57 protein-coding genes and 1 pseudogene (2 of these 58 cut by a window edge) are annotated in these 56291 nt (G+C 54.2%); 22 read left to right on the top strand and 36 right to left on the bottom strand.

Annotated elements, in window-relative coordinates; translation table 11 throughout:
* The 10 genes and pseudogenes from ACXUPB_RS22885 to ACXUPB_RS22840 all read right to left on the bottom strand — a co-directional run.
* A pseudogene (locus tag ACXUPB_RS22885) lies at nt 1–100 on the bottom strand (sulfite exporter TauE/SafE family protein); it reaches 636 nt to the left of the window's first position.
* Nucleotides 101–643 (bottom strand): protein-disulfide reductase DsbD N-terminal domain-containing protein, encoded by a 543-nt coding sequence (locus ACXUPB_RS22880; RefSeq protein WP_062362913.1) that lies wholly within the window; start codon nt 641–643, stop codon nt 101–103.
* Complete coding sequence (gene lgt, locus ACXUPB_RS22875; protein ID WP_133729722.1) at nt 640–1452, bottom strand: prolipoprotein diacylglyceryl transferase; 813 nt, start codon at nt 1450–1452, stop codon at nt 640–642. Before lgt ends, ACXUPB_RS22880 begins: the two co-directional genes overlap by 4 nt.
* Nucleotides 1453–1519: 67 nt before the next feature.
* Complete coding sequence (locus ACXUPB_RS22870; RefSeq protein ID WP_035586998.1) at nt 1520–2047, bottom strand: DsbE family thiol:disulfide interchange protein; 528 nt, start codon at nt 2045–2047, stop codon at nt 1520–1522.
* Nucleotides 2048–2136: 89 nt separating this feature from the next.
* Nucleotides 2137–2814: a TVP38/TMEM64 family protein gene (locus ACXUPB_RS22865; RefSeq protein WP_039860315.1), complete on the bottom strand. Its 678-nt coding sequence runs from the start codon at nt 2812–2814 to the stop codon at nt 2137–2139.
* 61 nt (nt 2815–2875) lie between these two features.
* Nucleotides 2876–3706: a thiol:disulfide interchange protein DsbG gene (gene dsbG / locus ACXUPB_RS22860; RefSeq protein ID WP_472956782.1), complete on the bottom strand. Its 831-nt coding sequence runs from the start codon at nt 3704–3706 to the stop codon at nt 2876–2878.
* A 65-nt stretch (nt 3707–3771) separates the two neighbouring features.
* Nucleotides 3772–3900: a hypothetical protein gene (locus ACXUPB_RS22855; protein ID WP_008958488.1), complete on the bottom strand. Its 129-nt coding sequence runs from the start codon at nt 3898–3900 to the stop codon at nt 3772–3774.
* A gap of 33 nt (nt 3901–3933) precedes the next feature.
* Complete coding sequence (locus tag ACXUPB_RS22850; protein ID WP_138801702.1) at nt 3934–6408, bottom strand: heavy metal translocating P-type ATPase; 2475 nt, start codon at nt 6406–6408, stop codon at nt 3934–3936.
* Between the two features lie 79 nt (nt 6409–6487).
* A complete protein-coding gene (locus ACXUPB_RS22845) occupies nt 6488–6895 on the bottom strand; it encodes a heavy metal-responsive transcriptional regulator (RefSeq protein ID WP_008958490.1) in 408 nt (135 codons plus the stop codon).
* A gap of 71 nt (nt 6896–6966) precedes the next feature.
* Entirely contained in the window at nt 6967–7602 is a 636-nt protein-coding gene (locus tag ACXUPB_RS22840; RefSeq protein WP_083023027.1) for a peroxiredoxin, read from the bottom strand.
* Between the two features lie 246 nt (nt 7603–7848).
* Between ACXUPB_RS22840 and ACXUPB_RS22835 the strand changes: the two genes are divergently transcribed.
* Nucleotides 7849–8571, top strand: coding sequence for a cytochrome c biogenesis CcdA family protein (locus tag ACXUPB_RS22835; RefSeq protein ID WP_144815962.1), 723 nt, complete (start codon nt 7849–7851; stop codon nt 8569–8571).
* 381 nt (nt 8572–8952) lie between these two features.
* A complete protein-coding gene (locus ACXUPB_RS22830) occupies nt 8953–9321 on the top strand; it encodes a four-helix bundle copper-binding protein (protein WP_232774902.1) in 369 nt (122 codons plus the stop codon).
* Nucleotides 9322–9481: 160 nt separating this feature from the next.
* Here ACXUPB_RS22830 and ACXUPB_RS22825 read toward each other — a convergent pair whose 3' ends face one another.
* The 4 genes from ACXUPB_RS22825 to ACXUPB_RS22810 all read right to left on the bottom strand — a co-directional run bounded on the left by ACXUPB_RS22825 (nt 9482) and on the right by ACXUPB_RS22810 (nt 12716).
* On the bottom strand, nt 9482–9898 hold the full coding sequence (locus tag ACXUPB_RS22825) for a hypothetical protein (protein ID WP_472956781.1): 417 nt from the start codon (nt 9896–9898) through the stop codon (nt 9482–9484).
* Between the two features lie 94 nt (nt 9899–9992).
* Nucleotides 9993–11282 (bottom strand): ISL3-like element ISPpu12 family transposase, encoded by a 1290-nt coding sequence (locus tag ACXUPB_RS22820; protein WP_004574636.1) that lies wholly within the window; start codon nt 11280–11282, stop codon nt 9993–9995.
* A gap of 21 nt (nt 11283–11303) precedes the next feature.
* On the bottom strand, nt 11304–11816 hold the full coding sequence (gene lspA, locus ACXUPB_RS22815; RefSeq protein WP_004863699.1) for a signal peptidase II: 513 nt from the start codon (nt 11814–11816) through the stop codon (nt 11304–11306).
* Nucleotides 11817–11819: 3 nt separating this feature from the next.
* Nucleotides 11820–12716 carry a cation efflux transmembrane domain-containing protein gene (locus ACXUPB_RS22810; protein WP_044630762.1) on the bottom strand — a complete coding sequence of 299 codons (897 nt, stop codon included), beginning with the start codon at nt 12714–12716 and terminating at the stop codon, nt 11820–11822.
* A gap of 95 nt (nt 12717–12811) precedes the next feature.
* Between ACXUPB_RS22810 and cadR (ACXUPB_RS22805) the strand changes: the two genes are divergently transcribed.
* Both cadR (ACXUPB_RS22805) and ACXUPB_RS22800 read left to right on the top strand, forming a co-directional pair.
* The gene (cadR, locus tag ACXUPB_RS22805; protein ID WP_004364961.1) at nt 12812–13219 is read left to right on the top strand and encodes a Cd(II)/Pb(II)-responsive transcriptional regulator; all 408 of its coding nucleotides are present in this window, start codon (nt 12812–12814) and stop codon (nt 13217–13219) included.
* A gap of 298 nt (nt 13220–13517) precedes the next feature.
* Nucleotides 13518–14603 (top strand): OprO/OprP family phosphate-selective porin, encoded by a 1086-nt coding sequence (locus ACXUPB_RS22800; RefSeq protein ID WP_054641840.1) that lies wholly within the window; start codon nt 13518–13520, stop codon nt 14601–14603.
* A gap of 294 nt (nt 14604–14897) precedes the next feature.
* Here the strand turns inward: ACXUPB_RS22800 and ACXUPB_RS22795 are convergent, their stop codons facing one another.
* A complete protein-coding gene (locus ACXUPB_RS22795; protein WP_172422032.1) occupies nt 14898–16091 on the bottom strand; it encodes a transposase in 1194 nt (397 codons plus the stop codon).
* 139 nt (nt 16092–16230) lie between these two features.
* Here ACXUPB_RS22795 and cadR (ACXUPB_RS22790) point away from each other — a divergent pair, with 139 nt between their 5' ends.
* Entirely contained in the window at nt 16231–16638 is a 408-nt protein-coding gene (cadR, locus tag ACXUPB_RS22790) for a Cd(II)/Pb(II)-responsive transcriptional regulator (RefSeq protein ID WP_083024399.1), read from the top strand.
* Between the two features lie 278 nt (nt 16639–16916).
* On the opposite strand, the gene ACXUPB_RS22785 is transcribed toward cadR (ACXUPB_RS22790), so the two are convergent.
* The 9 genes from ACXUPB_RS22785 to recD2 all read right to left on the bottom strand — a co-directional run bounded on the left by ACXUPB_RS22785 (nt 16917) and on the right by recD2 (nt 24014).
* Nucleotides 16917–18287 (bottom strand): MFS transporter, encoded by a 1371-nt coding sequence (locus ACXUPB_RS22785; protein WP_008957441.1) that lies wholly within the window; start codon nt 18285–18287, stop codon nt 16917–16919.
* A 34-nt stretch (nt 18288–18321) separates the two neighbouring features.
* Nucleotides 18322–18597: a metal-sensing transcriptional repressor gene (locus tag ACXUPB_RS22780; protein WP_008957440.1), complete on the bottom strand. Its 276-nt coding sequence runs from the start codon at nt 18595–18597 to the stop codon at nt 18322–18324.
* Nucleotides 18598–18656: 59 nt separating this feature from the next.
* Entirely contained in the window at nt 18657–19178 is a 522-nt protein-coding gene (locus ACXUPB_RS22775) for a hypothetical protein (RefSeq protein ID WP_008957439.1), read from the bottom strand.
* A gap of 29 nt (nt 19179–19207) precedes the next feature.
* Nucleotides 19208–19699, bottom strand: a complete 492-nt coding sequence (locus tag ACXUPB_RS22770) for a hypothetical protein (protein WP_008957438.1) — start codon at nt 19697–19699, stop codon at nt 19208–19210.
* Nucleotides 19696–20100: a hypothetical protein gene (locus ACXUPB_RS22765; RefSeq protein WP_008957437.1), complete on the bottom strand. Its 405-nt coding sequence runs from the start codon at nt 20098–20100 to the stop codon at nt 19696–19698. Before ACXUPB_RS22765 ends, ACXUPB_RS22770 begins: the two co-directional genes overlap by 4 nt.
* Nucleotides 20087–20368, bottom strand: a complete 282-nt coding sequence (locus tag ACXUPB_RS22760) for a hypothetical protein (RefSeq protein ID WP_008957436.1) — start codon at nt 20366–20368, stop codon at nt 20087–20089. The genes ACXUPB_RS22765 and ACXUPB_RS22760 overlap by 14 nt, the downstream gene beginning before the upstream one ends.
* A gap of 14 nt (nt 20369–20382) precedes the next feature.
* A complete protein-coding gene (locus ACXUPB_RS22755) occupies nt 20383–21402 on the bottom strand; it encodes a helix-turn-helix domain-containing protein (protein ID WP_035586634.1) in 1020 nt (339 codons plus the stop codon).
* A gap of 80 nt (nt 21403–21482) precedes the next feature.
* Complete coding sequence (locus ACXUPB_RS22750) at nt 21483–21755, bottom strand: hypothetical protein (RefSeq protein WP_008957434.1); 273 nt, start codon at nt 21753–21755, stop codon at nt 21483–21485.
* Between the two features lie 144 nt (nt 21756–21899).
* Entirely contained in the window at nt 21900–24014 is a 2115-nt protein-coding gene (gene recD2, locus ACXUPB_RS22745) for an SF1B family DNA helicase RecD2 (RefSeq protein ID WP_008957432.1), read from the bottom strand.
* 459 nt (nt 24015–24473) lie between these two features.
* Between recD2 and ACXUPB_RS22740 the strand changes: the two genes are divergently transcribed.
* Nucleotides 24474–26828 (top strand): DNA topoisomerase, encoded by a 2355-nt coding sequence (locus ACXUPB_RS22740; RefSeq protein WP_008957431.1) that lies wholly within the window; start codon nt 24474–24476, stop codon nt 26826–26828.
* A gap of 197 nt (nt 26829–27025) precedes the next feature.
* Nucleotides 27026–27550, top strand: a complete 525-nt coding sequence (locus ACXUPB_RS22735; protein WP_083025292.1) for a hypothetical protein — start codon at nt 27026–27028, stop codon at nt 27548–27550.
* 1331 nt (nt 27551–28881) lie between these two features.
* Here ACXUPB_RS22735 and ACXUPB_RS22730 read toward each other — a convergent pair.
* Entirely contained in the window at nt 28882–29499 is a 618-nt protein-coding gene (locus ACXUPB_RS22730) for a helix-turn-helix domain-containing protein (RefSeq protein WP_139041534.1), read from the bottom strand.
* Between the two features lie 140 nt (nt 29500–29639).
* Here ACXUPB_RS22730 and ACXUPB_RS22725 point away from each other — a divergent pair, with 140 nt between their 5' ends.
* Nucleotides 29640–29975, top strand: coding sequence for a DUF2274 domain-containing protein (locus tag ACXUPB_RS22725; RefSeq protein ID WP_008957428.1), 336 nt, complete (start codon nt 29640–29642; stop codon nt 29973–29975).
* Nucleotides 29976–29980: 5 nt separating this feature from the next.
* Here ACXUPB_RS22725 and ACXUPB_RS22720 read toward each other — a convergent pair whose 3' ends face one another.
* Nucleotides 29981–30523, bottom strand: a complete 543-nt coding sequence (locus ACXUPB_RS22720) for a hypothetical protein (protein WP_008957427.1) — start codon at nt 30521–30523, stop codon at nt 29981–29983.
* Here ACXUPB_RS22720 and ACXUPB_RS22715 point away from each other — a divergent pair.
* From ACXUPB_RS22715 to ACXUPB_RS22665, 11 genes are all read left to right on the top strand, one after another.
* Nucleotides 30522–31097 (top strand): helix-turn-helix domain-containing protein, encoded by a 576-nt coding sequence (locus ACXUPB_RS22715; protein WP_008957426.1) that lies wholly within the window; start codon nt 30522–30524, stop codon nt 31095–31097. The two genes, ACXUPB_RS22720 and ACXUPB_RS22715, sit on opposite strands and share 2 nt — an antisense overlap.
* The gene (locus ACXUPB_RS22710) at nt 31075–31776 is read left to right on the top strand and encodes a hypothetical protein (RefSeq protein ID WP_008957425.1); all 702 of its coding nucleotides are present in this window, start codon (nt 31075–31077) and stop codon (nt 31774–31776) included. The genes ACXUPB_RS22715 and ACXUPB_RS22710 overlap by 23 nt, the downstream gene beginning before the upstream one ends.
* Entirely contained in the window at nt 31773–32780 is a 1008-nt protein-coding gene (locus tag ACXUPB_RS22705; protein WP_101146673.1) for a TraU family protein, read from the top strand. The genes ACXUPB_RS22710 and ACXUPB_RS22705 overlap by 4 nt, the downstream gene beginning before the upstream one ends.
* Nucleotides 32765–33742 carry a type-F conjugative transfer system pilin assembly protein TrbC gene (locus ACXUPB_RS22700; RefSeq protein ID WP_008957423.1) on the top strand — a complete coding sequence of 326 codons (978 nt, stop codon included), beginning with the start codon at nt 32765–32767 and terminating at the stop codon, nt 33740–33742. The genes ACXUPB_RS22705 and ACXUPB_RS22700 overlap by 16 nt, the downstream gene beginning before the upstream one ends.
* A 1-nt stretch (nt 33743) precedes the next feature.
* Nucleotides 33744–35111 (top strand): hypothetical protein, encoded by a 1368-nt coding sequence (locus ACXUPB_RS22695; protein ID WP_101146674.1) that lies wholly within the window; start codon nt 33744–33746, stop codon nt 35109–35111.
* Between the two features lie 135 nt (nt 35112–35246).
* Nucleotides 35247–37334, top strand: a complete 2088-nt coding sequence (locus tag ACXUPB_RS22690) for a conjugal transfer protein TraN (protein ID WP_157826484.1) — start codon at nt 35247–35249, stop codon at nt 37332–37334.
* Nucleotides 37322–37912 (top strand): hypothetical protein, encoded by a 591-nt coding sequence (locus ACXUPB_RS22685; protein ID WP_101146465.1) that lies wholly within the window; start codon nt 37322–37324, stop codon nt 37910–37912. Before ACXUPB_RS22690 ends, ACXUPB_RS22685 begins: the two co-directional genes overlap by 13 nt.
* Nucleotides 37912–38325: a hypothetical protein gene (locus ACXUPB_RS22680; RefSeq protein WP_101146466.1), complete on the top strand. Its 414-nt coding sequence runs from the start codon at nt 37912–37914 to the stop codon at nt 38323–38325. Before ACXUPB_RS22685 ends, ACXUPB_RS22680 begins: the two co-directional genes overlap by 1 nt.
* Nucleotides 38322–39992: a type IV secretory system conjugative DNA transfer family protein gene (locus ACXUPB_RS22675; protein WP_101146467.1), complete on the top strand. Its 1671-nt coding sequence runs from the start codon at nt 38322–38324 to the stop codon at nt 39990–39992. Before ACXUPB_RS22680 ends, ACXUPB_RS22675 begins: the two co-directional genes overlap by 4 nt.
* A gap of 9 nt (nt 39993–40001) precedes the next feature.
* Nucleotides 40002–40253 carry a hypothetical protein gene (locus tag ACXUPB_RS22670; RefSeq protein WP_035561838.1) on the top strand — a complete coding sequence of 84 codons (252 nt, stop codon included), beginning with the start codon at nt 40002–40004 and terminating at the stop codon, nt 40251–40253.
* An 83-nt stretch (nt 40254–40336) separates the two neighbouring features.
* Nucleotides 40337–40681 carry a hypothetical protein gene (locus ACXUPB_RS22665; protein ID WP_035561835.1) on the top strand — a complete coding sequence of 115 codons (345 nt, stop codon included), beginning with the start codon at nt 40337–40339 and terminating at the stop codon, nt 40679–40681.
* Nucleotides 40682–40721: 40 nt separating this feature from the next.
* Here ACXUPB_RS22665 and ACXUPB_RS22660 read toward each other — a convergent pair whose 3' ends face one another.
* The 6 genes from ACXUPB_RS22660 to ACXUPB_RS22635 form a co-directional block, all read right to left on the bottom strand.
* Complete coding sequence (locus ACXUPB_RS22660) at nt 40722–43856, bottom strand: conjugal transfer protein TraG N-terminal domain-containing protein (protein ID WP_101146468.1); 3135 nt, start codon at nt 43854–43856, stop codon at nt 40722–40724.
* Nucleotides 43856–45352: a conjugal transfer protein TraH gene (locus ACXUPB_RS22655; RefSeq protein ID WP_472956780.1), complete on the bottom strand. Its 1497-nt coding sequence runs from the start codon at nt 45350–45352 to the stop codon at nt 43856–43858. Before ACXUPB_RS22655 ends, ACXUPB_RS22660 begins: the two co-directional genes overlap by 1 nt.
* 62 nt (nt 45353–45414) lie before the next feature.
* The gene (traF, locus tag ACXUPB_RS22650; RefSeq protein ID WP_101146470.1) at nt 45415–46434 is read right to left on the bottom strand and encodes a conjugal transfer protein TraF; all 1020 of its coding nucleotides are present in this window, start codon (nt 46432–46434) and stop codon (nt 45415–45417) included.
* The gene (locus ACXUPB_RS22645; RefSeq protein ID WP_157826485.1) at nt 46431–46886 is read right to left on the bottom strand and encodes a metal-dependent hydrolase; all 456 of its coding nucleotides are present in this window, start codon (nt 46884–46886) and stop codon (nt 46431–46433) included. The genes traF and ACXUPB_RS22645 overlap by 4 nt, the downstream gene beginning before the upstream one ends.
* A 71-nt stretch (nt 46887–46957) precedes the next feature.
* Nucleotides 46958–47611, bottom strand: coding sequence for an ERF family protein (locus tag ACXUPB_RS22640; RefSeq protein WP_157826486.1), 654 nt, complete (start codon nt 47609–47611; stop codon nt 46958–46960).
* 549 nt (nt 47612–48160) lie between these two features.
* Nucleotides 48161–49252 (bottom strand): DUF7146 domain-containing protein, encoded by a 1092-nt coding sequence (locus ACXUPB_RS22635; RefSeq protein ID WP_052703833.1) that lies wholly within the window; start codon nt 49250–49252, stop codon nt 48161–48163.
* Nucleotides 49253–49967: 715 nt separating this feature from the next.
* On the opposite strand from ACXUPB_RS22635, the gene ACXUPB_RS22630 reads away from it, so the two are divergent.
* A complete protein-coding gene (locus tag ACXUPB_RS22630) occupies nt 49968–50294 on the top strand; it encodes a hypothetical protein (protein ID WP_246286688.1) in 327 nt (108 codons plus the stop codon).
* Between the two features lie 87 nt (nt 50295–50381).
* On the opposite strand, the gene ACXUPB_RS22625 is transcribed toward ACXUPB_RS22630, so the two are convergent.
* The 3 genes from ACXUPB_RS22625 to ACXUPB_RS22615 all read right to left on the bottom strand — a co-directional run bounded on the left by ACXUPB_RS22625 (nt 50382) and on the right by ACXUPB_RS22615 (nt 52314).
* The gene (locus ACXUPB_RS22625; protein ID WP_113270634.1) at nt 50382–51143 is read right to left on the bottom strand and encodes a hypothetical protein; all 762 of its coding nucleotides are present in this window, start codon (nt 51141–51143) and stop codon (nt 50382–50384) included.
* A 15-nt stretch (nt 51144–51158) separates the two neighbouring features.
* On the bottom strand, nt 51159–51809 hold the full coding sequence (locus ACXUPB_RS22620; protein ID WP_035561902.1) for a HupE/UreJ family protein: 651 nt from the start codon (nt 51807–51809) through the stop codon (nt 51159–51161).
* Between the two features lie 139 nt (nt 51810–51948).
* Nucleotides 51949–52314 (bottom strand): hypothetical protein, encoded by a 366-nt coding sequence (locus ACXUPB_RS22615; RefSeq protein WP_035561818.1) that lies wholly within the window; start codon nt 52312–52314, stop codon nt 51949–51951.
* Nucleotides 52315–52442: 128 nt separating this feature from the next.
* On the opposite strand from ACXUPB_RS22615, the gene ACXUPB_RS22610 reads away from it, so the two are divergent.
* Together ACXUPB_RS22610 and ACXUPB_RS22605 are read left to right on the top strand one after the other, a co-directional pair.
* Complete coding sequence (locus ACXUPB_RS22610) at nt 52443–52718, top strand: metal-sensing transcriptional repressor (RefSeq protein WP_035561815.1); 276 nt, start codon at nt 52443–52445, stop codon at nt 52716–52718.
* Between the two features lie 35 nt (nt 52719–52753).
* On the top strand, nt 52754–54124 hold the full coding sequence (locus ACXUPB_RS22605; RefSeq protein ID WP_035561811.1) for an MFS transporter: 1371 nt from the start codon (nt 52754–52756) through the stop codon (nt 54122–54124).
* A 1186-nt stretch (nt 54125–55310) separates the two neighbouring features.
* Here the strand turns inward: ACXUPB_RS22605 and ACXUPB_RS22600 are convergent.
* Nucleotides 55311–56291 carry the 3' portion of a bifunctional DedA family/phosphatase PAP2 family protein gene (locus tag ACXUPB_RS22600; RefSeq protein ID WP_290699191.1) on the bottom strand. It continues 645 nt past the right edge of the window, so only the last 981 of its 1626 coding nucleotides appear in the window; the start codon falls outside the window, past its right edge; its stop codon occupies nt 55311–55313.

Raw genomic sequence — 56291 nt, 5'->3', positions numbered from 1 at the left:
TCATGATGCCGCCACACATGCCGATACAGTGCGCGCCTCCCAGCAAGCCGAAGACGAAGGCCGCCGCCAGCGGCGGCAGGCTCATGTCGGCGGGATTCATTTACGGGGCACCTTTGGAGCTACCCGCCGTATCACGGGAGGGGCTGATGGTGAAGGCCGCCGGAGGCGAACCGTACGGTGATACGATTTCGACCTGTTCGGGTGGATAGCAGAGTCCTTGGTCGGAACAGCCCTGAAAGGTCACCATGATGGCCAGCGGCCCGGTAACGGTGTCGCTCGCCTCTATGGGCGCACTCACCAACACCTGATCGTAGAAAACGTTAATGTTCCCTAAAGACGCGTGCGACATTGGCTCGCCAGGAGGCAAAGCCAACTCACCGAAATTGATATCTTGAGAGAGACTCTCAATCGCGAACTGATGCCGGTGAAGGTAGTAATTTTCGGCGGCGGTGAAGCCGATATAAACTCGATCATCGTCTCGCCAGGCGGTGGTTCGGAAGGCTTCTTTAGCCGGTAGAAAGTCACGTTGGGGCGAACGGTTAAAGGGGGAACTTTTGTCACCAACCTCAAACATCTCTTCACGTGCCGCTACCGGGGTGACTATAAAGAGTGCCACCGTTAGAAAAGCGAAGACTTGTTTCATGAGTTTAACGCCGCCTTTGGCTTATCCATTGGCTGACCTCTGGACCAAGCGACCAGAGCAAAGCCCGCGACGATCATTGGTAGTGTCAGTAGCTGCCCCATGGTTAACCAGCCAAAAGCGATGAATCCCAACTGAGGGTCGGGGAGGCGCACGAACTCTACGATGAAACGGAAGGCTCCATACAGAAGCAGGAACAGCCCAGAGATGAGGCCCCGCTGACGTGGTCGGCGCGATAGCCACCACAGCACGGCAAACAACACGACACCTTCAAGGGCAAACTCGTAGAGAGCCGAAGGATGCCGTGGCTCTGGGCCCAGCTCCATCATGGATGGAAACACCATTGCCCAAGGTACATCACTAACTCTCCCCGGTAACTCGTGATTGATGAAGTTCCCGAGGCGACCCGCTCCCAGGCCGATGGGGACTAACGGAGCAATGAAGTCGGTCAGTTGAATAAAAGCCAGTTGATGTTTGCGAGCAAACAGCCAGGCAGCCACTAACACACCGGCAAGACCGCCATGAAAGCTCATGCCTCCTTCCCAGATTTTTAGTAACCAAAGGGGGTTGGCTTGCAGTTGTTCGAGCCCGTAAAACAATGCATAGCCAAGGCGGCCGCCAACGATGATGCCGATGGCGGCGTAGAAGATCAGGTCGCCTATATCATCGTGGCTTAGGCCGAGTCGGTAGGCGCGACGCCGACCCAACCACCAAGCTGCCACTAGCCCGATTACATACATTAAGCCATACCAGTGAATCTGAAGAGGGCCTATGGCGATGGCGATCGGGTCGATTTGAGGGTATTGCAGCATATATCTTCCTTAATCAATCGTTACTGTTGGAGTCATCAACAAAAATTATTGCGTCTTAAGAGCCGTTTTATCGTTTCCACTTCTCGACTTCCTGGATGACTCGTTCAACATCTTCAGAAGTTATGTAACCTGTATGTTTGTAACGAATAGTGCCCTCGGTATCGACCAGATAGCTTTCGGGTGCGCCATAAACACCTAGCTCAAAACCTAGGTTACCCTCTGGATCAAAAATATTGACTTCAAAAGGATTCCCAAACTCGTCAAGAAACTCGAGTCCCTTTGCCTGGGTATCCTTGTAGTTGATGCCAACCAAGCGAACGCCTCGCGCGGCTAAGTCCAATAACTGCGGCATTTCATGCTTGCAAGTGGGGCACCACTCTCCCCAAACATTGACCAATGTCACCTTATCTTTAAAAAGAGATTCATCAACGACCCTTGAGGGGTCTTCCAGCGTCGTCAGGTTGAAGGCCGGAAACGGCTGAGCTAACAAGGGGGAATCTCTGGCGCTAGGATCCATTGATAAGCCCTGATAAAAGAAAAAGCTCAAACCAAAAAAGCCCAATAGGGGTAAAAATAGCAATGTCCGAGATTTCACGTATACGTCTCACAGGTAGTAGCGGGTAAGTGCCTGCTGAGCATTGTTAGTGCTTACGGAAGTTGATTTGGAGCACTAGGTTGCATCGGTCATGGCTTTCGAGCCCATAGGCGTTTCGCCAGCAGCGGCAGCAATGTGATGCCACTGATGAGGACCAGCGCGATCATGAGACCACGGGAGTCGGCGGTAATTAGCACTTCGCCGAACTTGACGATCAGATACGCCGTGGGGATTACGCCGGCCAATGTGGCGATCAAAAAGCGCCAGAAGGACAGGGGCGTAATACCTGCCGCATAGCTGATGGCATCAAACGAAATGAAGGGCACCAATCGGGATGCAAAAACGATGAGCATCAAGCCGGTTTGAGAGCGCTCCTTTCCCAGCCAATTGAGGATAGGCCGTGTACGGGGCCAGCGTTGCATCACTTCATAGCCGAGAAAACGAGCAATGCAGAAAGCGAGCAGAGCACCGGCTTCGGCACCGATAACGACATAGGCCGTCCCCCAAGCTGGGCCGTAAAGCGCACCAGCCACCATCGCAATCGGACCACTGGGGATCGGGCTCATGACAATGGCAGCCATCATCATAAAGATGATGGCCAATGGCCCCCAGACGCCCAGCCTATCAACCCACTCACGCAAGGCCTGCTTGTCGGTCAAGACCGACAAGGCGCCGGTTTCCATCAGGATCCAATAGAGGGCCGCCAAGCCCATCAATAGAGTGAGCCCCAAAAAGAGCTTTTGCTTTACGCTAAGCTTGGTTGCCATGTTCATCTCAGTGGTGGGAGTGGGGAGACACGTCATCTCAGCCCTGTACCGTGATGGTGTATCATTCAACACCTAAGATTTCGCGAAGCTGGTCGGTCGACACTGCACCACTGATACGCTGCACTTTCCCGGCTTCATCACGGTAGTAGCTGGTCGGCGTCCCCGTAGCGCCGGCCTCACGCATGATCTGGGCATGCTTTCTGAGAAGCGCTTGGCTCTCCTCCGACGGCTCCACCGGCCTTATGCCGCCATTGCGAAATTCCAATTCATGAGTTTCGAGAGCGCTAACCGGATCGTGGAATTCAAGGATTGCAGCAGCTTTGCGAAGGCTGTCCTCTGATAGCACACCAACCAGCACGTGGCGAAGCTGTAGCACGCCTTGCTCGATTAGCGGACGTGAATTCTTCCAGAGTGCGTTGCAGTAAGGGCAGTTGGGGTCTGTTAGTGTGTACACAACATGTGATGCATCATCATTCCCCTCCGAGATAAAACGTGTGTTTTCAAACGCACTCCAGGTAGCTTCCCGCATGGGTTCCAGCACCAGAGCCTGAAGCTGGCTTTCCATGACGGCATTACCCTGAGGGTCGATTAACGTACCAATGACGGCATAGTCGGAAGAGAAGGAGATATAAGCCGCCATAGGCTCATTATCGTAAGACAAGGCATAGCCTTGGAGGTCGTCAGGCGCTTCGAAGATGCCATGGAATGTGAACCCTTGATCCACCAACACGGTAATCGTCTTGGGCAAGGGAGACTCAGTATTAGCGGCAATGCCGGCCTGATGACTCTCATTGGCATCGGTTCCTGCTTCCTGCGCCAACGCAGGCAACGTAATAAGACCTAACAGACCTGCAGCGGCTAGGTAATAAGTAGAATGTAGGATATGCCTCATGAATGCTCTCTTTATCAATTACTGTTTTTCCAAGGGATTAGGTCGATCACATTTACTGGCTGGTTTTAGTGCTTCTTATTAAAAAACAGGTACTTGATAAGCGCAGCAACACCAAGCCCCAGTGCAATAATCAACAAGATCGCTATTAGGCCCATCCCCGCCATACCCCACATGCAACTATCACTTCCCATCATTTTGAATTCCTCTTTAACACTACGGTGTTTGGTTTAGGCGCGATGAACAGCCTCGTTTGGACGTGGTGTGGCATTGCCGGGATCTGGCGTGAAACGGCGTAGCCGCAACGAGTTAGTCAGTACAAAGACACTGGAAACACTCATGGCAGCCGCCGCCAGCATGGGGCTGAGCAATACGCCGATGAACGGATAGAGCACGCCCGCCGCCACGGGGATCAACGCTACGTTGTAGCCATAGGCCCAAACGAAATTGCCGATAATGGTCCGGTGGGTACGCTTGGAGAGCGCCGTGGCATTGACGATGCCTCGCAAATCGCCACTCATCAGCACCACATCGCCGGACTCGATGGCAATATCGGTGCCAGTGCCGATCGCAATGCCCACGTCGGCCTGGGCCAAAGCGGGCGCATCATTGATCCCGTCCCCCACAAAAGCGACGCGCTTGCCCTCCGCCTGGAGACGCCGGATCTCTGCCGCTTTCTGGTCGGGCAGTACCTCGGCGAGAATCTGCTGGATGCCAACCTGTCGGGCGATAGCATCGGCAGTGGCACGGTTATCGCCGGTGAGCATGGCCACTTCCAGCCCTTGCGCTTTGAGTGCTGCGATGGCCTCGGCAGAGCCCTCCTTAAGTGGATCCGCCACCGCGATGACTGCAGCAAGCTGGCCGTCTACCGCGGCATAGAGCGGGCTCTTGGCGTTCTCGGCAAACACCTTGGCGCGTGTTTCTGCCTGGCCGAGCTCGATTTCCAGCCGAAGCATGTAACGATCAGCTCCCACATGTACCAAGTGGCCGTCGACCTCGGCTTCAATGCCGTAGCCAGGCTCGGCACTAAAGCGACTGACCGAGGGTAATTCCAGCCCGCGGGCCTTGGCGCCCTGTACAATAGCCTCGGCGATGGGGTGCTCGCTTTGAGCTTCCACCGCCGCGACCAGTCGCAGCACCTCGTTCTCATGGCCGTTGATCGCTTCGAAGTCGGTCAGCTCGGGGCGCCCCTGGGTCAAAGTGCCGGTCTTGTCCAGCACCACCGTATTCATTTTGGCCAGCGTCTCAAGCGCCGCCCCTTTACGAAATAGCACTCCCATCTCGGCCCCTTTCCCGGTACTGACCATGATGGCCGTTGGGGTGGCTAGGCCCATCGCACAGGGGCAGGCAATTAGCAGTACGCTAACGGTAGTGACGAAAGCAAACGACAAAGACGGCGCCGGTCCGAAAGCGAACCAGAGTGCAAAGGTCATCGTGGCGATAGCGATGACCACGGGAACAAATACACCAGCAACCTTGTCGGCCAACTGCTGGATGGGGGGCTTCTCCGCTTGGGCCGTTTCCACCATCTTGACGATCTGCGACAAGACAGTGTCGGCACCGACTCGCGTGGCCCGAAAGGTAAGTGCACCGTTCTTGTTGATAGTGCCACCGACGACTTCGGAATCTTTCTGTTTGGCGACCGGCACGGGCTCACCGCTGATCATCGACTCATCAACGTAAGAGTGACCCTCCTCGACGATGCCATCGACTGGAACACGCTCCCCTGGGCGAACCAAAATACGATCGCCTGTGACGACGGCGTCGATAGGCAGCTCGACGGTTTCATCCTCGCGTATGACGCGGGCAGTTTTCGCCTGTAATTGCAGAAGCTTCTTGATCGCCTCGGAGGTGCGGCCCTTGGCAATGTGTTCAAAATAACGACCGAGCAGGATTAGCGTCACGATCACCGCCGCCGCTTCGAAATAGCTCACGGCGGTTCCGACGGGAAAGAGCGTGGGCACCAGCAGGGCGGCGACCGAATAAAAATAGGCAGCGCTCGATCCGATCATAACGAGGCTGTTCATGCCTGGATTAAAATGCCGGAGTTCGGCGAAGCCGGCACGATAGAAGCGTGCACCTGCATAAAACTGCACCGGTGTAGCCAATAACCACTCGACGCCCATCCAGCCGCGATGCGGCATTAGACTCGTTAACAGCGTGTCAAAAGCGGGAATCATTTTTCCCATGGCGATGATGACTACCGGAATCGTAAATATTGCCGCGAGCACGACTCGGCGGCGAAGCTCGGCTCTCTCCCAGTCCTCGCTGTCCGTTGGTGGCGGCGTATCGGTATCCTGAGGTTCATAGCCTGCCTCGCGGATGGCATGCTGAATACGCGTTAACGAAACGGCTCCCGGCAGGAAGCGAACGAAGGCCTTCTGGGTAGCAAGGTTAACACTCACTTCCACCATGCCGGGCAGCTTCGTTAGCGTTCGCTCTATCCGAGAGACACACGATCCACAACTCATGCCGGTGATGGGAATGTCGAGACTTTCCACCACAGGTTGATAGCCCGCTGTTTCAATGGCGTTGAGTAGGCTAGTGGTCGTGGTACCTGCTTCGACCTGGATAGCCGCCTTCTGGGTGGCGAGGTTCACTTGAGCGTTGATCACGCCTGGCTGCTGGCTGAGTGCACGTTCCACACGTCCAACACAGGAAGCACAGGACATACCACGAATCTCGATATCGACGTTTTGCGCCATAATGAAGATCTCCTGTTAATTTATCGACGACCCGATATGCAAGCTTGATTCCCATGTTTGCTGTCGAGAAAATGCTCGATCATTCAGCCTGCTCTGCGATAGCTTCAACAATCGGGCAGCCTTCCTGCATAGGCCCTTCGCCTGCACATTCGTCCAGTGTTTTCGATAATACGGCTTCAATTCGCGAGAGGTGTTTGATCTGCTCGCGCACCTTGTGCAGCTTCTCCCCGGCGATGCGCTTAGCTTGCGCCCGGTCGCCATTAGCATCCTGAAGCATTAACAGCTCCCGAATCTCTTGCAGCGTGAAGCCCCACTGCTTGGCATGGACGATGAACTGTAACCGATCCACAGCTTCCAGTGGGTAACGCCGATAGTTGGCATCGGTCCTCCTCGGAGGAGGCATAAGTTTCTCTTTTTCGTAGAATCGAATCGCCTGGCTAGCGACCCCGCTTCGTTCGGCAAGCTCGCCGATACTTAGTGTTTGCATAGCGTTACCTCACGATATTATTAATCTAAGCTTCTGGCAGCCTGACTCAACGAATCTATCGGTCGGGGCTCCTATTGCTCCGGTTGGCGCACGACCCTAAGGTAGGGCGTCTTGGTGTTCCAGCCTTCGGGAAAGTGTTGCCTAGCGTCATCATTCGATAGCGATGGCGAGATGATGACATCGTCACCGTTTTGCCAGTCAACGGGGGTGGCCACTTTGTGCTTGTCAGTTAGCTGAAGCGAATCGAGAACCCGCAGTATCTCGTCGACATTACGTCCTGTGCTGGGTGGATACGTCAAAGTGAGACGAATTTTCTTGTCAGAATCGATGATGAAGACCGTGCGCACCGTAAGTTTGGGGTCGGCTTTGGGATGGATCATTCCATAAAGCTTCGCTACCACCTGATCTTCGTCAGCCAGCAAGGGGTAGTTCAGGGCCGTGCCCTGAGTCTGTTCAATATCCCCCACCCAGTCGTGGTGAGAGCTGAGGGGATCCACCGAAACCCCAACCAGTTTGGCACCCCGCTGGGTGAATTCGTTCTTTCGCTTGGCAAACGCGCCCAGTTCTGTGGTGCATACTGGCGTAAAATCAGCGGGGTGCGAGAACAGCACCGCCCAGCTGTCGTCAAGCCATTGGTGAAAGTTGACCGTGCCTTGCGTGGATTCGATCGTGAAGTTTGGTGCTGTCTCGCCCAGTTGTAGCGCCATGGAAATGTCCTCATGTCATTCATTGAGTAGCCACCATAACTTTGAAGTCAACTTTAAGGTCAAGCTTGATGTGTAATATTTGCAATTCGATAGGAGACAAATAATTTGTCAATAAAGGTTGACCTTAAAGCAGCTGTAAGCCTTAAAATTCTTACGGCGTTAAAATGGATATGATAGGAGGTAGCACCATGGGATTGGTTCAATACCCTTGTTGGCCGTCTCCATAACTTAAGTTGCGATAACACATTGGAATCTCTCTCTTCCATCGGCTTGGTCGGCGCCTTTATCGGCGGATTGGTCTCCTTCTTCTCGCCCTGCACGCTGCCCCTGTTACCGGCCTACCTGTCGGTGGTCACAGGCGGTAGTGCCGGTAAAGCCGACAGGCGGTTAGAGGCATTGACCCTCAGTGCCTTCTTCGTCTTCGGCTTCAGCATCGTGTTCATCCTACTCGGGCTCGGCGCCAGTAGTATCGGGCAACTGATGCGAGGGTATCGCCAAGAATTCAACTGGGTTGCCGGCTCGGCGGTGATCGTGCTGGGCCTCTTTATGACCGGCGTGTTCCGATTGCCGCTATTCCAGCGTACCTTTCAGTTCACACCCAATGTCCAGGGTGGCTCCCCGCTGTCGGCGACAGTGTTCGGGGTCTCTTTTGCCATCGGTTGGACCCCCTGTATCGGCCCTATACTAGGCGCTATTCTGATGGCCACGTCTAATGCTGCTAGTGCCCAGGCTGGAATGATTTATCTAAGTGCCTACTCGGCAGGACTGGCGCTACCTTTTCTTGCCAGCACTTTACTGATTAACCGATTTGCTCTGCATCGGCAAAGCCTGGGAAGGTGGAGTGCCTATGCTCGCCCCGTGGCGGGCACGATTGTGATCCTGATGGGTATTGCTATCGTTACGGGGTATATGACACGGCTTTCAAGTATCATGGTTGACCTTTTCCCCTCCCTGGCGACCCTGGGGTAGCCAGGCCGTCAGAGAAGTAGAGATTAATTTTCATACTGACTCCTTAGGAAGCTGATTAGGCTGAGCTAGTCTCCTAAAAGGAGATTATTTTTATAATGCTTAGAGCTTAATTGCTTTCACTATTAATTTAGTTCTTCACCTAATTACTTTAATTAGGAGCTCGTGGCGAGGTAACGTACAAGCGCAGCGAACGCTTCAGTGTTTTTTTGAAAAAAACATTTATTATAGTAGGCCTTCCTGAATCCTAGCTGAATAATAAAAATTATGGCAAGTAACGCACAGCTACCTGGTTTATCTTTATATTTCGTGAGTATCTATCAGATTACCTTTCCTTGATTTTTCTTTTGGGTTGTTCTAGCTTTATCATGCCAAGCAGAAACTATGGTAAATAAAATATGGTTTAAAAAATGGAGAACCGAGATGGACTTAAAAAAATATGAAAACTGCATTGAAGCTTGTCACGTATGCGCTGCTTATTGTGACAAGTGTGCAACTGAGTGCCTAAAAGAAGACAACGTAAAAATGATGGCGGAATGTATTCGCCTTAACATGCAATGTGCTCAAATTTGTCGGTTAGCTGCCTCATTTATGGCACAAGAAAGTGAGTTTGCACACGAGATCTGCCGTCTATGTGCCGACATTTGTAAGAAATGTGGTGATGAGTGTGCAAAACATGATGCACCTCACTGCCAAGAGTGTGCTCAAGCTTGTCATCGCTGCGCTGAAGAATGTGCCGCAATGGCCAGCTAAGCTTCAAGCCAGCCGGGGCGAGCGCTTCGGCTGGGCGTCATTTTCTAGGGGGTTATATACATTAACTGAGGCTTTCAAATGTTGGTGTTTGCTTTTTTTAATATCTAAAAGGGGCTCGCTTGCGAACCCCTTTTGAATTAGTTATAATTAATAATGTCGCTTAGTAAGCGACATGTAGTTCATAACTGTTATTGCTATTTTCCTTAGTGCCCCCCATTGAGCTACCTGTCACCTCAAGCTGATAATTGCCCGGTTGCAGCTGACGAACAAGTTCAAAGTGACCCCGTGGACTGGACGCTTCTGCTACTTGTTTTCCAGTTTTGTCATAAAGCACAGCTGAAATGCGGTTGCCAGTGCTGGTAAAACCTGGGAAGTGCTCACTCGCTACTTTCAGTGTAGTCGCTTGTTCAATGTTAATATTGAAACGCTTCGATTGCCCCTGAGCAAGCATCTGTGTAGAAGATACGCCTCTTTCTAGTAAGGGAAGATCCTGTGTTGCATTGCCTAAGCTCGCTAATACAGGTGTAGAGAAGATACTTGCTACTACTGCACTAAAAACAATTGCTTTAATTTTCATGGTGGTTTACTCCGCTGGTTATTTACAATTTAATAAGGGTATACGGATTTAATGGTTGATGGGGCACCTTCACCCCATCAATCTGATACCACCCTCAGATGGTTGATAGATCGACTCCGTAGTTGAGTTCCTCTGCGAAGTCCGGCAGTCCGTAACCGATGGTTTTCTTGTAGAAAGGAGAGACCTTCGCAGTCGGTGCCTTCTTCTTGTGCTTCGTGGTGTAGAGCATTCGTGCCCGCATCACCTCGAAGGAGTAACCGCGCCCTTCACGGTTCTTGTCCTTGGCCAGTCGGTTGATGGACTCCGTGTAAGCGTTGGTGACGGGCATGTCCGTCTCGAAGTAGGTCATGGTCTCTTCGCGCCAGTTTCCCACTGCCCTGACCAGATCGCTCCAGACTTCCTTTTGGCCCTTCGGGATGGTGGCTATCCACTCGTCCAGGGCGGCTTCTGCCTGGAGCCGTGTGGTGGCGTCCCAGATGCCGTAGAAGCGCTCCTTGTGCTCGTAGGCGGCCAGCAGTTGCGGGAACGCGCCTGTCCAGGTCTCCATGATGAGGCGCTCCCGGTCTGAGACTTCGTGAGCGCGTTTCAGCAGGATTTTCCGGTCTCCCTTGAGAGTCCGGCTCTGGGACGGTTTCAGCTCCTTTCTGAGGCCCTTGCGCACTCTCTCTAGGGCATCGTTGGCCATGCGCACCACATGGAACTTATCGACCACGATACGGGCCTGGGGCAGCACAGCCTTGACCGCTGCCCGGTAGGGGTTCCACATGTCCATGCTGACGATCTCGACCTTCTGCCGGTCTTTCAGCTTCATCAGGTAGTTGGTCACCACGTCCTGGCGGCGGGTGGCCAGCAGGTCGAGCAGGGTTCGCTCCTCAATGTTGGTCAGAATGCAGCGGTAGCGCTTGTTCAGGTATAGCTCGTCAATGCCCAGGATGCGGGGCGTCTCGAAGCGGTGCCAGCGCCCCAGGAACTCGGCGCGGGCGTTGAAGATGTCGCGCACCGTCTTCTCGTCCAGGCCGGTCTGTGCCGCCACAAAGGTGTAGGGGTGGTTGAAGGATTCCTTCTCCACGTACTCATGCAGCCGCAGTGTCATACGGAATCCGTCCACCATCTCCGGTAGCTGGGGCCTGAATGTTGTCTTGCAGGCCCGGCAGGTGTATCGGCGGCGGACCACCCAGAGAGTGACCCGCTTGCCGTGGATGGGCAGATCACGATAGGGAACGTCACGCTTGCCGAACCGTACGAACTCACCCTGCACGCCGCATTCCTCGCAGGCGATGGGATCGGGCACGTCCACCTGGAAGTGCATTTCGTCGTCGGTTGATTTGCAGCCCAGTACTTGGTATTGCGGCAGGTGAAGGATGTTGTCGGGAAGTTCGGTCATGGTGTTGTATAGGCGTAGGTGTCAGTCAGATCCATCCGGCTCGGCATTGGTGTTTGCTTTTTTACCCAACAAGCTGCTGGAAACGAAAAGTAAGGCACCGAGGACAATTGCAATATCAGCCAGGTTGAAGGCCGGCCAATGCCAGTCTCGCCAATAGAAATCAAAGGAATCCACAACATAGCCGCGAAAGACCCGGTCAATCAGGTTGCCCATGGCGCCACCGAGGATAAGACTGTAAGCGATGGCTTCTCCTTTATGACGATTTTCAAGGATCAGCTTGATCAGAAAAATCGAGACCACTACCGCGATTCCGATAAAAAAGTAGCGCTGCCAGCCTCCACCATTCGCAAAAAGACTGAATGCGGCACCGGTGTTCCATAGGTGCACCCAGTTAAAGAACGGGGTCACCGAAACATACTCGCCATAGGCCATTGATTGCTGCACCAGCCACTTTACAGCCTGATCAGACGCTGCCAGCAGGCCCGATATGGACAATAGGGCATACGGCGAGAGCTTTTTGCCAATAATGAGCATTATTTAACCCTTCAACGCCAGAATGCGTCTGGCACCGTTAAGTACAATGACCCCCGCGATGGTGCCGATAATCAGATCCGGATAATTGGAACCGGTCCACACGACCAGGGCGCCGGCGGTGATGACCCCCAGGTTGATCACCACGTCGTTGGCCGAGAATATCCAGCTTGCCTTCATGTGCGCCCCGCCCTCCCGATGTTTGGATATGAGCAGCAGACAACTGGTATTGGCAATCAATGCGACGAATGCGATAGCCATCATCACCAGCGATTCAGGCTCACTACCGAATACAAAGCGCCTCACGACCTCTATGAGTACGCCCACAGCCAAGATCAGTTGCAGTACACCAGCAACATGCGCGGCACGTAGCTGCCTTTTCACGCTATGCCCAACCGCATAAAGAGCGAGTCCGTACACTGCCGCATCAGCAAAATTGTCCAGGGACTCTGCAATGAGGCCAGTTGACTGAGCCATCAGACCGGCAGTCATTTCCACCACGAACAGAAGTGCATTGATGCCGAGCAACCAGCGCAGGGTCCCGGATTCTTGCTTAGCAGAAGCTGCCGAAAACTCGGCGGCCTTGATGGTCTCCGGATTTGCAGCGACGGTTTCCTGAAGCGAGGCGCCTAGCCCCAAGGTCTTCAGTTTCGAGGTGACGGGCTCGACCTCGCCGTCATGCACGACCTTCAGCCGGCGGTTCGACAAGTCGAAGGACAGCGCCCGAATCTCCTCAAAGCCGTTCAGGGCTAGGCGAATCATTCGTTCTTCTGATGGACAGTCCATCTTCGGCACGGCATAAACACTGACCCATCTCCCTGGCGCCTCGGAGGAGGCCTGTATATCGGTATCCGCTGCGGACGTTGCATCACCGCCACAGGCGCCACCACAGGATTTGCTCATGATACGACTCCACTTGAACAATGTTGTGGTACCATTTAAAACTATAAAGCTACTATAAGGTCAATAGAGTAAAGAATCCGTTGGGGAGGAGGCTGATGCGCATTGGTCAGTTGGCGCAGTTGGTAGGGGTCGAAACACAGACGATCCGCTTCTATGAACAGCAGGGCTTGTTGCCGCCGCCTGATCGGCAGGACAACGGTTACCGTGTCTATACCGAGAAGCATGGTGAGGGGCTGGCCTTCATCCGTCGCTGCAGAATCCTGGGCCTGTCACTGGCTGAGATTCACGAACTACAGAGCTATCAGGACGACCCTCATCAGCCTTGTACCGCCGTCAACGCCTTGCTCGATGATCACATCTCTCATGTGCGGTCGCAGATAACCGCTCTGCAAGCGCTTGAGAAACAACTCGTTTCACTGAGAGCGAGTTGCAACGATGACCGGGAAGTTGAGGCGTGTGGGGTTCTTGCTGGAATTAGCGAAGGAAACATGCACCAGCAGTAGGTGAAGCATCAACCAGATAATCCGATGAGATGCCGGTCTGTCTCACTCTCATGCAAAGGTAAGATCAACCATTTAATCCGCTTACCCATTGTTATTTGTCAGAGTCCTGGGACTTAAGCGGCGAACTCTTAGCTTGACCAAGAATAGGGCCGCAACACGCAGCGCGCCAAAACCTGTCACAGGCCCGAACCGATGCCCTGTTTCGATGCATCATTTGTAAACAAACTGCAATCTTTACCAAATAGACTTTCCATTGATTCTTCAATACCCACAAGCAAACTGAAAGGAAAAAACCACTATGAGCAAGAAATATTTGGGCTTGGCTTTGGCGATTTCTGCAGCTTCCGCCGCACAGGCCGGAACTGTTACGACCAGCGGCAAAGACCTTGTGATCGATACCGACAGCGGTATCAAAGTGAAAGTGTCGGATAACTCTGCGTCTTTTCAGCTCGGCGGGCGCCTTCAATGGGATTACGACGCCACGCAGTCTGACGCCAACGGTGTTGACACTACCGATTTCGACGTGCGCCGGGCACGCCTCTACGCCAAGGGCCACTTTGGCGACTGGGCGTACAAAGCCCAGTTCAACGTGGCTGAGAGTGATGGCGCCAAAGGCGGGAACGCTGAGGACCTGTACATTCGCTACCTGGGATTTGGCTCAGCTGCAACCGTGACTATTGGTAAGCAGAAAGAGCCATTCGGCCTGGAACAATTAACGAGTTCAAAAGACATCTCGGCCCTTGAGCGATCCGCCATGACCGAGCGTTATACCCCCGGTCGCAGCGGCGGCATCCAGCTCAGTGGCAAAGGCAGCAACTGGACCTACGGTATCGGCTATTTCGAGGCAGACGGCGATGGCAGCGACGACTTCAATAACACGGCAGTAACCGCACGGGGCACGGTTGCACCCGTTCAAACGAATAATGCTGTTGTTCATCTTGGTGCGGGTTATACCACGCGTGATGCCGACACTCAGGCCAATGAGGTCGATACGTTTAATCTGGAATTGGCCGGCGCTTCCGGGCCCTTCCATGCCCAGGCCGAATATTTCGATTCCGAGGAAGGTCAGGTGGATGTTGATGGTTATTACGTACAGCTTGGTTGGGTTGTCACCGGCGAAAGCCGTCCTTACAAGGCTGGGGCGTTCAAGCGAGTGGAACCGTCATCGCCCAAAGGAGCCTGGGAAGTTATTGCCCGTTTTGAAGATGGCGACGGAAAATACAGTGATGTGGGGCTGGCCACAACTGACGGTAAGCAAACAACACTGGGCGTTAACTATTACGCCAACAAGAATGTTCGACTTGGAATGAGCTACATGGATGGCGAAGAAGCCAATGGCGCTAGCGGAGATGAAGTGCGTGCGAGGTTGCAATATGCATTTTGAACGCATGGGAGAGTGCTTGGTTGAGCTCACCACTTGATAGGGCACTGGTACGGGAAGCATTGTCCTGAATCCGTGAAGCCGGCGCCGACACTTTCCCTATCACCGCCAGCGAGCACTTTTTGATCATTCGCCCCGTGCAAGCTGGCTTTCGCAAGCCCGTTATTGCCAAAACCCACCGTGCTGATCGGTGCTGACGGCCCGTTTTGTCATGCCTTTCCACCCGCCAGGCACGACATATCTGGCGATCGCGTGTCGCTTGGAACTGCTTGTGGATAGAGTGTCGCCGATTGACGGTCAGCATGGCGTTCCTCGTGGATAACGCAGTCGGCTCCGCAGCGTCTTGAGCACCGTCATGCGCCCGATATCCTGCCCGAAGTCGAGGATGATCTGCCGTGCCTTGTGAATCACGAGAGCCGCACGGTGCACCAACTCTTGTAGCACGGTGCGCAGCCGGCGCCGCTTGGCCGGGTGGCGAACCGGGCTCAGCTCGCCGGTCATGCCCAGCTGTCCCATCAGGCGCAGGATGTTGTAGGCCAACTGGGCGAGATGCAGGATCAGATCGTTGGTGGCGAACTTGCCGGACGGCAAGCGCTCCAGGTCGAGATCGGTCTTGATCTCGCTGTGAAACTGCTCATGGGTGGCATGCGCCTGGTAGCGTTTGATCACCGCCTCCGGCGCCTCGTCCAGGCTGGTCCACCAGCCTTCCAACTCATAGTCCGGTTCGAGCAGCAACTGGCCATCGCGATCGGCGGTGCGCTCTACCAGGCGCATCACGCGTTGGACGACGTATTCGGTCTTGTTGTCGTCGTGGATCGAGACGGTCTGCGGCCACAGCGCCTGGCTGTCGAAGCCGCTGTCCTCGCGTAACAGGATCGGTTGCTTGGTCAGGCATTGGGCGCGAGGCAGTACCCGCTCCAGGAAGGCGTTGCTCTCCTTCATGGTGTGCTGCTTGCCAGGCCGCAGTTCCAGACCCAGGCACCACCCTTCGTTGCCCAGATAGGCGGCGATCGGGGTGTAGCCATCGACCTTCTGGTAGGTCCGCGAGACGCCTTCCTTCTTCGAGTTGCTGTTGTCCATGACGAAGGTGTCGATGTCCAGGCAGACGTGCGTCGTCTCGGCGGTGATCGGTGCTTCGATCAGTGACAGCAGGGTCGTGGACCAGGTGGCGGTGCGCGCCTGCAGGTCGTTGGCGGCAAGTTTCTCCAGCCGCTGTCGCAGCGTCGCCGCGCTCGGCACCTTCTGCAGGGTCAGCAGTTGTTGGAAGGGCTTGTCGCGGCGGAAGTTCTCGACAGCGTCATAGTCGCTCATGCCCAGACACAGCAGGCCCAGGTAGCTCTTGATCACGTCACTGGTGCGCATGCCCAGCGTGGTGGGGAAGCGGCTGTCGATGCTGTCGACGCCAGCGATCTCGAAGCATTGCCCGATGATGGACAGCCCGGCGTGGCTGGTGAGGGTGCGGCGACTGGCGCGGAACTTTATGTTGGGCATGGCACTGTCTGGGTGAATGGCGATAATGGCTATATTGCCATGCAGGTCAGTGGGTTAGAAGTGCTTCCGGGGGCCGGTCTCACGGATTCAGGGCTACTATAAGGTCAATAGAGTAAAGAATCCGTTGGGGAGGAGGCTGATGCGCATTGGTCAGTTGGCGCAGTTGGTAGGGGTCGAAACACAGACGATCCGCTTCTATGAACAGCAGGGCTTGTTGCCGCCGCCTGATCGGCAGGACAACGGTTACCGTGTCTATACCGAGAAGCATGGTGAGGGGCTGGCCTTCATCCGTCGCTGCAGAATCCTGGGCCTGTCACTGGCTGAGATTCACGAACTACAGAGCTATCAGGACGACCCTCATCAGTCCTGTACCGCTGTCAACGCCTTGCTCGATGATCACATCTCTCATGTGCGGTCGCAGATAACCGCTCTGCAAGCGCTTGAGAAACAACTCGTTTCACTGAGAGCGAGTTGCAACGATGACCGGGAGGTTGAGGCGTGTGGGATTCTTGCTGGAATTAGCGAAGGAAACATGCACCAGCAGTAGGTGAAGCATCAACCAGATAATCCGATGAGATGCCGGTCTGTCTCACTCTCATGCAAAGGTAAGATCAACCATTTAATCCGCTTACCCAAAATAAGATTGCGTCGTTTTCTTTACACCTACACATTGCCACACTAGCAAGCCTGTTAAAGCTTACTTTGCGCAAAAACCTCCTATTAATATTACGCCTTAATAAAAGGTGAGCATGTTGTATACCCGCGTTAGTAAGATTGGCAGTTCGCATCCCACGTTTATTTCCCAAGCCCGCGTCCTTACTCGTTTTACGATGGCCAATGGGAATGGTGGTCATCGATAACAAAGACGTGCCCATGTGAGCCTGGGGAATGATGGTGGGAATGGCGATGAGGTTCCGGCCCCTCCCATCCCTCATGTTCGTGCTGATGATGTTCATCGTGGTAGTGCAGGTGGGTGTGACTTTGGGCAGCGTGCTCGTGCTCAAGAGCCATCGGGTCATGTGCGTGCCAGATAAGGGCCGCGAGCCCCGTTGCCGCCAGGGCCACCGTTCCCAGCAAAGCGAACGTACCCGTCAGTCCCAGGTTCACTCCCAGCCAGCCTGCCAACGGATAGGTGACTAGCCAACAGCTGTGTGACAACGAGAACTGGGCAGCAAACAGCGCTGGACGCTCCTCCGGCTGGCATGAACGTTTGAGCAGGCGCCCGGTGGGGGTCATGACCAACGAGGCCCCAGCGCCCAGCAGTAACCATAGCCCGACAAGCCCCGCAAACGATGGGCCCAGCCAGCCCAGGTAGAGGCTGAGTGCCATCATAACGCCACCCAGCAGCATGACTGGCCGCTCGGACACCCGTTCCAGCACCTTGGGCAGCAGTAAGGCTATTAGCATGGAGCCCCCGCCTGCGGCGGCAAAGGCCAGTGCGACTTCTTTCTCGCCCAAATTCAACACCGAGCGTACGAGTACCACCGTGTTGACGATCTGCATGGCCCCGGCGGCTGAAACAGCCAGGTTCAACGCCAGTAGCCCGCGCAACCGGGGCGTCTTCAGGTAAATCCGCATACCATGAGTAACGCGACGCCAGACGCCGGGGGCTTCCTCTAGGGGGTGAGACGCAGGCAGGATCACCGATATAACCAGGGCGGCAGAGATAACGAAGGCCAGAGCATTGATTACAAACAGGACATCAAAACCCATCACCATCAGCAATGCCGCCGCCGCCATCGGGCTAAGAAGGTTCTCTAAATCATAGGCGAGACGCGACAGGGACAATGCTCGTGTGTACTGCTCTTCGTCTTCGAGAATGTCAGGGATCATCGCCTGGAAAACGGGCGTAAAGCCAGCTGAACAAGCATTGAGCAGAAAGATCAGCACATAGATCTGCCACACTTCGGTAACAAAAGGCAGTGCGCAAACCACGGCTGCACGCAGCAAGTCCAGGCTAACCAATAAGGTGCGCCGAGGCAGGCGTGATGCATAAGCGCCGACCAAAGGGGCAATGCCCACGTAAGCGACCATCTTGATCGCCAGCGCCGTGCCTAGCACGACGCCCGCCTGACCTTCGGCAAGATCGTGAGCCAGCAACGCCAGAGCAACCGTGGTCAGGCCAGTGCCGATCAGTGCAATGACCTGCGCTAGAAAGAGATGGCGGTAGACGCGGTGGGCGAGTACATCGAGCATAGAACTTCCTCAAATGAGGGGTGCCTAAAAGCGCTTACAGGTAGCGTGCAATCGTCTTGAACTCTTCAGCCCGTGCCCGTTGCGTTTGATTCTGAGTACCCAGGGCTTCGTCTAGGCAGTGGTCGATGTGATCCAGCACTAAGGTGCGTTTAGCTTGCTGAATGGCTTTTTCTACCGCATGGAGTTGTTGAGCGATGTCCAGACAGTGGCGTCCATCCTCTACCATCTGGGTCACACTCGAAAGGTGCCCCCGAGCGCGGTTCAGGCGCTTGACGATATCGGGATGTGACTGGTGAGTATGCATTGTCATGCTGGGTTCCTCTGTAGTTAATGGGTGCGAGATAGAGCACCTTCCGCCATGGTGAAGCGCTAACGAGCCGGGATGGTATGTTTCAAATGAGCGGGAAGGCTCTCCCTTGGAGTTGCGGCTTCATTGGGGAAGGCTTCGAGCACGTATTGCCCCATGAATCGACGCCTAACGCCAAAATACGGGGTGGCCTGACACATCTTCAGCCACTCTGACTGACTCACCACCGGCTGTAGGGCGTGTCGAGTGGCTTCATCCGCTTGGTCCATGGTGACAGGCACTGGTTTGCCGGCCTCCATGGCAATTGCATCCACTAGTCGATCCCAAAGCGCTCGAATCACGCCATCCCCGATCGCGACAAACGCAACGGGGAAACTCAGTCTCGGCAGCTCAGCGTAAGTATCGTTAATCGATTGCCAATCATCGACCGCGAGACTAAGTAGCCACTCATTGGCATTCGTCAGCAGCTCCAATATCGAGTAGTGGGTATAGAGACGGTTCAGCCCCCTGACTCGACATATCTGCAGGCTTACATGCCTCGCGAGGCAGGTGGCTTCTTTACGAACCCGCAAATATTTATGCATTGATCATTCTCCGCAACAGCGCAATGCTTTCAGTCCTCGTCACACTGAGCCTGAAGTAGGTCAGCAATTTCCTGCTCGACAGACGCCACCGCTGGTTGCAGCGTTTCGTCTACTTCGTCCCGACCAAGGCGGGCGATCTCTTTCCAGCGCACCAGTGAGTCACGGGAGACAAGATAGGTACGCGCACAATCACCCTCAGAGGCTTCCTTCTGAAGGGACTCCAACAGCTCCAGGTCACGCATCGAAAATACCTGAATGGCCGGCACAAGCAGTCCAGCCTCTTCTGCTTGTCGGCCTAGTGATGCCATGTCCCAGTCACGTTCAGCCGCTTCGTAGGAGGAATGTGTGGTGGTCTGGTAACCGCACCGCTGACACACCAACCAGTGGGCATGAAACCAGTCGGTGATTCTTTTTAGGTAGTCTGGACTGTCCTGACAGGCACAGACTGGGCATGAGGCTCGCTCGGTCATGGTGCTATCTGGCATATCATGGTGAATGGGGTGTGGGGCAATGGCGTTCATACATGCCCACCTGAAAGCTGGCTCAGGGTCTGTGCCCGAGCATTGGCTGACTCCCTCACGATGTCGGGGGAGAACCCTGCACCACAGTGAACCTCGTTGATCATCACGAGCTGAAGATAGCCGCGATGAATCAGGTATTGGCCAAAGCCTAGATCCGAGATGTCCCGATGCGCATAGGCACCGGAAGCCTCCATCGCGTTAATATCGTCGATGGTTAGGGTGCCCATGTTGAGACTATCCAGTGTCGCTTGGCGATAAGGGGCTTGTAGGCAATATTGCTCAGCCAGCTCACCCAGGTTGAGATCAACCAGGGCACGATATAGCCCGCTGCACTGGTAATGGGTTGCCCCACCGCTAGAGAGTGCCACCAGCTCGCCCTTGCAATGACTAGGTTTCGCCATCGCTTTGCCTCCTGTGATTGTGTTCTCTCCCCTTGGCGATACCTGCATGGGTCAGCTTGTGGGCGCTGAGCATACAGGCATAGGCTGAGTGCATCGCATCGGCAATGATGCGATCGGCCAACTCAAGAGGGGTGGTATCAGTGATGCCAACACGCCGCAGATCTTGCTCAATAACGGCACGATGACGTAGGTACTCATGAAGTTCATTTGCTAGTGCGTCGTCTGCTAGCAAATCCGGCTTGTTCGTTGCATTGAGTGCAGAGCACATGTCTACCCCCTACGTTACTCAGCACAGCTGGTCGGATGATGCCGAAGAATCTCGGCTAGCCGATCCAGGGCTGTTATGGAGATTGTCCGCTCTCCCGCTGCACAACGCGCCTCGTGTCGGCGCAGTAGCGAAAGATCCCTAGGCGAGAAATCGTGATCACGGCAGAATGCTGCCTGCGTCATTTCTCGGTCCTCGAGCAACTGCTCCAGGGCGTCACGAAGCACGACAATATCGGCATACGCGAACCCTCCCTTTCCCAGCTCACTGTCATTATTCGCTTCACCCATACTGGGCAAACCCAGCTCCGGTTCGAGGTTGCATGTAGCGGACTCGGTGTTTAGCGCACCTGCTACAACCAAGTTCTGCCCAATTCCGGGCGTTTCCTCGCGCAACCTGTCGCAAGAGGAGGTAGGGCGCGGGGTGACACCCTTGGCGAATGCTTGCTGGCGCAGTTTGGATAGAGAGGTGATAGCGAGCACCGCGGCCAGCTGGAAGATCAGCAGCGCCACCGCCTGCATGCCGATCAAAGCCTGCTGGCGCCAGGTCCAGGCCTCGGCCGGGGGCGCCGCCACGAGAGTCGCCAACTGGCTGTCAACCTCAGCGAGACGAGCCTGTGCGACTTGTATCGGTTCGAGCCAGCCAGCCCGGGCCTCACTATTTGCCCGGAAAGTCTCGATACTCTCTTCAAGGCGCGAGGCCTCCAGAGCCAGCCGCTCAATGCGCAGCTCCCGGCTGGCGTCGACGTGAGACGCTGACAGCCACTCATCCACCAGAGGCTCGCAAACCATATAGATAGGTCCGGTAAGCGTAAGCACGCTGGCGACCATGGCCAGCATTCGCCGAGCCAGCTGGCGCTGATACCAGAGCCACAATGCAACGACTTCTAGGAGAACAGCCCAGGCCCAACCCATCGGCCCAACAAACTCAGTCCAAAACTGAATCGCATGCACCTGCAACAGCGCGATCGCGCCAGCAAGTACCAGCAAAGGCGGCACCATCTCGATGAACCGTGTTGTCGGTGACTGATTGCCCATTACGTTGACTCTCCACAAAGCTCACACACATTGCCGTACCCACTAATCCCCTTTCCAAGAAGGCGGGGTGATCAGCTTTTCTAGTCCGCATCCGGTTCAGTTTCGTCACCTGCCGAGGTGGCCACAGCCATCGGCGTTCCCAGCAGCGGCGCGGGGGGAGGCGGTGGCTGTTCAGGCTCAGACGCAGCCATTCGTATCCCGATCGTCAGCGCCAGCAGCGCCGACCAGGCGACCATCCAGCGGATTAAAAAGCGGCGATCCTTGAGATTACCCCAGCCGAAAATGAGCATCACAGCCAGGAAGACGGCATACGCGAGAGCGCCGACCCAGAGAATGGCGATGAAGCCGGTCATGCCACACCTCCGGTCACAAGCGCCTCAACGTGTCCCAGCTGGGAAAGGCAGGCTGTAGGTGGCTCGCCGGGGTCCCGGGCGACTTCAAGCCTTCTCTTGGCCATGGATCTCTCCTTTATAGGTTGGTGATACTGGTGAGGCAGGCTAGCGCAACCAAAGCGGTAATGAGGTAAGTCGACGCTGCCCGGTGACATGATGGACGGCTCGCTTAATCGCAGAAGGGTGACCAACGAGTACGACGCGGCGTTTGCCCCGAGTGAGGCTGGTGTAGAGCCATTGTCGCTCTAGCATGTGCCAATGCGATCTCACCAGAGGAATGACCACGGCAGGGAATTCGGACCCCTGCGCTTTGTGTCCGGTCATGGCATAGGCCAGCTGCAGCTTGCCGAGGGTGTCGCTGGTGAATAGCACTTCACGATCCTCAAACCGCGCCAGCACGGTTTTCTCCTCAGCGTCTGCCGTCACCACATAGCCGAGATCACCATTAAAGACATCACGGTTATAGTCATTCTCGGTCTGCACGATCTTGTCCCCTGGCGCCCATTGGCGACCATGGATTGTCACAGAGCCCCGATCGCCCGGGACGTGATAGCTTCGTAACGCTTCATTGAGAGCACGGGTTCCGACCGGACCACCGTGCATGGGTGTCAACACCTGCACTTCATAAAGAGGATCGAAGCCACGCGCCAGCATGTCTTCAGTGGCCACCCGCAATGCCACACGACACACCAGCTCGGGGTCACCGCCTTCCGGCACTTCGACAATCTCAAAGTCGCTATCTGGTACCGATTGAGGACTATTGCCCTGGTTGACGGCGTGCGCCTGGACAGTAATTTGCGAGCCAGGCCCCTGTCGCCGGATCTGTTGAAGACGTGCCACTGGGATAGCACCCGAACCGATCACATCGCGAAGAATGTTTCCCGGCCCAACCGAGGCCAATTGATCCTGATCACCGATGATGAACAGTCGGCAGTGGTCAGGCAGCGCCACCACCAGAGCCAGAAACAACGGCACATCGACCATCGATGCTTCATCAATGATCACTACATCCGCTTCGATCGGGTTGCTAGCATTAAACTCAAAGCCGCTGGCGCCAGCGCCCAGGAGACGATGAATAGTAGACGCCGGCCTCCCGGTTGCCTCCGACATTCGCCGAGAGGCACGGCCAGTTGGCGCACACAGCGCCAGCTCAAGGCCAGCATCATCCAGTGTCTGCGCCAGCACCTCAGTCACCGTGGTTTTCCCCACCCCCGGCCCACCCGTAAGCACAGCCACCCCATACGCAAGGCAGGTCTCCAATGCTTGGCGCTGCTCATCACTGAGCACCCGGCCATCCGACAGCTCGCCATCAACACGCACTTGGTTGCAGCCATTCCAATGCACCGCACGCGCTAGCAACGCGGTGGCGATGGTTCTCTCGGCTTCCACCAGCGAAGGCAGGCCAACTAGCCCGCCCTCAACACTTATAAGTTTTTCATGCGCCAGCAGCAGTTCAACAACCGAGGCCATGCGTGCCACGTCGACCCCGAGGAGCTGCGCGCCTTCCGAGGCCAATTCATCCGAGGTTGCCAGGGTATGCCCCGAGGCTGATCGTGCATCAACGACATGGCGAAGCCCCGCAATGAGTCGATCGCGGTGGGTCAACTCGAAGCCAAGAGATTGAGCCATAGCATCGGCTATACGAAACCCTATACCTCGAGTCTTCAATAAGGTGCGGTAGGGGTTGGCGGATACTTTCGCAATGGTCTCCTGGCCCAACTGGCGAAAGACCGACATTGCACGTGAAGCGCCCAGACCATGCCCCTGCAGGAAGATCAATGCATCACGCGCTTCTTGGTACTCATTCCAGCTCGCCGCTATCCCCACTGCTTTCTTCTTACCGATGCCTGACACAGCCCGTAAGGCCTTTTCGTCACCGAGTACGTCGCGCAGCCCATCACCGAAATGGGCGACCAACCGCGCAGCGAACTTGGGGCCAATGCCGGCCACCTTGCCACTCGCAAGGTATGCACCCAGCGCTTTGGACTCCTGAGGTATTTGCGTGATGAGCCGATCGGCTTTGAACTGCTTGCCGAACTTAGGATGCGTGCCCCAAGTGCCGCGGGCCTGTACAGACTCCCCCTCGTTGAGCGGCTGACATACAGCCACCAGCGTTACCTCCTGTTCCTGAGCATCGCGCACAGTCAGGATCTGAAATCCCTCTTCACCTACGAAACGAACGGCACTGATCACGCCGCTCAATTCCTCAAGGTTGTCCATGGATCGCCCTCGCAAATAAAAAAAAACCGGCTGGGGAGGCCGGGTGAGGTACAGGGAAACAGGCTCTTACTGGGGAGCGTGGATTGTCAGCACGCCCGGGCCGCGCCCGACTTCAAACTCTGGATCTGCTACTGGGGAGCCCTCTGAGTTGAGAGTGAGAGAGAAGCCGGATCAGGGCTAACTCAGAGGGCTCTCCGGTAGCCCCGTTACCGAGACGACCAGACGGCTAATGCGCATCCCCGAAGCCGTGTCAGGGGAGAGAGGAGATAGCGGGCGCAATCCGCTTAATTCGTTCGGCAGAGGGTTGTTAAGCTTTTTCCGCTGCCTATGTGTTGCTATACTAGACGACACTTTTTAAGTATGCAATACACTTTAGAGATGAAAGACATCGTATTGTCGGTTTGCTTCTGAGCGGTGCTTATTCCGCTTACTTTCCTCTACCGAAGGACGACCTTCAGGATGACATCACGAGCACTCATTCTGTGTGAGAAACACTCCGACCAGGCCGACAAAATAGCCCCTGCTTTAGGTCTTACGCGCAGCGGCAACGCCTACACCGGCACCTGGAATGGCATAACACTTACCTTAGTTTGGGCCGCTGGGCATTTGCTGGCGCCTGTTGAGCCTTCCGAGGTGAGCCCAGAGGCCAATTGGCGCGATCCCCGCAGTCTTCTGCCCCTACCTACCGCCTTTCCTCAGACGCCTACCGACCGCGGTAAGAAATACCTGGGAAACCTTAAAAAAGAACTCTCTCAAGCAACAGAAGTATGGTTGGCCACCGATCCAGACCGCGAAGGCGAGGCCATCGGGTACGAGATCCTGCAGTACGCAAAGTACCGCGGTTCGGTGAAGCGGATGTGGCTGACCGGCTCTATGGAAGCGGCCGATGTTCAGGCCGCGGCCAAGCGCCTCAGGAACGCCGGAGAAACCATTTCTTTCTGGCGGGCTCAGCAGGCCCGAGCCAACGCGGATGGCTTCTGGCAGTACCTTGTCCGTGCATACACGGCAACCGCTCGCTTAGGCCTTATGGGTAGCGATTTAGCCAAAGGTAAGGGCAAGGCTGGGCTCGTGTCGGCCGGCCGCGTACAGTCCGCCACCCTTGGGCTAGTTGTTACCCGCGATCGCGCAATTGAAGCCTTCATTCCAGTCGATCACTACCAGGCGAAGATCACCCTGGGCGGGGGCGAGCTGACCTATTCACCGGCCACCCCAATAGCTGGCGCCAGCAGCATCCAGCTGCAGGATGACGGCAAGCCGATGTTCCTGGACAGGGCTGCCATGTTGGCCTTTACCAAGCGCCTAGAGACCGTCGATAACGCCGCCATTCTGGAGGCCGAGACAAAGCAAACAGCCAAGCATCCACCGCTGCCATACAGCCTCACAGCGCTTCAGCGAGACATGTCAAAACAGTACGGCCTCACGGCCACACAGACGCTGAAAGCGGCCGATTCAATGCGAAGCGATGGTTACCTGACCTACCCACGAACAGAGCATGGAGAACTGCCCGCCAGTCTGTATAACCGGAACGATTTATTGGCCATTCTGGGTGGCGCAGCAAAGGCTGATGACGCGCTTATGGCGCCAGCCCGCCAAGCTGGTCGCCGGCATTGCATGGAGAGTGCGGAGGTGCCACGGCCACGTTGCTTTACCGACAAGCCGATGAACCACCACGGGATCATTCCAACGCGCAAAACTCCGAACCTCGCAGATCGTACCGAGGCCGAACAAAAGGTCTACCTGGCCTGTGCAAAACAATTCATCCAGGCCCTCCTGCCAGCCGCTACCGTCGAGTCCTTGAGTGTCAGCGCCAGCATCGATGTCGAGGACGTGATAGAGCGGCAGCCAGCGCTGTTTTCCGGCACCTTCAAGCGCGTCATTGACCACGGCTGGATGTCCGCTTTCGAGGCTCACAAAGAACAGAAAGACCTGCCACCACTGGTAGCCGGCGCCAGCATTCCCATCGAGGCTGTAAGGCTTCATGAGGCACGCACCGAGCCGCCCAAACACTACACGCTGCACGACCTGCTAAGCGCAATGCTCAATGCAGGCCGACACGTCGAAGGGGAAGATGCAGCAGCACTCCGAAAGGCTGAAGGGATCGGCACCCCAGCCACTCGGGATACGGTTATCCAGACGTTGTTTGATCGCGAATACGTAGCCACCAAGCGCAAGGGGAAACAGCAGCTAATTGTCTCCACACCACGAGGCCGCGCATTCATCGATAACACCCCCACCGAACTCTCCGATGTGCGCGTGACAGCCGCTTGGGAGCGCCAGCTCGATGCAATCCAGAACGCCCCCAACGACACAGCGGCTAAGCACGCCCGCGACACGTTTATAACTGCTCAACGCGACTTCATTACTACCCGCATCAAAGAGGCAATCGACATCATGGACAATGCACCTGAGGCAGTTTTAGAAGCAGCCAATGGCCCCACAGAGAACATGGTTTCCGCAGCACGCAAGCTAGCCGCTGCACGCAGTCTTACGCTACCAGAGGGCATCGAAAAGAGCTTCGAGATATGTCGCTCATTCCTGGACGAGGTAATGCAGCAGACACCGCCGCCGACCGACAAGATGAAGGCCTTGGCTATGCGCCTAGCTGGCGAAAATGGTGTGACGCTGAATGGAGAACTGACCTCATTCAGGGAGTGCAAAACCTTCATCGATAAGTATATGCAGATCCAAGCTCCGACCGCGAAAATGATAGCCGCTGCTGAGTCCGCCGCGAAGCGCTACCAAGTAAAACTTCCCGAGGCTGCCCGCACCTCAATACAGGAGTGTCGCGTGTTCCTAAACGAGCATCCACGCTAGCCCCGCCGAGAGGCATCCCGGGCACCCCTTGGATGGGGCTAGGACACTTGGCCGATCGCATAAAAAGCAAACCGAAAAGGACTCCCCTCGCCAAGGAAGGCGCTCAATTTTACACCCGCCAGACGTACCCACTTAGCCCCTTTAAAGCCACTCAGAACAACACGCCTGATGAGTGATAGAAGACGATAGGAACCGCAATGCACGAAGTACATCACGACGATGAATCACAGGCCGAGAACACTCATCAACGTCAATCACGCCGTACTGTTGATAGGGAGGTGCTAGCACACGAGGCCGAGCTAATGGTGGGCGCACTGACAGCCGATATAGATGCAATTATGGGCGAGTACACACGGCAGCTACTGGACATTGTTGAGCGCATCAGGCAGGCCCAACCACGTACCCATGGCGCGGTACTTTTAGATGTTAGTCGGTGTGGCTATGGATGCCTCGGGTGCCCTCACCCGGTATGGCGTAAATGGGTCAACCGACAACAGCATAGCCGGCACGCACCCTCAACGTGGCATGCCGTTAGAATACAGCGACCAGGGGTAGCAGCAAGGGCGAAAACCGTGCCTCAAGAGGCGCGAGAGCTGATCGCTGAAGCCCTCGTGTTGATCGAACGAAGAGCACGCTTTATCGACCATTTGAAACGTATTAACAAGGCCATTGGTACTGCTCGCCACTACCGACCAGAGCTAGGCCAACAAGGAAACAATTAGGACGGCATGACAATCTTTTAATAGCGCATTATTCGATTTCTCTATGGCTTGTAGTGTCACTCTACAAGCCTTTTTTATGCGTATCTGAGCAGGCCTAGCGTGGGGTTAGATATAAACCGCAATGGGCGTGTACATTGAAGCATCGCATCATTAATACGGGTGCTAGCTATACGCTTACCCCATTCAAGAGAGCGCTATTCCCAGTGATTGGAACATCACTCTATGGGTATCCATGTGCCGGGGAGAGGGCTGTTACCAAACGGCAGTAGCTAGAGGTATAGAAGGGTGGGGAAGGGTTGATCCCTCATGCATGAAATAGCTGCCATGAAAGCAACAAAAATTACGACAAGCATTTAATGATCTAGGGGTATCCCAAGCACGCCATTGTTGGCAAAGCGAGTGTCTTCGGCGCGTGTACATCCACGGTGGTTGTGTTCCTGTCGGGGTATGGGGAGACCTTGCCACCGCACTCAATGCTGGCGCTTTCGATGCGTGAGCAGCAACGGAGATAATAGCCTTGTCGGGGTATGGGGAGACCTTGCCACCGCACTCAATGCTGGCGCTTTCGATGCGTGAGCAGCAACGGAGATAATGGGCTTGTCGGGGTATGGGGAGGCCATGCCACCGCGCCCAATGCTGGCGCTTTCGATGCGTGAGCAGCAACGGAGATAATAACAAGGTAGAACGAAGTTGAAACGGGGCGGCTTAGGGATTCAGCAATCGAAAATACTAGGCCTTTCGAGGCTTGCCTCGTGATCGGCCGCGAAGCGGCCCATGTGCTTTTCGTAGAGTGCTAGACCGACCGCTCCACAAGGTCATTTTACCCCTATCAGCTAGCTATCTAGTCCCAGTACAACGAAGTGACTTGGGGCGGTTTTCCGCCTACTGCTATATCAAATTTAGGCGTATCGAGGCCTGCCTCGTATTCAGCCGCGAAGCGGCTCATGTGATCTCGTTGACTTTATGAACAACTGCAACGGTGAACACAGCAACAAAGCCCACCAGCATGCACATTTTTCCATTCAGATAGTGAAATATTTACGCACAAAACAAGATACGCGAGCGTCTATAATATTGCCCATTATTAGGTGCTTATAAGTAATTCCTGCGAGTATTTGGAATCATCATTTCTTGGGATAGGCGAATAGAGCGGGAGAGACCGTGACGGATAACTCGAACGGTTCACGGCCTTATAATCAAATCAGGGTAGTTAGGGGGATGTTCCCTTTCCTTGACCTAAGACTGCCTTGCCACAGCGATCTCAAACCTACACCCCGGCCTAAGCACCCTCAACATCGACAACTGCAACACAATCCTGGCCAGGGAAGGTCTTATTTCTGACTGGGATATTCACCCCTGAATTCATCCATGCTTTTGAGGAGGTCCAGGTAATCGATCCCGCCCGGAATCAGGCGAGTCTTTGTGGCGCGTTCATACATCCATACGCTCCATAATTTCATGTGTGTTGAAGCGCCTTCAATATCCTTGGGCATCATCCCGCCCCATTCGGGATCATCAGCCATAAACTGGAGCGCCCGATCGATGGCACGATCCAGGTCATTTCTGGGCGAGTAGAAGTCCTCCAAACGCACTTGCTCGGCCAGAATCAAAACGGCAAGCACTGGATAGTTCAGCCATTCTGCAAACTTTTCGATCACATCTCGCCCCAGGCTACTTGCTAGCCTTCGCCCAGTTTTCAGGTGGCTCAACGTGCTCGGCGCAATACCAAGGTGCTCGGCCAGGTCAGTGGAAGCCAGTCCTTCGCTAACAGCTCGCTCAAAGATTACCTGAATGAGTTTGTAGCCAGGTGTTTCCGGCTCTATTTGCAGGTAGTCGGATCTTGGCCCTTTGGGTTTTCCCTTCTGGCCATCTTTGGGGCCTGATCCACTTTTCCGTATCCCTGCCTCGATAACCTTACGTAAGCCTTTATCGTCATTCCCCTGATCCAAGTTTTCTCCCCACATGCTTTCAGCATGTTTCTAGTTAAATAGAACTATACCAGATAGCAAATTCTAATACTTATTGCCTATCCAGCGCCGCTCGGACAGCGGCAAGATTGCATCGCTACATCATAACCCAGGAGTAAGCAATGCTCATCGGACGCATAGAGCACGACCCCAAAAAACAATTCCCGTTGCAGCTACCAGAGTCAACCCTCGGTCGGCTTGAGCTGTACAAGGAGCTGTACCAGCAGACATTCGGCGAGAAAGTGGCCAATAACGATCTGGTCGACCTGATGCTCACGAATGTCATGGACAGAGACCGTGAATTCAAGCGGTTTGTGAGGGAGGAGGAACGAAAGAAAAAACAGGAGGCGAAACAGCAGGAACTAGGCGCTGGAACTAACTCCTTAGCTGGAGAAGCTGAGGCCGAACCTCACGCTGAGGCTTTAAGCCATCAGCGTGAGCAACAACATCAAGCATAAGGGCACTAGGTCTCGATATGCTGTGCTTTGATGATCTCACACATCTGTTCAACCAGGGGAACAACTCGTCTCCACTTGGTACGCAGAACACGGTGATTGCCTGTGGCCCAACTGCGCACAGAGGTAACAGCCTCGTCAGCAGCCACGGCTATCTGGCGTGGGGTCATCACTTCCATCCAGCGATCCACAGTAGCTTTGACCTCCTTGGAATCGACCCAAGCGCCGCCTTCAATAGCGACGTGCTCGGCCATGACCTCATCAAGGGCATCAAGCACCTTGTCATAGGCCACCTTCCTAGGGACCGCTCCCCCTGTCCAGGTGTGAATGGATGCCACAGAAATCGAACATTCGAGCTTACCGCTCAGGTGCTCTGCGACCTTGGCCAATGTCATGCCGTAATTGTCTCGCAGAGTAGCAATACGTCGAGCCAAGTCACTGTCGGTCTTGCTGCGCTCAACACGACCACGGGTTGTCGGAATGCTGACCTTAATTTCGCAGCCATGCCTCTCGAGCGTGTTGATCAGGTCGTTCAGGAGTGCGTTACGCATGGCTAACCTCTATGAATATTTGGCAAGTCACCCGCCTTCTGAAATGCAGCGACTTATTGGTTGGACGGCAGCCCGTTTGCATATCCCCAGACAATGGCAGGAGGACATGAAACAGGAAATATACGTAGCCTGGTTCTCTAAAGAATATGACCCTTCGTATTCCCATGACGCCATCATGAAATATGCTGGTGAGGCGGCATTTCTTGCGGTCAGCACATGGCGCCGCCATACCATCCTACCAGTGACCGTTCACAAAGCCGGTCAGGCTGATAGCGAACCCAGGGCTGAGCAGTTCGATCTGATGGCTGAACAGATTCCTGGTTTCACTGAAGAGTTCAACGACGAAATCGACATTGACCCTGAGGCTTTCGTTGAGACCACTTCGATGGCTTCAGTGCACCTCATCGACCTACCCAAACGCTCAGCTCGAACTGAGCTGTCTCATGAAAACCTGCTGGCCCTTCACTGCGAAGGCCTTTCGCCCGCTGAGATAGCAGCCGCAGCGAACATGACCGAGCGCAGCGTATACCGCAGATTGGAACGCCTTAAACATGGAAACCGTAGTACAGTATAGTAAAATTGCAGCGTTATCGGTAGCACTCTCAGGAGCTGCTTTATCCACTGTCACATTTGCCTCAGATCAGGACCTGGGTGTACTTGGCCCTACTTGGGAGATCGTAGAGCCAGACATGCGGCTTGCCATCGTAGCCGAGGCCCATGGTGTCGACTGGGACTCCGTTAATGAGCACCTAGCAGGGCAGGCTCAAAATCATACGAGAGACATCCCCGATTGGTTCGTCCCGATAGCCGAGCACACCGAAACTCACTTCGTAGATCCGTCCTATACGCTGGGTGAAGACATCGAAGCCTTGAAGCGGCAACCCGATGGTACATACCAATGGGGAGTCATCTATGAGGCCGGCACCAAGGTCAACCCCCTCGAGCACATACAGCCAGAGAATTGGCTCCTCGTTGTTGATCTACGAGCCGATGATCAGCGTGAGCTGGCCATGACCTTAAAGGCCCGACACCCAGCCAACCTAACAGTAATCGTCACAGCAGGAGATCCAGGCAGTTTGGCGTCGGATCTTGGCCAAGCTGTGTACTTCGCAGAGGAGTGGCATTTCGATCGGCTGGGCATTACCCACACCCCCTCTTTAGCCGGCGTTCGGGACAGTCAGCCTGACGTAATCGAAGTGACCCATTTCGCCTATCCCTACGATGTCACCACCTTGGAGGAACACCTGCCATGAAGAGGTTACTACTCTCTGTTCTGACTGTTGCAGCCCTCACAACGGGGAGCGCCTATAGTGCATCCCCGCTATCGAGCTCTGCCGCATGCCGGGGAGAGATTTTCAATCCCATCAACGACGCGAACTGGAACAACATGTTTCCGGTAACGGTAGCCGGAATTTCCATGGGCGGTGGGTCTAATCCTTCCCTTATGCACATGGACCCAATCTGTTTATGTCCAGGGCCCTATGGCATCGACATGCCAGGGATCGGCATGACGTTCTGGGAACCAACGTTCCTCGCTGAAGTGGCGCGAACACCCGGCTGTATGTCGACTCTCGGTGGCACGCAGGTACTAACCGGATACGACTCCCTGACTTCTAACCAAACGTATGGCTCGGGACGTGGAGATAGCAGCGTTACCAGGATGCAAATCCACTGGTATATCTACCCTCTGTTCAGTGTACTCAACATGATGAGTTCGCTGGGGTGTATGAACACCTCCGGGTTTAACCTTGCAGACCTCACTGAGGTCGACGCCACTTGGCAGGATGACACTTGGACATCTATCGCATTTCCAGAGTCAGCTCTCTTCGCCAATCCGGTTGGCGCTCTCTCGTGTATCCCTGACGCCGTAGCTTCTGCAGCGGGTCGCCCCCTAGACATGATGTTCTGGTGTCAGGGCTCGCAGGGCGTCGTCTATCCCCTTACTGGCTCAAGCACGACTCACAGCTCCCCCCAAGGTGGGAATCTCCACATCCTTGGCAAGTATATGCAGCGTAAGACGCGCATGGCGGGCCTGTTATCAACGACCGGCCCTTGGGCTGAATGCCAGTCCGTTTACCTGCCGAACATGATTCGCAGCCAATACCGGATTGATCCGGTGGCCCCAGTTGCCAGCAACCAAACTGCTGTTCTTGGAATGTCCGAGTTCCGCTGGGGGATGCTGCCTCCCGCCAACACCGCTGTTCGTACTGATTCCGCATTCTTGATCTGGGTAGGTAAGCAATGCTGCGCACTCTGACCGCTATTACTTTGACGCTATTCAACACATCGGCGTTAAGCCAACAAACACCCGTAGAGGCCGCTCAAGACGCTTTCTCTGCTCTTCAAGGGTCACAGGCGCCTAGCGACCTATTCGCTGGCCAGAGGAGCCCTGAGGCAATCCTGGAGGCGATGGGCGCGGGCACAAGCGGATCAACTGCAGGCCAAGCAGCCGGCACTGAGATGCTAGAAAACGTTCGGGCTCAAGGCCAGACAGGTGGAATCGCAGACCCTGAAATGGCCGCTGAATGGCAAGCATTGAGGGATTCGTTAGACCTTGGTGAACAGGATCGGCTGTATTTCTTCATCTCATTTTCAATGCCCGAAAGCTTGATTCGTAGCTATGCGCTTGATGCAGCCAGAGCAGGAGGCGAGCTGGTTCTGCGTGGAGTAGAGCCAGGTATGACGCTCCGTGACTTCACCATGGAGCGCTTGCTGAAGGTACTACGTCCTGGAGGCATGACAGCACCGATCCAGATCGACCCGCGACTGTTCGATACTTACGAGATCGAAACCGTGCCCACGATTGTCCTTGCCAAGGAAGATCCCATGGGCGTGTGTCAGACCGCCAAGCGCCAAATCGGTGAAATCGATGGCCAGCAGCTTGAGTACCATGGCTGCCCAAAGGGCAACCCAGACGATTACTGGAAGGCAGAAGGGTCAGTAACTGCCCTATATGCCTTAGAGCAATTCAACAAAGGCGGTGCCAGCAATGCCGAGGTTTATATCAACGCGCTCAAGGGCGAGGGTGCCGAAAGCGCTCCTGAGCAGAGCGGCATTGCGGGAGCACAGTGGGAATCGCTGAGCGACGAGCTAGCTGAGCGCAACGCACAACGGCTCCGCGACCGGTATCAAGGCACCGACCGTGAAGTTTACGACACGCCAATGGGGCCGGCTGTTGGTCCCGCGGGACAGAATATTGATCATCTCTGGGAGGAGTGACATGCCAAAGGGCTCTTGCTTAAAATTGTTTGCCATGGGGGCTGCTTTCGCAGCTTTTATGCCCTTGAGCGAGGTGGCTATAGCCACCCCTAACCAAGCGGGTATGAACGCTGGAGGGGCCTGGGCTCGAGACTTCAACCCAAGCAACGCCTTCCGTTCTGCTACATCGAGCCTGGGGCTTGAGGATACGAAAACCTCAGGTGAGCTTGGAGGGGAGGTGGGGCTACAAGTTAAACAGAAACAGCAGCGAAACTTCAGATGTCGCGACGGGGCTCGGCTCACTGCAGGGGGCATCCGAGTCTTTATCGAAGAGTGTGAACAAAGCGACAGTGGTGAGCTTGATCGAATCAGTGTATCGGTATGTGACGCCCTAACTCAGGGGATACGGTGTAGCGAGGATCGCTATACCGTCACAAGAGAAATCCCACTCGGGGGAGAGGCGGCCTTCAGCGGAGGCAACCTGTACGGGGCATACCGAGTCGAGGCCGAATGCTCCTCATCATCCTGCACCATGACCATGCACCAACTTCACGGGGACGCATGGGGCGGCAATGATATGCGTCAACAAGGGAATGATAGAGTCAATCAAGATCCCAATCACCCGTCAAATACAATTAGTGATGTTCGCGACAACCCTACTTTTGAACGTGGCAGCAACTTTGCTGATGATCGTTCAAAGTGTCTCGGCAATCAAATAAACCAACTTTTCAGTGAAGGTGATATTCCAGTTTCATGTGACCCCAACGACCCAAGGACAATTGATTTTCTTGACATCAATGCTGGTGGAGAATGTAAGCCGGATAAAATCACAACCGATTCCTGCGTGGTCGATATACCAACAAGACTCGTTACTTGTGAGCCTGAATCTCGGGAGTGTGAGGTAAGAAGAGACTCCGAAGAGTTTAGCTGCGCTAGAAAACTTGAGGTGACGGGAATAAAAATACCGACATGTGATAATGGCGATCACCTTTTAACTATAACAAGCGACCCCTGCCCTAGCTGCGTCGATTACCTCAGATATAACTTTTATTGCCAAGACCAAGGCTACCGAGTTGTCTATGACACGGTAAAGAAGTCAGATGGTTCACGTCATACAGGCCCTCACTCAAATGTCGTCAGTGGCGGCTTGAACACTACTGTACCTAAAACAACTGTTATAGAGGATTTCAGCGGCAGTAAATGCTTTCGAGTAGCTTACGAGCAGAACTGTAATGGCACTACCTGCAATGTCACAGCTTACTTTGAAAACCCTTGCAAGAACATAAGCTATGCAGGTTCAAATAGCTTCCCTATACCAATGAGAATCGAATTCACAGATAGAGTGATCGATGAATGTACTGGTTTAGAAAGCAGACGGCCTGAGTTATAAACTATGAAATATATTCATTTAGTAGCTTTATTAATCTACCTAATAATACCCCAGGTTACCTTTGGGGCTTTAAGCGACTACCAAGAGTGCTACAAGGTCGGAGAGACATGTATTGATTCTGCCCCCAGAACGATAATGGGTAAAACAGTCAGACGAGAGTGCTGGGAATATGCCGTTACTTATAGATGTTACGGCGATCCATATAGCCACACTTGCAATCTCGAAGCACTACAGAACGATGATGACTGGGAGTTGGTAAACACGTTTGGAGAAACATATCCAGCGACCTATTCGCAATATTCACGCATTCTTCCTGACAGTTGGATCGAAGAATGGCAAAAGAGCGAGTCTACATGTAGTGCCGACACTTCGTATGGCTGTGGCCCAGATATAAGCAGGACAGATATAAAAGATGCTTCTGGAAATATTGTCGGCCAGAAAGTAACTAAGCGCTGTTACATCGGCGAGACACCACGTTGCAATAACGACCCGAACTGCAACATAACGAGCTACGACTGCACCAGAAAGCAAGACGGTTTATGCGTTCGGCAGGAACAGACATATACATGTCGCGAAGATGGGAAATGCGATCCTAGTTCCTACGAAATTATGCCTGAAGTTAGCGATGATGAAGGCGCCTTCTCAGACGCTATTGCAGCGGCAGGTGTCATGGACATGATCGCTGCCGAGGGTGGGTTAGATGAAAACATGCGGATCTTTTCTGGCATGGAGCGCGAGTGCAAAGCGATTACAAGCGATTTCCGCCGCATGATGGAATTTAACGCAACCGTATCAACCGTTTTGGCAACGTATTTTGGCGGACCGCTTGGAGCTGTCTTGGCTGGCACTGCTTCGGCAGACATCCTAAATGCTATTGAGCACATGCAATGCTGTCAGGAAGACCCAGAAGATGTCGTTTTGACCAGCTCATTTATCTCTATGGCTACAGGAATCGGTGCTGACTACTGTGACCTCGAAGATGTAGAGCTTGCTGCTGCTCGCATGGCGAAACGAGCCGTCCAAGTTACACCCGGCTTTGTTCCCACCAATAATACGCTATGCACGTTCGCAAATTATATTTACAACGCGCCTGCGAAAGGTGACATGTCCTACGCGAAGCAAATATGCGCACATTGGACAAGGCCATGGTCGATTGCGAACACCCAAACTCAGGTGGATAGATACCAACGCTGGTGCGAGTTTGACTCGATGCTTGCCAGAATAATTCAAGAACAGGGTCGAGAACAGCTTGCCGAGTTGGCTTCGCAAAACGCAGGTGGAGCTGTTACCAAGCGCATTGAGTTTCCTTTTTACAATTCTGCCGGAGGATGGTCGAACGAGCTAAATGCCAACGGCAATCGAGTGCGGTTCTGGCAGTGGAAAGAGGAATGCTCTACCGATGAAGGCTTTACCAATTCGATGTTATCTGGATACGACTGCCCTTCAAGCCCAGACATTTATGCAGCGGTCTGCTCTGAATCGTCATGCGGGGCACCGCCTGATCACCCTGTTTATGGCTTTAGCCCAGGCTGGGAAACCCATCGCTTAGCAGCAGAGGATCATCACACCCGTGCGATCAACCGATATTCGGTTGTAGAAGGTGGGTGTTTTGAAGATGGCAGCTGTGAATACAAAGTTCACGCTTGGAAAGCTGGCGCTGGTGGTCAGATGCGCATTCCCTTAGATATGAAGTGGCCAATCAATTTTCCTAATGATGGCTGGGGCGAGTTTTCTTGGGCGCATAACAATGTTCACTTCGAGGCATATACAAACCCTCTAGGTTCAGAATCCCCTTCCAGAGGGCTGCGCATGTGTATCGGTTCATCATATGAATGCTATGACAATGCGGCGTGGAATGAAGTCAACATCCAGAATGACATTACTAATTTGAATAACTATGTCAGCAACAGTCCACCAGTGACTCTCACTGGTGGATGTTCCGTTGAGGAATGTGAGTTTAGAGCTTCAATTGAAGTCAATCTTACAGCTAAGCCTTGGTACACCTACTCAGAAAAGAAATACGAGCCGTGCATGCTAAAGGTTTTGGGTAGCTGTGTGACAAAGGCCTCCACAACTTACGATCGTCAGTACAAGCCAGACTGCACCGGGTTCACTATTGACGAGTTCCTTGCACTTGATCTCGGCGATATGGATTTCTCGGAGTACGTGGAAACGTTGTCGGAAAAAGCACAATCGGAGTTCAACCAGACATGGGCAAGATAGCTTTAATTCAAGCTACTTGTGTGGTGATGGTATTGGCATCTACTGGCTCCTTCGGGAGCCCAGTAGACCGAATCACTGCCCAAGCTGAAGCGCTGGCATCAGGTGCAGCCGGTTCAGAGGAAGTGGTGCAGAACGCGGGGCAGAGGCCTTTCATGTTCACGCCCAATAATGGGTATGTAGGCCTAGAAACCCAGCTAGATGTATCGCTCACATATACGTCCTTTGAGAACGGTGGACAGAACGTTAGAAGAGTTGAAAAAGCAGTTGTCGACTGGGGTGACGGCTCAAGTCCGACCACAGTGACCCCTGGCACACCCGCCTACCATACGTATGGCCACCGCAATAAGGAGGGTGCCATTACACCTCATGGAAGTATTGTCTATACCGGCAGGATTACGTTCGTGACTACTTCAGGCAATGCATATACCGAGCAGTTTCAATATAGCATGTGGCATTCCTTTCTTGACTCGCTTGTTCCCGGAGGAAGATCGCTACCCAACAACATGCTACCGAGCGTTAGTGGGGCTGGTGGCAGGGATCGTTTGCCTAGTGGCTTCTTTGATAGGAACAACAAATAATGCAAACTCTTTTCAAGGCTGCGTTGATCATGGTGGCAACAACCATGCCTTTTTTTGCCAATGCTCAGGAAGGCGCCAATGAACCCGCGCATCAGCTTTACGGCGGTCATGATGCTGGCGCGCTACTTAGCAAGTCGATTATGGTGACCAGCCAGCTAGATTGGCTCAATGCCTGGTCGCAGAACCTTGGAGGCAATCCACCAGAAGATTTGCCCCAAGGCTATATCGGAGTTCTAGTCTTCGCGTCCTACCCAGGACACCTCATAAGCCTTCATCCTCTGGACGACAGCTCATCTTTGACGATTCGCTGCCATCAGGCACCGCTGCCCGACAGCCGTAGCTACATCGCCCCCGCTGCATGGGCAGCCGGGATGTTCCGTGCTGATAGCGTGACGCTGGAGGATTGCCCATGATAGCCGGCAGAATGGATGCGCTGGCACTTACCGCCATTGCAGCCGGCGTTGCGGCCGCTACACCTTGGGCTGTCGGCACCTTCCCAGCATGGCCTGCTGGCGTCCTGGGTTCGCTGGGCATGGCGCAGCTCACATGGAGCCAGGCTATGGCCAAGCTGCGCCAGTACGACGAGGATTCCCGAGAGGGCTTCGTGCTGCCTTCAGACGAGCCAGTAGATGATAAGGGGCCTTCCTTACATATCGGCCTGACCACCGACAAAAATACTCGAATCAACATGCCCGACATCCTCGGGCAGCGACACACTGCGATCGTGGGTCAGTCTGGTGTGGGTAAGACTACTCTTGGTGAATATATCCTCTGGCAGCAAACTGCGCGTGGGCGCGGATGGCTATTCATTGACGCCAAAATTGATCGGGACACTCGGGATCACCTAGCGTACATGGCCAAGGTGACAGGCCGCGAAGATGAACTCTACATTATCGACGTGTCAGACCCCGATAACGCCAATACCTACAACCCTGTTCTCCACGGCGATCCTGATGAGGTGGCATCGCGGCTGATGAACCTCATTCCTTCTGCGGAGAACAATCCAGGCGCCGATCACTACAGGCAATCCGCCAATCATGCACTCACTGTCATCATTGCCGCTCTGCAAGCCTCCGGTCAGTTATATCACTTCGGCGATCTATCAATTCTATTGCAGTCCGATAGAGCCCTTGAAAACTTGGAGAGAATGACTCCTCAAGGGCCTGAGAAGAGGGCGCTATCGATCTTCCTCGATCAGTTCCGTACCCGTACCAAGGAAGGGACAAAAATCGACCTCAACCGCATGAAGCAAACGCTGGGCGGGATGGCAGGCCGGATTGCACTGTTCGCCCAGGGTAAGTTTGGAAAGGTCTTCAACGTTTATGCCCCGGAAATCGTGCTTACCGAGATTATTCGTAAGGGCCACATGCTTTATGTCTCGCTTCCGACGATGGGAAAGGACACCGCAGCCCTCAACCTAGGGAAAATGATCGTCTCGGACATTCGCTCTGCTGTTGCCTACATTCAAGATTTACCCAAGGGCGAAAGGCCAGAGCATTTCATCGCACTTCTGGATGAAATGGGTGCTTACGTAATGGAAGGGGTAGGGCGTCTCTTCGAGCAGGCGCGATCGGCCAATATCGCACTGATTCCAGCCTTCCAGTCCTTCAGCCAGCTTAATCGAGTCTCGCCAGACTTTGCAGACATCGTGATACAGAACACATGGAACAAAATATTCTTCAAGTTCGGTGCGAAAGACAGCCCTGAAGAGGCCGCAGAAATACTAGGTAAAACCAAGCGTTTTCAACGTACTGTCTCAGTCTCGGCTAACCAGGGAGAGAGTGCGCAGTATTTGAGAACCACCCCACAATCCAGCATGTCCGATGGCGGCGGCATGGGTGAAAGCTGGCGCGAAGTTGAGGAGTTCAGGGTAACACCGGATCAATTGAGAGCCATGGATATGGGGCAAGCGGTCATGATGATGGGCGCTCGCATGTATCATTTGAGAACGCCAATGATCAACTACCCCAAACACATTCCTTCATTTAAGGTAATAAAACGCAAGATGAAGATGCCTGCCGACAAACAGGCGCTTAACTTCGAGGAACGACTAAACGAGTTTCTTACAGCAACTGTTTAGGTGGTAGTTATGATTACAGTGTTATTTTGGGCAACAATCGCCATCTTCGCTATGTTGCTCTTAGGAATTCTTCCGGGAGTAAAGGAAGTCTTTAGACCGCTCATGGATATTTTATCCAAGGGAACCATAGAGGTATTGAAATTCGCCGGGGGATATATTCTTTGGCTTGCCAAGACGATAATTCATGCCCATATCGACCTTGTTACCCACTTATGTCATAAGCGCTCATACTTTGACCCAGCAGAAAAGATGAGAAAATAGCCGCTTCTTATTGTAATTTGAAATCGTCGTATGGTATTATTAGATAACATCAAGGTGATTGCGTCGATCGTTCGGAGGTCGAAATGGCTAACAAGAATCGCAAAGCTCGCCGCCAACGTGCGATCGCAGCACGGCAACATGCCGCTCAGCCATCCCAGGGCTCTTTCGTCGCAAATGAGCTGCACCAACTGATCGGTGCTAATGAAGAAGATGTAGTCAGGGCTTTTAAGTGGAGAGCCAGGCAGAACGTTATCTTTATCTATGCGGTTAATGCAGTGATATTTGCGTTTCTACTATTCTTCACCGCGTACACTTCAAACAGTGGGCTGAGCAAATTTGTCCCGTTTATCTGGGCGGGTTTCATCGCTTTGTTCCTAGCACAACAAGCTATGCTGAAACGCTACAAGCAGCTCATCCGAAACACATAACCCCCCTGCCTTGGCAGGGGCTTTGCCTATATGGCTCCTCTTATCGAGACAGCATAAATTCCCGAGGATCAATTTCCTCGCCTTGGGCAGGGGAAGGGATCGATTCATTGCTTGATGAATCTGATGAAGACCCCCCTGAACGGACCTGTATCCTTGTTATCGTTGCTTCAGTTGCGTTCAAGGTGGGTCCATTTCTGGCCTGGGAGTCAATCTGAGACTGACTAGGCGGGGCTTCGACATCAACCGGCTCAAAAGTGCCATCGCCACCATATTGGTAATATGCATGCCCGTCTTCTCGCTCGACTGCATAGATTGCTTGCCCATGACCACTCTCATCTTGGGTGTAAAGCGCGGGTACGAACATATCATTGCCGACTTGAATATTCGTTCTATCGCCACCCGTGATCATGGCGTCAGCGTTGCTGGCATCAGCTGCCGCTAGATCCCTGCGATCAGCAACAGTAAAGCTCTCACCTGTGTCTATAACATGGTAACTATCAGGACGAACAACAGGAGCCTGGGCATTGGCTTGTATATCATTCAATTGCGTAGGCGAATCAGCAGATAGCCCGCTGACACCAATAGCACCAATAGGCGATGTAGTGGCGTCTGCATGACTTGCCCTTTCATTAACATCGGCGGTGTTGGCCCCTACTGTCCCCATGACAAGGGCCCCTCGGCCGGAAATGTCTTTTACATCTTCACTCATTTGTCCTTCTACTTTACTCCGGACAACATCAAAATCACTTTGTATGCCAGCTACAGCGTGAGGATTTGCAGCTGTAGGAAGCGAGCCTGAACGGCTAGTTGTGTATTCCTCACTTGCTCGTTGCTGAACCTGCACGGCCTCTTGGTAATCATTTGAAGCCGCGTAGAGCATTGATGCTCGGTCTTCACCGGCACGGCTTTCAAGAACCTGACGTGATTCCCCTTCGGTAAACTTCTGGGAGTAACGACTACCATCTTGTCCTGTAACACTTAGCGTGCCGTCTTCACCAAAAACGAGCTTTCCAGTATCTGCCTGCGCAACACTGGTGGTTTCTTCGCGCGCATCTTGATCCGACTGGGACCTACGCACTCCGGCCTCAACAGCCGCCGAGCCTCGGTAATAACCACTTATGCCACTGCTAAGGCTAAGCCCAAGCTCGCCTTTAACACCTGCTTCAGCTGCCACCTTACCTGCTGCGTGCATGGTCATATCGTTTATTTCGCGCTCAGAAAGACCTGTTTGATCCATCACTTGACGGGTTGCACCCAATTCACTCATATACCTCTGACCTTGGGTGTCTTGACTCATTCGAGACCAATCAATCGAACCGTCTTGCATATAGCCATTGTCTTGGGCGTATTGAGTAGCACCTCGAAGGGAATCGGTCATCATACTTTGAGACTGCTGTGAGAACGACTCCTTGGCTTCTTGAGTGCGCTGTGTAGCCTCTGAGTATGATTGCGAAGCCGAATAGTTCGCTCTAAAGTCAGCTGGGCGTAAGCCCACGTTCATATCTTGGCCGCTCATACTGGTCACAGTAGAAGCTCCAACCCCTACATGGTGGGCCGATACTTCTTCCCCAGAGCTATAACGGTGAGAGGTTTGGTGAGCATTCATGTTCGCGTTGTTCATACTTACCTGGCCAGCCGAAGCTGCACCTGTAGACATGTTGTTCGCGGCTGTCGCCGCTTGTTGGCTACCAGATGCCCTGTCCAAGACAGAGGTGAAGGCGTAACCGCTGCCAGATACTAGCCCCCACATGATGGCGGGAACTAAGGTGGACATAAAACCTGATGCCATCACCATCTTGTCCGACATCTCGCTGACTGCGCTCATATTGGCCATGGTGAGACCATCAGCGAGGTATCCCGCTGTCTGCCCCTGGAAATAGAGCATCATGATGTAGTTCACGATAGCGAGCCCTGGCCACCATAAAATGAGCCAGGTCATCACCTGGGCATACGAGGTGCCCATCTTCTTGCCTAAGCCGGGGACCAACACCGCAGCAAACACAATCGGCGCCAGCCCAATCACGAATGCCTGAAGGATCGCGAAGAAATAGCCCGCCATATCCCGGAAGAGAATAGCTGTGCTATACCATCCAGATTGCTGGGCACGTCGAGCCTGTTCCATATTCAAGGCTGAGATCAGCTCGTTGGAGCCTGTGGCCATTGCTGCGTATTCATAGGTGCCTGAGTACATTTCTGCGATTGCGGCTTGTGTGGCAAGCCCTGTGGCGTCCTGAACGGCACTTCCCCCTGAGGCCCAGCGAAACGAATCATCCAGAGCGGCTTGTGCCAGCGCTGTTGAACCTGCTGCCTGCTGAAGCCAGAACGGGGAAGCTTCCCTCATGCCGTTCAATAGCGCGGGAGCTGCAGTCTGCAAACGGTTGTCAATGCTCGCGTAGGCCTCATCGCAAGCCTGCATGCCACCATTTGGATCGGTCGAGTCATAAACGACGGTATAAACTGCCCGGTTCAGGTTATTGCCTAAAACCCCCCATGCATTTTGTGAGGTAATTAGCGTCACCGGGGATATTTTGCCGCTAAAAATATTCGGCAACGCACAGTCATTCATGAAACTTTGAATGCTTGATCGCAGGTACGGATCAGTCAGGCGAATCTTCTTCATGTCATTCAGCATGCTTGCCGCCATGCCAATGGGAGCCCCCTCTGAAATACGTAGATTTTCGAAGTTTGGCGTCGTGAAGTTAGTTTCAATGCCGTTTGTAGCCCACATCCCTATCTCTGAGATGACAACAGCAGGAAGACCGATGGCTGCCGGAACGCCTTCAATTCGTTGAATGAATTGGGGCGACCCAACGCCATCCCACACCATGTCTTCAATAAGAATATCGACCTTCAAAGAGAACAGCATGTAGACAGTAAGAATCATGCCGGCAAAATACATGGCCACCTTTTGCAGACTTCCACCCAGGATTCCCGTAAAGCACATCGCAAGGAAGCCGGCCATCGCCAAGAATAGCGCCAAGTTCCTGAACCCAGGGTTTGAGTCAGGGTCAGTCAGGCGTTTAATCGCCTCCAGTATTTGCGCCAGCGCATAACCATTGCCATAGCCATAAAATGTCCAAGTGTCACCACTTGCAGGCGTCATGGTCTCTGCGATTGCTAACCCCGGAACAGCGACCAATCCAATAGCTATAAGGGCAGGAACAAGCCATTTCATCAGTCCATCTCCCGAACCATATCACGAGCGAAATCCATGCCGGATAGACCCATGGCATGAAGATTTCGCAACGTGGCGCGGTTGATCTTGTCAACCTGGCTCATTATGTTTTCCTGAGTCTCAGCCATAAGGTTAATTTGCTGAGCCTTCTGGGAGGTCACGACAACTAGCTCATTCTGGGCCTCGCGGAATTCGCGCAAGATCTCACCCGGCACGGATGATGTCATCGATGTCTTAGCCGTTGCCTGGACGGCATAGCGAATGTACTCAATGGAGATCATGTAAGACAGAATGGTCGAGTTACCAACTACTAGGTCGTAGGCAAGGTCCGGGTAGGTCGCTGCAACATTAACTGCTTGATAGAGCGGGAAGGGCGCTGCAGCAATAATGGCCTTTTGAGAAGCGGTCAGCGGGGTGCCACTGGCAACGTTCTTAACCGCACCTTCCAATTCCATAATCACCGTGGTCAAAAAGCCGTGGCCAAGTGATATATCCTCAACCTTTGCTTTGTTCGGGTTCCAACAGTCTCTCAGATCACTGTTGCTACAAGTATAAATCTCGGTGGCCTGGCCTGAGGCGCCTGACCATACCTTGTCCTCGCAAAAGCTGTTCACGAAGTCAGCGTATTCAATGACGGTCGGCGAGGCTTTATCACTTCCGCACAGGAATATGTCCAGCATCGCATCGGCAGTTTCGATGGTTGGCGCAAAGGTGTTCGAGTCGCCACTACCCCCTTTGTTGCGAACCTCAGTACCAATCCAACTCATCAATAGCTCGGCAAATATCTTGTTCTCTGCCCCCATGTTGTTGCTGCCATCTCGCCCAGGGGCAATACCTGCTTCTTGAAGGCCTAGCCATGTGCGGTTGCCATCAAGCTCTAAGGCCAGTGCGCGATCCCCGGGATTGTTGCTGAGGTGGTCTCGCACTTCGCGGCCCGAATCCGATTTGCTATCACAAGTGTCCTGCTGGGCTGCCAGCCAGTCACTTTCCACGCCCTCAAACATCCCTACCGAACTACACCAGAGATTGCCTAATTCGCCGGAGTAGTCAGGGAACCCCTCAACCAGTGCGGTAGCAGCCTCACAGCTGTCCTGGGATAGTTTCGCCGCCGCCTGTGCCATGCGTTGTGCGAACTCAAGCACATCCCCACAAATAGGGCAGAGCTGTTTGAGCGCGAGCTGGAAGGAGAGGGCTACAACCCCTTGGGCGATTTGCTCCAACATCTGCTGGATCTGTTCACTGTCGATATAGGAGAAGCCACCAAAATGCGCGTCGATGCCATTGCAGCCTACGTCTAGCCGCGGCGGGTCCATGTTGACTAGCGAGTAGCGGTTCTGAGAAAACCGCATGGTCAACCCCCCGGCCGTGTATCCATGCCGTGTCCTGGTCTCAAACGACGCTGCGCTGTTTGAGCTACTGAAGCCGCCTCCGGCACTGGATAGCCGGTCAAACGCATTTTCGAGTGCGTTGGCTTCAGCCAGGCTTGTGGTGGCCATTATCGACATTCCGCTGATCACGGCTGTTGCCAACATGGTTACAAATTTGTTTCTGGAGAACATTACTCAACTCCTTGGGGAATGCCGGCGCCGAGGCCACCGGATGACCGTTCCAGCATGTCGGGGACGCTGAAATCAACGGGAGGACTCGTGCCATCACCAACCGCCTCGAGGCCCTTTTCTGCTGCTCGTTGGATAGCACCAAAGAAGACCTCAATCCTCGAGGTAATCCGCTGCGCTGCTTCAACACCACTGGAGACGCGGAACCAAAGATCATCCTGTGGCAGGTAAAGCCAGAGGTCCGGTACCGCTTCGACGGCAAGGTGGCCAGCAGCCTCTACTGAGCGTCCTGTGGTATCGCAGCTGTTCGAGAACTCTGGCATGCACCCCCCATCAAGTGGGGCGTTGTAAATAGTGAGCCCAGTACGTCGTTCGAGCTGCTTCATAACTGGTTGCATGTCATGACAGAATTGGCAGCTAGACCGGGTAAACCAGACGAGAAACCCATTCTGGTCATCTATCTCTTCCATGACCGCGTTGCGCTTGCCATCGCGTGCTCGTGACGCTGCACGAAGCCCAAAAGAGGAGACGGGGCTATGTACGAGGGGGTTGAGGTCCTGGTTTTGGATCTGATTCCACTCCCACATCCTCGACATTGTGATGGCTTGGTCGACGGCCCATCGCATATACCGCTGAAAGGCCTCGACTGTCTCTGGATTGTTGGGGTTCATCACAGACTGGTTAAGCAGCATGTCGCGCTGCTTGGCTTGAAACTCGAAGCTCCCCTCTGGGTCGACAAAACCACAAGAGGGCTCCCACTGTTCTGGGTCCGTACAATCCAGCTCCTCTTCAGGCGCCTTGGCCATCGGTATCTCGACTGGGGGCTCTTCGGGCTCTTCTTCCTCATCATCATCTAAGTGCCCCCAGAACCAACCGCATTCGCGAGCATTATTGCTATCAAGGCAGGCTTGCCCTCGGTCCCCACCAGGCTGGGCTATAGCGGTCGAACTCAGCGTTAGCAAAAGCGCCAGCATTAGCTGCAGAAATGGCGCCGGCAAAGGGCCAGCGGTAATGTGTTTCATAGCACAAGGCTCCGTATCAAAATCGCGGCAATGACCCAGGCCAACAGCACGGGCCAAAATTCTGAGGTGCCGCCATCCCACAGCTTCAGGGAATGGCGTTTGGCGGGGTGCCACACAGGCACTCCCAAAGGGGTGCCAGCATCTCCAATGACGTGAGAGAGCCCACCAACCGAGAAACCAAAGAGCAGGGCGGCAAGCAATGGCGCATCAGGTAGCCAAACGGCTGATGCCACTGCCAGCCCTAGCCAAGGGAGCAACCAGTGGGTCACAGTCCTATGGGGTATGAGCGTGGCTGGACCAATGCGGATCTCCAGCCAGTCAGGTGCCGTTGATCCAGGCAGCGCCATCGCCGCCACTGCCAGCGCAGACATCCCACCATAAAAGGGGGTCATAATCGCACCAGCCGATGCGCCAAGCGCCAGGCCGAATAATCGATGAGCGTTCCCGGTCAAGCTGCCTCCAAATACCTGTGTCATGCACGCGAAAAAGCCCCAACTCCACAAAGGGATGGGGCTATGGAAGGTTAAGCATGTTGGGATTGCTGTCGCTGGATAATTCGGCGTCGCTGTGCGATCGCTCCCTTGAGCCGAGCTGACAGGTGTGCATCCAGTTGAGCGCTATTGACCCAGCGTTCGGCCGAAACCAATCGCTCAACATCTGAGTTTTCAATCTCCGCTAGAATCGCTTCGGGCGATGCCAAACGGTGACCGTTCGATACCCGCTGCTCTGATGGCTCAGGCTCTCCTTGGGAGAGAAGCACTGAGGATTCCACAGCGGCGTTATTGGCAGCATTTCCATCATCGTCCGGGCCTTGAGCAAGGCCTAGAAGAGCCATCAACCCATAGCGACGTGCATACGTCTGGGCTGACGCCACACCATGGCTATCAAGGGTCTCAACGGGCATCTCACAGTAAGAGCCAATGTACTCCCCAGAAGGGCCATGAATGAGCATGGTCTCCATCACCACAGCCCCCACTGTTCCGGGCACAGGTGCCTGAACCAGTGCAATTTCAAACTTATTCAAGTCGGCACGAATGCTGCCGATTATAATTGCGAGGCTTGCATAGCGGTTGTCGTACATCGGATTCGTAGAATCCGGTGCGATCAGACCACCAAGCTCAGCCTGCACTGAAGCCAGGGCTTTGCCGATTCTGGCGATCGAGTCACTGCGATTCATAACGTGCTCTCCTCTCATCCCCCAGGTATCGGGGTCTCATGAGGGGTAGGGGCGCTACTGACAGACAAACGGGAGGTGGTATTGAGATTACCGAGAGGAGTGGCAACGCCGCTGAAGTGACACGATCCAGCGGATAAATCAAACAAACGTTTAATTTAAAAGAAAGTAGGGAGAAGTGATGCACCACGCAAGGGAACTAGAATCATTCCCTAGGCCCCATATAACCTTAGTCTCAGAACGAATAACAGATAATAAAAGCAAGGCTTGTTATGGAATGACAGATAGGGCGGTAACTTTGGACCCTGTGCTCAGAGCCTTGAGCACAGAATCACCGCCCGGAGGCATGCTATCCACGCTAAAAAGCGCCAATGCCACAGAAATGCGCTTCAAGCGAGGTAGAGTGAAATGACCTAAGTGATCAGTAGCTGCTTGACCCAAACAGATTCAGCAAATATATAAAAATGCATCCTTCCTCCCGAATCCCATCATGCTGAAAATGAAAAACCCTCCTGACAATGGATGTCAGAAGGGTTTGAAGGGTTTGAAGGGTTAAGCAGCTTTGCTCTTGCGGGGAAATCCCGTGAGCCCACTACTGGTGTACACATCAGCCCAATCAACGCTCACATCAGTTGAGCTGGATGCATCAGGGATCTTTATCGAAGCTCGAATCCCTTTCTCTAAAAGCCGAGCCTGGAGCACTTCCGCTGCGTCCTGACCAGCCTTGCGTCCTTTCCTGTCGGGTAGGTCACGATCAGCCCAAATAACGACTTCCGTGACACCCTCAGGCGGCTCGAACGACCTCATTAGGGAAGCTGACAGTACCGGCCAGACAGGCATTCCCGTAGCAGCCCGAATAGCTAGCGAGGTCTCAATACCCTCAGCCACACCGATAACGCCGGCTGTAGCTGTGCCTAAGCGAATAGCACCACCGTGGACATCACCATCCTTCACCACAGGGAACAGCTTTTTAGCCTTGCTCACAGGCGCCTTCTCTACCACACCATTTTCTGTGCGGTTGAGATACGTCCTATGCATCGTGACAGGCTTTCCAGCCGCATCCCTGACAATGGTTATCAGTGCAGGGTAGTAGCTAACCACTTTGCCTTTCTCGATGTAGGCCATCCTAGGGTGGAGGCGTGCCTCCGTCTCGAGAACGCTAAGCATCGGCTTTACAGGCAACCCGCGGAACTGCAAGTAGCTCGCCAGCATGAAGCGACCTTCGCCTCTTCCCAGGGGTAGAGCTTCTTCCCAGCGCTTGCGCAGCGTTGGCCGGATGTCCTGCTTTTCCTCGACCTGCCGTGGCGGTGGCCGTGATACTGTAGGCGCCAGCGGCTCAACGGATTGTTCACCGAGAGCCCCCATTACCTGCTCCAGTATTTCGGGAAGAGCCCAGCCTTTCAGCTCTTTCAACAGGCTAAAACCATCCCAGTTACCGCAAGTGCAAATGGCCGTACCCCGTTGCTTGAAGCCGCGATCGAGGCGGAAGTCTTCCTTGCCACCATGTATCGGGCAATCGATGTGATGTCCCGGGTGGGCAATTGCATGCTCCAGCTCGGGGCACAGTGCCTGAAAGACCGTATCCCATTGACCTTCCGCGACACGCTTCACATCAGCAATTTCGTACTTGTTGCTATTCCTCATGATCTGCTCCTCTCTCATTTCCGGTCACCCGGATCTCACAATTAGATAGGGCGACCAGTGACGGCTATGAAGAGGTAGGGGAGACACTGCCACCAAATAAAAATGTTCCGCATGCGAAACAATGGCAGTTGGAAGTCCTATACAGAGAAAAGCCCCTCCCGATTAATCGGAGAGGGGCTTGAAGGGTGCCTAGTCGTTCAGTGTGTGGCTAAGCCGCGGAATGCGTCTTGAGCCACTTCTGTTGCCAGGCAGCTTTGTCCTGCTCACTAATACTTTGCAAGCAGTTGCCAATGAGGCGGGCCACAGCACGAAATGCACAATGCACCACTACTTGGCCCAGCAGTAACTCGACCAAGCATGGTCACGCATACCGAGCTATACGGAACTGCTTCATCACTTCGGGGCAGAGGGATTGCGGCGTGTGAGGCTCCCTATGTGATGGTTGCATGAAGAGCAAGGGGTAGAGCCGGATCACCAAGCAAAGCGGATCGACTCAGAGAAAAGACGTATTCAAGCGTGTCTCAGTTCTATGCCGTCCGCTTCGCTATCAGACCAAGTGCTGCAAGCCTGTTGGCTGTAATTGGAAACCCGTATAGAGGCGGGCACAACGTCCCACACCTCCGCACGACTTGCACTAAGCGCGGCAGCCGCATTGTTACTCAATACTGACAGAGAGGGACAGCGGCTACCTAACCAGGGCGATGTGGACAGTTACTTGAGTGCGGTGCCCGGACAAGCAGCCTTGGTGACGGGGTTTACCAATTTCTTAAATCGCCAGCATGCCACCACACTGACCCCTAGGGTGGATGAGAAACGGGCAAGAAAACGGCGAAAAGAAAAGTTGGCTCGCACCATGATTCAAATGGCTAAGTGTACTGATCAAGGGGAGGAGTGGAAGGAACGATGGATCGTCACTACCATGGAATACTGTCATGACAAGAAAGTATCTAAAAAAGCACTCCGTCAACAGACCATAGAGCATTCAGGAGACGGGGTTCGGGTTAGCATGGAGGGCGTGAGCTACTGGCTGCCTATTGTATAAGAGTAAAACGTTAGCTCTGCTGTTTGTCGTTAGGTGCGCTATGGGGGCCGCCCCGGCCTTTTGGCCGGAGCGGTTCAGTTAAGGGAATTAAAGCATACCTTTTAGCTCCCCGTAGTCTCCTCCAACACGCAAGACCACGGTCACGTCGTTGTCATTGCGGTTACGGAAGAACCAGCCGTGGTTGCCGGTGAAAGCAGCTTCCAGCTCTCCCTCATCTTCGGGTACGCCACGCCCCTTCTCGTAGCTGATGGAGTTCCCATTGCCATCGCCGTGGGTGTCAAAATTAAGTGGCCCGCCGTCGGACGCCCAAGCGAATGTCGCGACAGCACCTTCTTCCATCGTTAGCTTATACTCGGTACCTTCACCCGGCGTGAGTGTGAAGGTCACCTCATCACCCCATGCCGCAGTTTCTTCAGTTGCCTGGGAAGGTGTCTCCTCAGCGGCAGGAGCGTCAGCAAGCGCTACGTTTGCTTCAGTCTGCACCATCTCTTGGTCTTCTGGTAACGAAGCGGCTACCTGCTCCGTCTCTACGTCTGAAGTTGGCGCAGCAGTAGCGGTTGCAGCCGAAGGTTGGCTATCACTAACGGCCTCTTGAGGTGCAGCGGGTTCAGAAGCCTGTTGGACACTGGCTTGGTCGAGCTCGGCTTCCTCAGCCAACTGGGTCTTGATTTCTCCCATCTCCGTCAGCCCCAACAAGCGCCCAGCGCCGGTCGGGTCAATGGCATACTCAGCAGGTAGCACGACGCTGATCAGCAAAGCGACGGCAATAACGACTGCCATCAACGTAGAGCGAAGTAACTTACCCGTTGACGGCAGTTCGGCACGGGTTGGAAGATCAGTGTTATACATTGGGGACTCCTTCAATTAGGCAATGAAATAGCCGGTCAGTTGATAACCTACCAGCATAAAACCAGCACACATCATGGCGACGTTGGCGGTATAGGCGTGGCGTAAGAAGCCCGTAGTGCGTCGCCAGAAGCCCATCACAATGAGAATGGCGCTCAATGCCAGTAGCTGGCCGATCTCTACGCCTATGTTGAATGCCAGAAGGTTAGGGACGAGACCATCGGGCGAGATATCGTACTCAATGATCTTGCTCGACAGGCCAAAGCCATGAAACAGACCGAACACCAACGTGGCTACCTTGGTGTTGGGCTGAAAGCCGAGCCAGCGCTGATACGCACCGATGTTATCGAGCGCCTTGTAGATAACGGATAGCCCGATGATGGCATCGATCAGATAGCTATTGATGCCGATATTGAAGTAGACCCCGAGAAGCATGGTCGTCGAGTGACCGATGGCAAAGAGGCTGACGTAAATAGCGATATGCTGCATTCGGTAGAGGAAAAAGATGACCCCTAACAAAAACAGGATGTGGTCATACCCCGTTACCATGTGCTTGGCACCGAGATACATAAACGAGATCAGATTAACGCCATAGATCTCTTGGATGTAGCCCTTGTCACCCTCAGCAACCGCGTGAGCAAAGGCCTCGCCACTGGCACCCAGCAGCATGAACAACAGTGTTAGAAAGGCTAAGGCGTGGCGTCGTGCCATCATAGGCAAGCCGAGCGCACCCCTTACTTGGGATGGAAACATGCAACCTCCACGGGTCTGTCATTAGTGTTGGCCATCGGATGGATGGCCCCAGTCATCAAGCGACGACTGGCCGTGGAGGGCGCTCCAAGCGGTAGACACGACGCAGGGGAAAAGCGCGTCGTTCGCCTAGCCGCATGGCATGACGAACGTTTGGTGCGATGGCAATGTTCGCCCCCAAGCGATCCGCTTGTTCGTGGAAGTGACTGCCGCTCTCATGAGAGAGGTGTCGACCGTCATCGTGTTCATGCCCATGGGTATGCCCATGGCCCTTCTGAACACTCTCATGGTGAGATGACTCAACGCCAACCATGCTCATTGCGCCATGCGCACTCGCTTCGCCCACACTGGTAAGCACCAGGCTAGGCAAAAACAGCAGTAGCAGGGTCAGATAGCCAAGACGGTGGCGCAGCCGATTGAGCATTTAGAGCAACCAAGACAAAAATTGACGATAAAAAATGTAGATAACAATTTGCTTACGCTGTAGCTCCGCATAGCACCAATAGATTATCATCCCCTCCAGGGGGATAGGAATAGAATAAGGAAAAGAAAATGACAATACATACACACCAGTCACATCCCGATATCATCAAGCGCTTAAACCGGGCTCGGGGACACCTTTCGAGCGTGACGCAGATGATAGAGGATGGTCGCCACTGTCTAGACATTGCCCAGCAGCTTCATGCGGTTGAGAAAGCTATTCAACAGGCCAAACGTGCCTTGGTTTTAGATCATATCGATCACTGCCTAGAAGATGCCTTGGGCTCTCAGGATCAAACGCAGCGGGCGCGGACTGAAGAGTTCAAGGCCATTGCCCGCTACCTGTAAATGCATCTAAGCTCCCCTCACTTGAGGAACGCTCTATGCTCGATGTACTCGCCCATCGCGTCTATCGCCATCTCTTTTTCGCTCAGGTCATTGCACTGATTGGCACCGGTCTGACCACCGTTGCCCTAGCGTTACTGGCTCATGATCTTGCTGGGGGGCAGGCGGGTGTCGTACTAGGCACAGCGCTGGCGATTAAGATGGTCGCCTACGTGGGCATTGCTCCACTGGTGGGTGCTTACGCCTCACGCCTACCTCGACGCACGTTGTTGGTTAGCCTCGACTTGCTGCGAGCAGCCGTGGTTTGCGCACTGCCTTTTGTTACCGAAGTGTGGCAAATCTATGTGCTGATCTTTCTACTCAATGCTTGCTCAGCAGGCTTCACTCCCGTTTTCCAGGCGACAATACCGGACATCCTAGAAGACGAAGAGCAATACACACGAGCATTATCCCTGTCACGCCTTGCCTACGATTTAGAGAATCTTCTTAGCCCGATGGTGGCCGCGGCATTGCTGATGGCGATGAGCTTTGATGTCCTGTTTGTACTCAACGCCCTGGCGTTCGTGATCTCTGCCTCACTGGTTATATCGGTGATGTTACCTGAGCCACAACCACTAGAGGAAATTCCCGGTGTTTGGCGTCGCGTTTCTCACGGCATACGGATTTATCTAAAAACACCTCGCCTTCGCGGTCTGTTGGCGTTGAACTTGGCGGTCTCAGCCGCCGGAGCGATGCAGATCGTCAATACGGTAGTGCTTGTTCGCTCTATGTTGGGGCTTGGCGAGAAAGAAGTAGCTTTGGCCTTTGCGGCCGCAGGTGGGGGCTCCATGCTGGTGGCCGTACTGCTACCTAAGGTACTGGATCGATTGCCTGAACGACCAGTCATGCTGTTGGGTGGCGTTATCATGGCGCTCAGTCTCTACTTGGGCTGGCTAGGCCCATCGTTTGCGGGACTTGTCGGGCTATGGTTGCTACTGGGTGCAGGCGCTTCGATGGTCATGACCCCTACAGGGCGCTTGCTCAAGCGTTCGTGCCAGACGGAGGATCGTCCAGCGCTATTTGCTGCCCAATTCTCGTTGTCACACTGTTGCTGGTTGATCACCTATCCGTTGGCAGGCTGGCTGGGGATAAACCTGGGTCTGACGGGAACGTTCGCTTTGCTCGGGACAGTAGCTTTAACGGCGACAGGGCTTGCGATGCTTACTTGGCCTCGTCGAGACTCAAGAGAGATTGCGCATGAGCACTCGCCTATACGTCATAGCCATCTTCACTATCACGATGAACACCATCAACACGAGCATGAAGGGTGGGAGGGGCCGGAACCTCATAGCCATCCCCACCATCATCCCAGAAATGTGCATCGGCACATATTTGTCATTGATAACCACCATACACGATGGCCTTCGTGACACATTAAGGCTGACAAGTTAATAGATGCCTATTAGGTTAAATCACTACGGGTGATGCCTACTTTACTGAAGGCATTCACCCCAGAAGCTTCGCAGGGAACATTTTCCTTCTTGGGCTTAAGGTGCTTGAACGTATCGGCGATCCCTGGGCAGTGGCCAGCCAATTACTCAGCTATCTTGCTGCTGGTGTGGTGTTACCCCCACGTCACACTGACCACTAGACCGTTGGGCGTGCGATTACTAAGCGTAAGGCGTGCGTTTTGGCGCTGGGCCAACTCCGAGACAATCGATAAACCCAATCCGCTGCCGGTGGTGCCCTGGCCAGAATCGCCTAAAGCGCTCAGTGACGTTATCCAAAAGTGCCTCGGGGAGTCCGGAGGACGAGCAAACGCACATCAGCGACTTACACATTTGGTCGATTGGCCCCAATATCCACGCGGCGATTGTCGCGCTCGTCTCACACAGCCCAGAATCGCCTGATATTTACCTGCAGCGCATTCAAGCTCGATGCCCGTCGTTAGTACACATTACAGTCGAACCCCAGCTGTCTCACTGATCCAAAGAAAACTGACAACGGGATGAGTTAACCCTTTGAGCGATGTGAGCCAAAACCTGAAGGCTCAGATTGAGGAGTAGCCCGTTCGAATTATGGCGTTGCGGCAGGTCTTTTGTCGGGTCGGCGACATCAATGTGATCGGCACCTATCTGAGCAACAATCCGGTCGAGTCGTTGCACGATGGGCTGACCCACCTTCATATTCAAACGTACCGCCGACCGCCGCCACACTGTCGGAGTGGCGCTTTCCAAGCGCCGAATGCTCAGCGGAGACAGTCTTGGCGTCGCGTCTGATAGGCTCCCGGCGGTGTATCCCTATCATAAAAGTCACCTCCTCCGGATCAAGGGCTTGGCGCTGCTTGCGTAGGCGTCTGGCAAGCCGGACAAGGTACTTGTGCTCGGTGTTCATGTTGGCTCCAATCAGGGCAGTTGCGATCTATTTCTGCGTCCATACGATGATCGGGATGCAACAAGCTGCCTTCGACCCGCGCCATATAGTGGATTTCATGACGAGATTTTTCATGTCGCTAACATCACCCGGTTGCGCTCCTGATTTTTGGATACATACAGAGTCGGCGGGTTATACAATTATAGTCTTTCACGATTTAATAGGGTGGTCATTTCAGTCCTCTCACCCCGCCGAATCGGCTGGTGCCAGCAGCACAGGCTGGCCATCTTCCCTCCTGCGCAGTGTGCCCGTCAGCCGGAGATCGTGCCGAGAGGGATAGGCAACCTCATGTACCACTGGCAAATTGATCATGCCGACAGCGCGACGAATGACTTCGGTTTCCACGCTCACGAGTAGGATCGGCGTCTGCCTGCCTGTGTCGGAAAGCGCCGTGTTCGACTTCCAGAGGCGCAGGACCTCGCGACTCTTGCCGTCCTGTGCGGGCCGCACCATGGTCAATACCGAAAACTGGCCATCCTGCAGTCGAGGGATCACCGGCAGCGCCTCGGCTGAGACTGCCGGATCGAGATAGCGTGGCAGGGTCTGCAAGGTGAGGCCATCGGCGCGGACCCAGCCAGCAGTGCTCGCAGCTGCCTCGAAGGCAGTAGAGGTTCCCGTCCATTGCAGCGAGAAGGGTTCTTCCGTTTCACCCACCAAGTCGGTTCTACGCACCGGGAGGGTTTGCCAGTCTGCGGTAAGCCAGGCATCGCGGGAAATGACCTGCACAGGTGTCGGGGGCGGCGTGTACATGGCCACGGCCTGCGGCAGAGCGCGCCATGAGTGCCAGGCTCCAAATCCGAGGAAAACGAATAAGGCCAGCGCGATCGCCATACCTGGCCGGGCCTTGCGTAGGTCTACGCGACGAAAGGCCAGCGCAAAGCATAGCGTAAGCCCGGTTCCCAGCAGCATGCCGCCGACGACATCCGATGGCCAGTGGGCCGAGAGATACAGGCGCGAGGCGGCGATGATGCCCACGACCGCGGCGAAGGCCATGGGCATCACCCTGCGCCAAGGTTGTGGTAAGCCGAACCAAGCAAACCAGGTAAGCAGTCCCATCAGCGTCGCGGCCCCCGTGGCGTGGCCGCTCGGGAAGCCGAAGACCTGGGCGCCCTCGTAAAGTGCCTGCGGACGCGGTATCGCCAGTCCCGCCTTGAGGAGCGTGGC

Source organism: Vreelandella sp. DA03-1M (assembly GCF_055725665.1).
This window is presented reverse-complemented; position numbering and strand designations above follow the sequence as displayed.

Excerpts from the sequence above, each read along its gene's own strand:
- ACXUPB_RS22880 (WP_062362913.1), bottom strand. The coding sequence starts at position 643 with ATGAAACAAGTCTTCGCTTTTCTAACGGTGGCACTCTTTATAGTCACC.
- lgt (WP_133729722.1), bottom strand. The coding sequence starts at position 1,452 with ATGCTGCAATACCCTCAAATCGACCCGATCGCCATCGCCATAGGCCCT.
- ACXUPB_RS22865 (WP_039860315.1), bottom strand. The coding sequence starts at position 2,814 with ATGGCAACCAAGCTTAGCGTAAAGCAAAAGCTCTTTTTGGGGCTCACT.
- dsbG (WP_472956782.1), bottom strand. The coding sequence starts at position 3,706 with ATGAGGCATATCCTACATTCTACTTATTACCTAGCCGCTGCAGGTCTG.
- ACXUPB_RS22855 (WP_008958488.1), bottom strand. The coding sequence starts at position 3,900 with ATGATGGGAAGTGATAGTTGCATGTGGGGTATGGCGGGGATGGGCCTA.
- ACXUPB_RS22850 (WP_138801702.1), bottom strand. The coding sequence starts at position 6,408 with ATGGCGCAAAACGTCGATATCGAGATTCGTGGTATGTCCTGTGCTTCC.
- ACXUPB_RS22845 (WP_008958490.1), bottom strand. The coding sequence starts at position 6,895 with ATGCAAACACTAAGTATCGGCGAGCTTGCCGAACGAAGCGGGGTCGCT.
- ACXUPB_RS22840 (WP_083023027.1), bottom strand. The coding sequence starts at position 7,602 with ATGGCGCTACAACTGGGCGAGACAGCACCAAACTTCACGATCGAATCC.
- ACXUPB_RS22830 (WP_232774902.1), top strand. The coding sequence starts at position 8,953 with ATGGTAAATAAAATATGGTTTAAAAAATGGAGAACCGAGATGGACTTA.
- ACXUPB_RS22825 (WP_472956781.1), bottom strand. The coding sequence starts at position 9,898 with ATGAAAATTAAAGCAATTGTTTTTAGTGCAGTAGTAGCAAGTATCTTC.
- ACXUPB_RS22820 (WP_004574636.1), bottom strand. The coding sequence starts at position 11,282 with ATGACCGAACTTCCCGACAACATCCTTCACCTGCCGCAATACCAAGTA.
- lspA (WP_004863699.1), bottom strand. The coding sequence starts at position 11,816 with ATGCTCATTATTGGCAAAAAGCTCTCGCCGTATGCCCTATTGTCCATA.
- ACXUPB_RS22810 (WP_044630762.1), bottom strand. The coding sequence starts at position 12,716 with ATGAGCAAATCCTGTGGTGGCGCCTGTGGCGGTGATGCAACGTCCGCA.
- cadR (WP_004364961.1), top strand. The coding sequence starts at position 12,812 with ATGCGCATTGGTCAGTTGGCGCAGTTGGTAGGGGTCGAAACACAGACG.
- ACXUPB_RS22800 (WP_054641840.1), top strand. The coding sequence starts at position 13,518 with ATGAGCAAGAAATATTTGGGCTTGGCTTTGGCGATTTCTGCAGCTTCC.
- ACXUPB_RS22795 (WP_172422032.1), bottom strand. The coding sequence starts at position 16,091 with ATGCCCAACATAAAGTTCCGCGCCAGTCGCCGCACCCTCACCAGCCAC.
- cadR (WP_083024399.1), top strand. The coding sequence starts at position 16,231 with ATGCGCATTGGTCAGTTGGCGCAGTTGGTAGGGGTCGAAACACAGACG.
- ACXUPB_RS22785 (WP_008957441.1), bottom strand. The coding sequence starts at position 18,287 with ATGCTCGATGTACTCGCCCACCGCGTCTACCGCCATCTCTTTCTAGCG.
- ACXUPB_RS22780 (WP_008957440.1), bottom strand. The coding sequence starts at position 18,597 with ATGACAATGCATACTCACCAGTCACATCCCGATATCGTCAAGCGCCTG.
- ACXUPB_RS22775 (WP_008957439.1), bottom strand. The coding sequence starts at position 19,178 with ATGCATAAATATTTGCGGGTTCGTAAAGAAGCCACCTGCCTCGCGAGG.
- ACXUPB_RS22770 (WP_008957438.1), bottom strand. The coding sequence starts at position 19,699 with ATGAACGCCATTGCCCCACACCCCATTCACCATGATATGCCAGATAGC.
- ACXUPB_RS22765 (WP_008957437.1), bottom strand. The coding sequence starts at position 20,100 with ATGGCGAAACCTAGTCATTGCAAGGGCGAGCTGGTGGCACTCTCTAGC.
- ACXUPB_RS22760 (WP_008957436.1), bottom strand. The coding sequence starts at position 20,368 with ATGTGCTCTGCACTCAATGCAACGAACAAGCCGGATTTGCTAGCAGAC.
- ACXUPB_RS22755 (WP_035586634.1), bottom strand. The coding sequence starts at position 21,402 with ATGGGCAATCAGTCACCGACAACACGGTTCATCGAGATGGTGCCGCCT.
- ACXUPB_RS22750 (WP_008957434.1), bottom strand. The coding sequence starts at position 21,755 with ATGACCGGCTTCATCGCCATTCTCTGGGTCGGCGCTCTCGCGTATGCC.
- recD2 (WP_008957432.1), bottom strand. The coding sequence starts at position 24,014 with ATGGACAACCTTGAGGAATTGAGCGGCGTGATCAGTGCCGTTCGTTTC.
- ACXUPB_RS22740 (WP_008957431.1), top strand. The coding sequence starts at position 24,474 with ATGACATCACGAGCACTCATTCTGTGTGAGAAACACTCCGACCAGGCC.
- ACXUPB_RS22735 (WP_083025292.1), top strand. The coding sequence starts at position 27,026 with ATGCACGAAGTACATCACGACGATGAATCACAGGCCGAGAACACTCAT.
- ACXUPB_RS22725 (WP_008957428.1), top strand. The coding sequence starts at position 29,640 with ATGCTCATCGGACGCATAGAGCACGACCCCAAAAAACAATTCCCGTTG.
- ACXUPB_RS22715 (WP_008957426.1), top strand. The coding sequence starts at position 30,522 with ATGGCTAACCTCTATGAATATTTGGCAAGTCACCCGCCTTCTGAAATG.
- ACXUPB_RS22720 (WP_008957427.1), bottom strand. The coding sequence starts at position 30,523 with ATGCGTAACGCACTCCTGAACGACCTGATCAACACGCTCGAGAGGCAT.
- ACXUPB_RS22710 (WP_008957425.1), top strand. The coding sequence starts at position 31,075 with ATGGAAACCGTAGTACAGTATAGTAAAATTGCAGCGTTATCGGTAGCA.
- ACXUPB_RS22705 (WP_101146673.1), top strand. The coding sequence starts at position 31,773 with ATGAAGAGGTTACTACTCTCTGTTCTGACTGTTGCAGCCCTCACAACG.
- ACXUPB_RS22700 (WP_008957423.1), top strand. The coding sequence starts at position 32,765 with ATGCTGCGCACTCTGACCGCTATTACTTTGACGCTATTCAACACATCG.
- ACXUPB_RS22695 (WP_101146674.1), top strand. The coding sequence starts at position 33,744 with ATGCCAAAGGGCTCTTGCTTAAAATTGTTTGCCATGGGGGCTGCTTTC.
- ACXUPB_RS22690 (WP_157826484.1), top strand. The coding sequence starts at position 35,247 with ATGGGTAAAACAGTCAGACGAGAGTGCTGGGAATATGCCGTTACTTAT.
- ACXUPB_RS22685 (WP_101146465.1), top strand. The coding sequence starts at position 37,322 with ATGGGCAAGATAGCTTTAATTCAAGCTACTTGTGTGGTGATGGTATTG.
- ACXUPB_RS22680 (WP_101146466.1), top strand. The coding sequence starts at position 37,912 with ATGCAAACTCTTTTCAAGGCTGCGTTGATCATGGTGGCAACAACCATG.
- ACXUPB_RS22675 (WP_101146467.1), top strand. The coding sequence starts at position 38,322 with ATGATAGCCGGCAGAATGGATGCGCTGGCACTTACCGCCATTGCAGCC.
- ACXUPB_RS22670 (WP_035561838.1), top strand. The coding sequence starts at position 40,002 with ATGATTACAGTGTTATTTTGGGCAACAATCGCCATCTTCGCTATGTTG.
- ACXUPB_RS22665 (WP_035561835.1), top strand. The coding sequence starts at position 40,337 with ATGGCTAACAAGAATCGCAAAGCTCGCCGCCAACGTGCGATCGCAGCA.
- ACXUPB_RS22660 (WP_101146468.1), bottom strand. The coding sequence starts at position 43,856 with ATGAAATGGCTTGTTCCTGCCCTTATAGCTATTGGATTGGTCGCTGTT.
- ACXUPB_RS22655 (WP_472956780.1), bottom strand. The coding sequence starts at position 45,352 with ATGGCCACCACAAGCCTGGCTGAAGCCAACGCACTCGAAAATGCGTTT.
- traF (WP_101146470.1), bottom strand. The coding sequence starts at position 46,434 with ATGAAACACATTACCGCTGGCCCTTTGCCGGCGCCATTTCTGCAGCTA.
- ACXUPB_RS22640 (WP_157826486.1), bottom strand. The coding sequence starts at position 47,611 with ATGAATCGCAGTGACTCGATCGCCAGAATCGGCAAAGCCCTGGCTTCA.
- ACXUPB_RS22635 (WP_052703833.1), bottom strand. The coding sequence starts at position 49,252 with ATGAGGAATAGCAACAAGTACGAAATTGCTGATGTGAAGCGTGTCGCG.
- ACXUPB_RS22625 (WP_113270634.1), bottom strand. The coding sequence starts at position 51,143 with ATGTATAACACTGATCTTCCAACCCGTGCCGAACTGCCGTCAACGGGT.
- ACXUPB_RS22620 (WP_035561902.1), bottom strand. The coding sequence starts at position 51,809 with ATGCTGCTGGGTGCCAGTGGCGAGGCCTTTGCTCACGCGGTTGCTGAG.
- ACXUPB_RS22615 (WP_035561818.1), bottom strand. The coding sequence starts at position 52,314 with ATGCTCAATCGGCTGCGCCACCGTCTTGGCTATCTGACCCTGCTACTG.
- ACXUPB_RS22610 (WP_035561815.1), top strand. The coding sequence starts at position 52,443 with ATGACAATACATACACACCAGTCACATCCCGATATCATCAAGCGCTTA.
- ACXUPB_RS22605 (WP_035561811.1), top strand. The coding sequence starts at position 52,754 with ATGCTCGATGTACTCGCCCATCGCGTCTATCGCCATCTCTTTTTCGCT.